The organism is Pedobacter sp., from assembly GCF_965249885.1.
Lineage (GTDB): Bacteria > Bacteroidota > Bacteroidia > Sphingobacteriales > Sphingobacteriaceae > Pedobacter.
This window is the reverse complement of sequence record NZ_OZ252254.1, coordinates 4,152,346-4,210,016: the sequence shown is the minus strand read 5'-3', so window position 1 is coordinate 4,210,016 and position 57,671 is coordinate 4,152,346. Positions and strand designations below refer to the sequence as shown.

General features: G+C 38.6%; 56 protein-coding genes and 1 other RNA gene (2 of these 57 only partly in view). 29 read left to right on the top strand and 28 right to left on the bottom strand.

Annotated features, from left to right (window positions below; all coding sequences use genetic code 11):
* The 3 genes in view from ACY2A0_RS17725 to ACY2A0_RS17715 are tightly spaced (at most 50 nt apart) and all read right to left on the bottom strand, a layout consistent with a single transcriptional unit that may run on beyond the window.
* A protein-coding gene (locus ACY2A0_RS17725; protein WP_461790712.1) for a PQQ-dependent sugar dehydrogenase crosses the window boundary here: on the bottom strand, nt 1–79 show its 5' end (the start). Its footprint begins 1,001 nt before the window's first position; the window shows 79 of its 1,080 coding nt (coding positions 1–79); the start codon lies at nt 77–79; its stop codon lies beyond the left edge, outside the window.
* 50 nt (nt 80–129) lie between these two features.
* The gene (locus tag ACY2A0_RS17720; RefSeq protein WP_461790711.1) at nt 130–2,502 is read right to left on the bottom strand and encodes an endonuclease MutS2; all 2,373 of its coding nucleotides are present in this window, start codon (nt 2,500–2,502) and stop codon (nt 130–132) included.
* Between the two features lies 1 nt (nt 2,503).
* Entirely contained in the window at nt 2,504–2,884 is a 381-nt protein-coding gene (locus ACY2A0_RS17715; protein ID WP_461790710.1) for a DUF4296 domain-containing protein, read from the bottom strand.
* A 75-nt stretch (nt 2,885–2,959) separates the two neighbouring features.
* Here ACY2A0_RS17715 and ACY2A0_RS17710 point away from each other — a divergent pair, with 75 nt between their 5' ends.
* From ACY2A0_RS17710 to ACY2A0_RS17645, 14 genes are all read left to right on the top strand, one after another.
* Nucleotides 2,960–3,655, top strand: a complete 696-nt coding sequence (locus tag ACY2A0_RS17710; RefSeq protein ID WP_461790709.1) for a YggS family pyridoxal phosphate-dependent enzyme — start codon at nt 2,960–2,962, stop codon at nt 3,653–3,655.
* Between the two features lie 21 nt (nt 3,656–3,676).
* A complete protein-coding gene (locus ACY2A0_RS17705; protein ID WP_461790708.1) occupies nt 3,677–4,144 on the top strand; it encodes a GNAT family N-acetyltransferase in 468 nt (155 codons plus the stop codon).
* Between the two features lie 10 nt (nt 4,145–4,154).
* Nucleotides 4,155–4,964 carry a DUF3298 and DUF4163 domain-containing protein gene (locus tag ACY2A0_RS17700; protein ID WP_461790707.1) on the top strand — a complete coding sequence of 270 codons (810 nt, stop codon included), beginning with the start codon at nt 4,155–4,157 and terminating at the stop codon, nt 4,962–4,964.
* The gene (locus ACY2A0_RS17695; RefSeq protein WP_461790706.1) at nt 4,965–6,230 is read left to right on the top strand and encodes an aspartate kinase; all 1,266 of its coding nucleotides are present in this window, start codon (nt 4,965–4,967) and stop codon (nt 6,228–6,230) included.
* Nucleotides 6,231–6,239: 9 nt separating this feature from the next.
* Nucleotides 6,240–7,418: a THUMP-like domain-containing protein gene (locus tag ACY2A0_RS17690; protein WP_461790705.1), complete on the top strand. Its 1,179-nt coding sequence runs from the start codon at nt 6,240–6,242 to the stop codon at nt 7,416–7,418.
* Between the two features lie 120 nt (nt 7,419–7,538).
* Entirely contained in the window at nt 7,539–9,989 is a 2,451-nt protein-coding gene (locus tag ACY2A0_RS17685) for a ligase-associated DNA damage response DEXH box helicase (RefSeq protein WP_461790704.1), read from the top strand.
* A gap of 51 nt (nt 9,990–10,040) precedes the next feature.
* Nucleotides 10,041–10,418 (top strand): hypothetical protein, encoded by a 378-nt coding sequence (locus ACY2A0_RS17680; protein WP_461790703.1) that lies wholly within the window; start codon nt 10,041–10,043, stop codon nt 10,416–10,418.
* 260 nt (nt 10,419–10,678) lie between these two features.
* Nucleotides 10,679–11,518, top strand: coding sequence for an MbnP family protein (locus ACY2A0_RS17675; RefSeq protein WP_461790702.1), 840 nt, complete (start codon nt 10,679–10,681; stop codon nt 11,516–11,518).
* Between the two features lie 2 nt (nt 11,519–11,520).
* Complete coding sequence (locus tag ACY2A0_RS17670) at nt 11,521–12,561, top strand: cytochrome-c peroxidase (RefSeq protein WP_461791722.1); 1,041 nt, start codon at nt 11,521–11,523, stop codon at nt 12,559–12,561.
* Complete coding sequence (locus tag ACY2A0_RS17665; protein ID WP_461790700.1) at nt 12,558–13,484, top strand: transporter; 927 nt, start codon at nt 12,558–12,560, stop codon at nt 13,482–13,484. Before ACY2A0_RS17670 ends, ACY2A0_RS17665 begins: the two co-directional genes overlap by 4 nt.
* Nucleotides 13,485–13,492: 8 nt before the next feature.
* A complete protein-coding gene (locus tag ACY2A0_RS17660) occupies nt 13,493–13,897 on the top strand; it encodes a hypothetical protein (RefSeq protein WP_461790699.1) in 405 nt (134 codons plus the stop codon).
* An 88-nt stretch (nt 13,898–13,985) separates the two neighbouring features.
* Nucleotides 13,986–14,252: a YHS domain-containing protein gene (locus tag ACY2A0_RS17655; protein WP_461790698.1), complete on the top strand. Its 267-nt coding sequence runs from the start codon at nt 13,986–13,988 to the stop codon at nt 14,250–14,252.
* Between the two features lie 21 nt (nt 14,253–14,273).
* On the top strand, nt 14,274–14,906 hold the full coding sequence (locus ACY2A0_RS17650) for an SCO family protein (RefSeq protein ID WP_461790697.1): 633 nt from the start codon (nt 14,274–14,276) through the stop codon (nt 14,904–14,906).
* 11 nt (nt 14,907–14,917) lie between these two features.
* A complete protein-coding gene (locus ACY2A0_RS17645; protein ID WP_461790696.1) occupies nt 14,918–15,340 on the top strand; it encodes a c-type cytochrome in 423 nt (140 codons plus the stop codon).
* Here the strand turns inward: ACY2A0_RS17645 and ACY2A0_RS17640 are convergent.
* Entirely contained in the window at nt 15,315–15,710 is a 396-nt protein-coding gene (locus ACY2A0_RS17640) for a DUF805 domain-containing protein (RefSeq protein ID WP_461790695.1), read from the bottom strand. The two genes, ACY2A0_RS17645 and ACY2A0_RS17640, sit on opposite strands and share 26 nt — an antisense overlap.
* A gap of 122 nt (nt 15,711–15,832) precedes the next feature.
* On the opposite strand from ACY2A0_RS17640, the gene rnpB reads away from it, so the two are divergent.
* The 3 genes from rnpB to ACY2A0_RS17625 all read left to right on the top strand — a co-directional run bounded on the left by rnpB (nt 15,833) and on the right by ACY2A0_RS17625 (nt 17,577).
* An RNA gene (gene rnpB / locus ACY2A0_RS17635) (RNase P RNA component class A) lies at nt 15,833–16,223 on the top strand.
* A gap of 128 nt (nt 16,224–16,351) precedes the next feature.
* Nucleotides 16,352–16,501 (top strand): hypothetical protein, encoded by a 150-nt coding sequence (locus ACY2A0_RS17630; RefSeq protein ID WP_461790694.1) that lies wholly within the window; start codon nt 16,352–16,354, stop codon nt 16,499–16,501.
* A 446-nt stretch (nt 16,502–16,947) separates the two neighbouring features.
* Nucleotides 16,948–17,577: a TetR/AcrR family transcriptional regulator gene (locus ACY2A0_RS17625; RefSeq protein ID WP_461790693.1), complete on the top strand. Its 630-nt coding sequence runs from the start codon at nt 16,948–16,950 to the stop codon at nt 17,575–17,577.
* A 44-nt stretch (nt 17,578–17,621) separates the two neighbouring features.
* On the opposite strand, the gene ACY2A0_RS17620 is transcribed toward ACY2A0_RS17625, so the two are convergent.
* The 3 genes from ACY2A0_RS17620 to ACY2A0_RS17610 all read right to left on the bottom strand — a co-directional run bounded on the left by ACY2A0_RS17620 (nt 17,622) and on the right by ACY2A0_RS17610 (nt 18,742).
* Nucleotides 17,622–17,933, bottom strand: a complete 312-nt coding sequence (locus tag ACY2A0_RS17620) for a hypothetical protein (RefSeq protein WP_461790692.1) — start codon at nt 17,931–17,933, stop codon at nt 17,622–17,624.
* Nucleotides 17,934–18,043: 110 nt separating this feature from the next.
* A complete protein-coding gene (locus tag ACY2A0_RS17615; RefSeq protein ID WP_113635034.1) occupies nt 18,044–18,223 on the bottom strand; it encodes a histone H1 in 180 nt (59 codons plus the stop codon).
* 123 nt (nt 18,224–18,346) lie between these two features.
* Nucleotides 18,347–18,742, bottom strand: coding sequence for a hypothetical protein (locus tag ACY2A0_RS17610; RefSeq protein ID WP_461790691.1), 396 nt, complete (start codon nt 18,740–18,742; stop codon nt 18,347–18,349).
* Nucleotides 18,743–18,806: 64 nt separating this feature from the next.
* On the opposite strand from ACY2A0_RS17610, the gene ACY2A0_RS17605 reads away from it, so the two are divergent.
* Entirely contained in the window at nt 18,807–19,640 is an 834-nt protein-coding gene (locus tag ACY2A0_RS17605; RefSeq protein ID WP_461790690.1) for an MBL fold metallo-hydrolase, read from the top strand.
* Here the strand turns inward: ACY2A0_RS17605 and ACY2A0_RS17600 are convergent.
* The 8 genes from ACY2A0_RS17600 to ACY2A0_RS17565 form a co-directional block, all read right to left on the bottom strand.
* A complete protein-coding gene (locus ACY2A0_RS17600) occupies nt 19,618–20,508 on the bottom strand; it encodes a S66 peptidase family protein (RefSeq protein WP_461791076.1) in 891 nt (296 codons plus the stop codon). The two genes, ACY2A0_RS17605 and ACY2A0_RS17600, sit on opposite strands and share 23 nt — an antisense overlap.
* A gap of 272 nt (nt 20,509–20,780) precedes the next feature.
* Nucleotides 20,781–21,341 (bottom strand): pyridoxamine 5'-phosphate oxidase family protein, encoded by a 561-nt coding sequence (locus tag ACY2A0_RS17595; RefSeq protein WP_461790689.1) that lies wholly within the window; start codon nt 21,339–21,341, stop codon nt 20,781–20,783.
* A 15-nt stretch (nt 21,342–21,356) separates the two neighbouring features.
* Complete coding sequence (locus tag ACY2A0_RS17590) at nt 21,357–21,797, bottom strand: hypothetical protein (protein WP_461790688.1); 441 nt, start codon at nt 21,795–21,797, stop codon at nt 21,357–21,359.
* A gap of 4 nt (nt 21,798–21,801) precedes the next feature.
* Nucleotides 21,802–22,167 (bottom strand): SpoIIAA family protein, encoded by a 366-nt coding sequence (locus tag ACY2A0_RS17585; RefSeq protein WP_461791721.1) that lies wholly within the window; start codon nt 22,165–22,167, stop codon nt 21,802–21,804.
* Nucleotides 22,168–22,449: 282 nt separating this feature from the next.
* A complete protein-coding gene (gene topB, locus ACY2A0_RS17580; RefSeq protein ID WP_461790686.1) occupies nt 22,450–24,297 on the bottom strand; it encodes a DNA topoisomerase III in 1,848 nt (615 codons plus the stop codon).
* 95 nt (nt 24,298–24,392) lie between these two features.
* Nucleotides 24,393–25,364, bottom strand: coding sequence for a transglutaminase family protein (locus ACY2A0_RS17575; protein WP_461790685.1), 972 nt, complete (start codon nt 25,362–25,364; stop codon nt 24,393–24,395).
* Between the two features lie 88 nt (nt 25,365–25,452).
* Entirely contained in the window at nt 25,453–26,382 is a 930-nt protein-coding gene (locus ACY2A0_RS17570) for an alpha-E domain-containing protein (RefSeq protein WP_461790684.1), read from the bottom strand.
* 49 nt (nt 26,383–26,431) lie between these two features.
* Entirely contained in the window at nt 26,432–27,877 is a 1,446-nt protein-coding gene (locus ACY2A0_RS17565; RefSeq protein ID WP_461790683.1) for a circularly permuted type 2 ATP-grasp protein, read from the bottom strand.
* A gap of 255 nt (nt 27,878–28,132) precedes the next feature.
* Here ACY2A0_RS17565 and ACY2A0_RS17560 point away from each other — a divergent pair, with 255 nt between their 5' ends.
* Entirely contained in the window at nt 28,133–29,152 is a 1,020-nt protein-coding gene (locus ACY2A0_RS17560) for a LacI family DNA-binding transcriptional regulator (protein WP_461790682.1), read from the top strand.
* 104 nt (nt 29,153–29,256) lie between these two features.
* On the top strand, nt 29,257–30,348 hold the full coding sequence (mnmA, locus tag ACY2A0_RS17555) for a tRNA 2-thiouridine(34) synthase MnmA (RefSeq protein WP_461790681.1): 1,092 nt from the start codon (nt 29,257–29,259) through the stop codon (nt 30,346–30,348).
* A gap of 479 nt (nt 30,349–30,827) precedes the next feature.
* On the opposite strand, the gene ACY2A0_RS17550 is transcribed toward mnmA, so the two are convergent.
* On the bottom strand, nt 30,828–32,348 hold the full coding sequence (locus ACY2A0_RS17550; RefSeq protein WP_461790680.1) for a PAS domain-containing sensor histidine kinase: 1,521 nt from the start codon (nt 32,346–32,348) through the stop codon (nt 30,828–30,830).
* Nucleotides 32,349–32,839: 491 nt separating this feature from the next.
* On the opposite strand from ACY2A0_RS17550, the gene xth reads away from it, so the two are divergent.
* The gene (gene xth, locus ACY2A0_RS17545) at nt 32,840–33,613 is read left to right on the top strand and encodes an exodeoxyribonuclease III (protein ID WP_461791075.1); all 774 of its coding nucleotides are present in this window, start codon (nt 32,840–32,842) and stop codon (nt 33,611–33,613) included.
* Between the two features lie 4 nt (nt 33,614–33,617).
* Nucleotides 33,618–34,079 carry an NUDIX hydrolase gene (locus tag ACY2A0_RS17540; protein WP_461790678.1) on the top strand — a complete coding sequence of 154 codons (462 nt, stop codon included), beginning with the start codon at nt 33,618–33,620 and terminating at the stop codon, nt 34,077–34,079.
* Here the strand turns inward: ACY2A0_RS17540 and ACY2A0_RS17535 are convergent.
* Together ACY2A0_RS17535 and ACY2A0_RS17530 are read right to left on the bottom strand one after the other, a co-directional pair.
* On the bottom strand, nt 34,076–34,879 hold the full coding sequence (locus ACY2A0_RS17535) for a carboxypeptidase-like regulatory domain-containing protein (RefSeq protein ID WP_461790677.1): 804 nt from the start codon (nt 34,877–34,879) through the stop codon (nt 34,076–34,078). The two genes, ACY2A0_RS17540 and ACY2A0_RS17535, sit on opposite strands and share 4 nt — an antisense overlap.
* A gap of 84 nt (nt 34,880–34,963) precedes the next feature.
* Nucleotides 34,964–35,605: a peptidoglycan recognition protein family protein gene (locus tag ACY2A0_RS17530; protein WP_461791720.1), complete on the bottom strand. Its 642-nt coding sequence runs from the start codon at nt 35,603–35,605 to the stop codon at nt 34,964–34,966.
* 194 nt (nt 35,606–35,799) lie between these two features.
* On the opposite strand from ACY2A0_RS17530, the gene ACY2A0_RS17525 reads away from it, so the two are divergent.
* Together ACY2A0_RS17525 and ACY2A0_RS17520 are read left to right on the top strand one after the other, a co-directional pair.
* Nucleotides 35,800–37,431, top strand: a complete 1,632-nt coding sequence (locus tag ACY2A0_RS17525) for an ABC-F family ATP-binding cassette domain-containing protein (RefSeq protein ID WP_461790675.1) — start codon at nt 35,800–35,802, stop codon at nt 37,429–37,431.
* Between the two features lie 172 nt (nt 37,432–37,603).
* The gene (locus ACY2A0_RS17520) at nt 37,604–38,404 is read left to right on the top strand and encodes a DUF3667 domain-containing protein (protein WP_461790674.1); all 801 of its coding nucleotides are present in this window, start codon (nt 37,604–37,606) and stop codon (nt 38,402–38,404) included.
* Between the two features lie 54 nt (nt 38,405–38,458).
* Here the strand turns inward: ACY2A0_RS17520 and ACY2A0_RS17515 are convergent, their stop codons facing one another.
* The 7 genes from ACY2A0_RS17515 to ACY2A0_RS17485 form a co-directional block, all read right to left on the bottom strand.
* Complete coding sequence (locus tag ACY2A0_RS17515) at nt 38,459–41,293, bottom strand: T9SS type A sorting domain-containing protein (protein WP_461790673.1); 2,835 nt, start codon at nt 41,291–41,293, stop codon at nt 38,459–38,461.
* Between the two features lie 24 nt (nt 41,294–41,317).
* Complete coding sequence (locus ACY2A0_RS17510) at nt 41,318–41,728, bottom strand: hypothetical protein (protein WP_461790672.1); 411 nt, start codon at nt 41,726–41,728, stop codon at nt 41,318–41,320.
* Nucleotides 41,729–41,833: 105 nt separating this feature from the next.
* Complete coding sequence (locus ACY2A0_RS17505; protein ID WP_461790671.1) at nt 41,834–42,481, bottom strand: response regulator transcription factor; 648 nt, start codon at nt 42,479–42,481, stop codon at nt 41,834–41,836.
* Nucleotides 42,481–44,694 carry a tetratricopeptide repeat-containing sensor histidine kinase gene (locus ACY2A0_RS17500; protein WP_461790670.1) on the bottom strand — a complete coding sequence of 738 codons (2,214 nt, stop codon included), beginning with the start codon at nt 44,692–44,694 and terminating at the stop codon, nt 42,481–42,483. Before ACY2A0_RS17500 ends, ACY2A0_RS17505 begins: the two co-directional genes overlap by 1 nt.
* Before the next feature lie 102 nt (nt 44,695–44,796).
* Nucleotides 44,797–46,182, bottom strand: a complete 1,386-nt coding sequence (locus ACY2A0_RS17495) for an exonuclease domain-containing protein (RefSeq protein WP_461790669.1) — start codon at nt 46,180–46,182, stop codon at nt 44,797–44,799.
* A 180-nt stretch (nt 46,183–46,362) separates the two neighbouring features.
* Nucleotides 46,363–47,130 carry a M90 family metallopeptidase gene (locus ACY2A0_RS17490; RefSeq protein ID WP_461790668.1) on the bottom strand — a complete coding sequence of 256 codons (768 nt, stop codon included), beginning with the start codon at nt 47,128–47,130 and terminating at the stop codon, nt 46,363–46,365.
* Nucleotides 47,131–47,476: 346 nt separating this feature from the next.
* On the bottom strand, nt 47,477–47,995 hold the full coding sequence (locus ACY2A0_RS17485) for a glutathione peroxidase (protein WP_461790667.1): 519 nt from the start codon (nt 47,993–47,995) through the stop codon (nt 47,477–47,479).
* A 183-nt stretch (nt 47,996–48,178) separates the two neighbouring features.
* Here ACY2A0_RS17485 and ACY2A0_RS17480 point away from each other — a divergent pair, with 183 nt between their 5' ends.
* From ACY2A0_RS17480 to ACY2A0_RS17465, 4 genes are all read left to right on the top strand, one after another.
* Nucleotides 48,179–48,799 carry a PAS domain-containing protein gene (locus ACY2A0_RS17480; protein WP_461790666.1) on the top strand — a complete coding sequence of 207 codons (621 nt, stop codon included), beginning with the start codon at nt 48,179–48,181 and terminating at the stop codon, nt 48,797–48,799.
* Nucleotides 48,800–48,829: 30 nt separating this feature from the next.
* A complete protein-coding gene (locus ACY2A0_RS17475) occupies nt 48,830–49,501 on the top strand; it encodes a hypothetical protein (protein WP_461790665.1) in 672 nt (223 codons plus the stop codon).
* Between the two features lie 294 nt (nt 49,502–49,795).
* A complete protein-coding gene (topA, locus tag ACY2A0_RS17470; protein ID WP_461791719.1) occupies nt 49,796–52,339 on the top strand; it encodes a type I DNA topoisomerase in 2,544 nt (847 codons plus the stop codon).
* A gap of 128 nt (nt 52,340–52,467) precedes the next feature.
* Nucleotides 52,468–52,872, top strand: a complete 405-nt coding sequence (locus ACY2A0_RS17465) for a hypothetical protein (RefSeq protein ID WP_461790663.1) — start codon at nt 52,468–52,470, stop codon at nt 52,870–52,872.
* A gap of 247 nt (nt 52,873–53,119) precedes the next feature.
* On the opposite strand, the gene ACY2A0_RS17460 is transcribed toward ACY2A0_RS17465, so the two are convergent.
* Together ACY2A0_RS17460 and ACY2A0_RS17455 are read right to left on the bottom strand one after the other, a co-directional pair.
* The gene (locus tag ACY2A0_RS17460) at nt 53,120–54,253 is read right to left on the bottom strand and encodes a redoxin domain-containing protein (RefSeq protein ID WP_461790662.1); all 1,134 of its coding nucleotides are present in this window, start codon (nt 54,251–54,253) and stop codon (nt 53,120–53,122) included.
* A 218-nt stretch (nt 54,254–54,471) separates the two neighbouring features.
* Nucleotides 54,472–55,515, bottom strand: a complete 1,044-nt coding sequence (locus ACY2A0_RS17455) for a type I restriction endonuclease (RefSeq protein ID WP_461790661.1) — start codon at nt 55,513–55,515, stop codon at nt 54,472–54,474.
* A gap of 307 nt (nt 55,516–55,822) precedes the next feature.
* Between ACY2A0_RS17455 and ACY2A0_RS17450 the strand changes: the two genes are divergently transcribed.
* Nucleotides 55,823–56,335 (top strand): SH3 domain-containing protein, encoded by a 513-nt coding sequence (locus ACY2A0_RS17450; protein WP_461790660.1) that lies wholly within the window; start codon nt 55,823–55,825, stop codon nt 56,333–56,335.
* A gap of 773 nt (nt 56,336–57,108) precedes the next feature.
* Here ACY2A0_RS17450 and ACY2A0_RS17445 read toward each other — a convergent pair.
* Nucleotides 57,109–57,671, bottom strand: the 3' portion of a protein-coding gene (locus ACY2A0_RS17445; RefSeq protein WP_461790659.1) for a hypothetical protein. 460 nt of this gene lie beyond the right edge of the window; the window shows 563 of its 1,023 coding nt (coding positions 461–1,023); its start codon lies beyond the right edge, outside the window; the stop codon is at nt 57,109–57,111.

The following is a 57,671-nucleotide window of genomic DNA, read 5'->3' as shown; positions in this document are numbered from 1 at the left end:
AATCTTCAACATCATTACGATCTTTTTTGCACGCCAAAGCTAAAATTAAAATAGCCGCAAAGAACACTACCTTTTTCATACCCAACATGTTTTGTTTTCTGATTAACAACTTTTGGGTAGCATTGGTTTTTATTTCATGTAAACGTAGGTAATTCCATCTCCTCCTCTATCCAAGTGCTCGTCTTCCATCCTATCTACCTGTTTGTACGATTTCAAGTGGTTTCTAATTAACTTACGCAAAATGCCATCGCCCTTACCATGTATAATTTTAATGGATGGAAAGCCCAACATGATCGCTTTATCGAAATAATTTTCTAGCTCTTGCAGTGCCACTTCACCTCTCATTCCACGTAAATCTAACTCGGCTCTAAAGCTGCTCACTGCATCATTTAAACTATTGGTATAAGAGCTACGCTGAACCAGTTTCTTCACTTGCTTGTTGCTGATTTTCTGCACACGGTTCATTTTAACTACCGATCGCAAATCACCAAAAGCAACAACCAAGTTCCCCTTGTTGATCTCCATCACCTGTCCAGTGCTTTCTGTTCCGTTTAGCTGTATCCAATCGCCAACTTCAATTGCCGTATTTTCGTAAACTACAACAGGTTTAGGTTCTTCTATTTTGACTTCATTTTTAGCTAAGCCCTTTTGTAAATTCTGTCTAATTTCCTTGGTAGCTTCCTTGTCAGCCTGTTTTTTCTTGATTTGTGCGATGGTATTTTCTACCAGCTTATTGGCATCTTTAATGATATTTTGTGCCTGTAACTTGGCGTCTTTAATTAAATTTCTCTTATTCTCTTCGAGATATAATTTCTGCTTTTCATTTTCTGCTAATAATTGATTTAGCCTATTTTGCTGATTGGCCAACTTCACTTTCGATTCGTGTACTTGGCGCTTTTCCTTTTCTAAATCTACCAGTAAACTATCAATGCTGTTTTGGTTAGTTCCGATTTTTTGCTTCGCTAATTCCAACACATCTTTCTGCAAACCAATATTTTGGGCAATTTCAAACGCATAGGAACTTCCAGGTTTACCAATATCGAGGATATACAACGGCTTCATTCTGCTGTTATCAAACAACATTGATGCATTTTCGAGTCCATCAGTATCGCCAGCAAACAATTTCAAATTACTGTAGTGCGTAGTAATCACACCTCTCACCTTTTTATTATTGAGCACCTCCAGCACCGCTTCGGCCATGGGACCGCCAAACTGAGGATCTGTCCCTGTCCCGAATTCATCGATTAATACCAATGTTTTTGCATTGGCATGAGCTACGAAATAGCGCATCTTATTTAAATGGGCACTGTAAGTACTTAAATCCGATTCAATGGATTGATCATCACCAATGTCAGCGAAAATTTGGTGAAAGATACCCATTTCACTGTGTTCATCCACTGGTACAAGCAGACCGGTTTGCAACATCATCTGTAGCAATCCAACAGTTTTCATACATACCGATTTTCCTCCAGCGTTTGGTCCAGAAACCAACACCACTCTGGTGCCTTCGTCGAGCTGGATATTAAGTGGCACTACTGTTTTTTGATCAGCGGCAAAGGACAACAATAGCAACGGATGTCGGGCATTGATCAGCTTAGTTTTGGCTTCTTTCAACAACACCGGCATTTGTGCACCGACTTGAATGGCGAATAAGGCCTTAGCTCTAACAAAATCCAGTTTAGTTAAAAAACCGTGGTACGATAACAAAATGGAGATATACGGACGAAGCTCATTGGTAGTGGCAATCAAAATCCTGATGATTTCCCGCCTTCGATCAAATTCTAAATCCCTTAACTTATTATTGAGCGTAAAAACTTCTTCTGGCTCCAAATAAACAGTTTGCCCGCTGGCAGATTCGTCGTGGATAAAGCCTTTAAGTTTGCGCTTGTTTTCGGCCAAAATAGGAATACACATCCTACCATCACGAACAGTTAAACTACCATCAGCAACCCAATTATTAGCTACCGCACTTTTATAAATGGCATCCATTTTACGGCGAACTTCTTGTTCACCTTTCGCTATTGAAGTAGTAATATCAAGTAATTCTTTAGAAGCATTAGGCTTAATTTTACCCTTGGCATCTAGCACATCTTCAATTTTTCTGAGGATGTTCCTTTCAATAGGCAAATGCTCAAAAAGTGCTTCTAAACTAGGATAAACTTCTTTTCTGTCATCAAAAAAACGGATAACCGCAAAAACGGTCTGTAAGGAAGTATATATTTTAAAAAGTTCATCTTCTATCAGATAACTTCCTTCAACTCTAATCTTATCAGCTAATATTTTAATATCAAAAAAAGCACTGATTTGTAGTGGCTCTTGGTTTTCTAAAATGCTTTTGAATTCCTTAGTTTGACGTAAAAACTTATCAATTTGATCGTGTTTGGACATGACCTGCATTTTATCAACCAGGTTTTGTCCCATGGTACTTAAACAATGCTGACGTACCAATTGCCTTACTTCATTAAAGCCTAGTCTCTCTTCGCAATTATCTGGATATAGCATATTAATTTTTCAACTCCTTCGCAACTTCTGGAGCGGTAGATTTAATTTGTTTATTTGCCTCAGCTTCTTTCTCTTTTCCCAACTTAGCACTAATATTACCATACATTTTCGTCAGGATGTCAGGTCTGTGATAATAATAATCCATGCTTTTAGCATGTAGTGCTGAGTCTACGCCATATTTTTTAAAAATACCTTTGTATAACGGCGATGCCACTTTTTTTGCACTATCTGGTGTTGGTATGTTAGACACGTATCCGTCAATCACATGAATGTCATGTAGTATATTTTCCATTTCGGCGGGCTGTATGATATCTTTTGGAATGCCAGGTTTGCAGGCAAAAATTGAGCAAACAACTAGCAACATCAATAAAAATCTCGTCATCTGTATATTAAAACTTCGGCTTTTATAGCCAAATTAAAAAAGGTTATCTAATTTTACCCACAAAAATAGCGATAAATGAGCATAGCCGATAACTTATTAAAATATAAAACAGAAATTGAAAGTGCTGGCGTAAAGTTGGTAGCTGTCTCTAAAAATCATCCAGTAGAAGCTGTAAAAGAAGCTTACGATGCTGGACAACGGGTTTTTGGAGAAAATTTGGTACAGGAAATGGTAGAAAAGCAGGGTCAATTGCCAGAGGATATTGAGTGGCACCTAATTGGTCATTTGCAAACTAACAAAGTAAAGTACATTGCGCCGTTTGTAAAACTCATCGAATCGGTTGATAGCCTGAAATTATTGAAGGAAATAGACAAGCATGCTGCAAAAAACAACCGTGTAATCGACTGCCTGTTACAAATTTACATTGCTGACGAAGAAAGTAAGTTTGGTTTAGGTTTCGATGAGGCTATTGAATTATTACGCTCAGAGGAGTTTGAAGCGTTGAAAAACGTCCGTATTGTGGGATTGATGGGGATTGCCACCAACACCGCAAGCGACGAACAGACCAGTGCAGAATTTAATGAGTTAAAAGTGCTTTTTGATGGCATAAAAACTAGCTTTTTCAGGAAAGATGATGCTTTCAAAGAAATTTCAATGGGAATGTCCTCTGATTACAAAATAGCAATTGATGAAGGAAGTACCATGGTGAGAATCGGAAGTAATATTTTTGGAAAGAGGGTTATTAAACATTGGAAAAACAACGAAAATTAAGCATCTCTAAAGATACCACTTATGAATATAGCTATTAGAACCGCCACTGCTGCTGATTGTCCACGTTTATTGGAACTGATTATGGAATTGGCCGTTTATGAAAAAGCGCCACAGGAAGTAACAGTAACTTTAGATGAATTTGTTGAAGCTGGCTTCGGCGATAATCCGGTATGGAAATCCTTTGTAGCACTTGATGGCCAAACTATTGTTGGTTTAGCATTGTTTTATGTAAGATACTCAACTTGGAAAGGTTGCCGTTTATACTTGGAAGACTTTTTGGTAACGGAAACTTACAGAGGTAAAGGAATTGGAAAGTTACTTTTCGACCGTGTAGTGAAGGAAGCAAAGGAAAAAAACTTTAATGGAATGAACTGGCAAGTGTTAGATTGGAACCAGCCCGCCATTAATTTTTACGACAAGTACGGCGCTAATTATGAAAGCGAATGGCTAAACGCATCCTTCACCAAAGAGCAATTAAGTAAACTTTAAAACTTAAGTGATGAAGAAAATAGTTCTCTCTTTGTTAGCAGCAAGCGTATTATTGGCCTGTACCAACAGCAATAACGATAAGAAAGTGGCGCATGTAATTACTGCTGAAAATGATACTTTAACCTACAGGTATGATTCGGTAAAAGTGCTAAGCAATAACTTGGTAAAGCCCGAACTTAATAGCTATGCTGATACTGCGAATGCGGTGGTAAAATATCCAATTTTCGACAATGACGAACTTAACAACTTTGTAAAACAACAAGTTTTCGATTTTTTTAAAGAAGAAGATCATCCCAATGCCTATGAGGATATTGCGAGTAGCTTCATCCGAAAATACAATCAATTTTATTTAGAAAACCCAGGCACTGCACAGTGGTGGTATTTGCTAATTGATGTGAAAGTAGCGAGGCAATTACATAACTACGTCGCTTTAAAATATATCAACGCTTCCTATGCGGGTGGCGCTCATGGCAGTACGTACATTACGTTCATCAATTTCAATCCAAAAAACTCCAGTCTAATTGCGCTTGACTCGTTAATTATGCCTGATAAAAAGTCGGCATTGCTTAAAGTTTCGGAAGAAATATTTAGGAAAGACGAAAACATCAGTGCCACTGAGCCTTTAAAGGATCGCTATTTTTTCACTGATGGAAAGTTCTCTTTACCAGCAGCTTTTTATGTAAGCAACAAAGGCTTAACTTTTCTTTACAATCAATACGAAATTAAACCATACGCAAGCGGTATCACCGAATTGACAATTCCGTTCGCTAAACTTACCGATATCGCTAAACCACAAACCATCTTAACACCTACACCATAAATGCAAGTTTATAAATTTGGTGGTGCATCCATCAAAAACACCGAAGGAATTAAAAACGTTACTCAAATTATTCAAGCTTACGGCACAAACAACCTGTTAGTTGTGGTATCCGCAATGGATAAAACTACTGATAGATTGCAGGAATTAGCCTTTGCCCATATCAACGGCGACGACAATAAGCATCAGTTGTTGGAGGATATCAAGACCTTTCATTTCGATATTATTTCGAAGCTATTTACAGATACGCAAAATCCTGTTTACAATGATGTGGCGAATACTTTTGTGGAGATAGAATGGCTATTGGAAGAAGAAGCGGAAGATAGTGCAGACTATCTGTATGATCAAATTGTATCGGTTGGAGAACTGGTATCATCGAAAATTATTGCCGCTTATTTGAACCAACAAGGCACATTTACCATTTGGCAAGATGCCCGTAATTATATTCAAACTGATAATAACTATCGTGAAGCCAACGTACAATGGGACAAAACCACTGCTACGATTCAGAAACAACTACCTAGTTATTTATCGCAAGGTGTGGTCATCACTCAAGGCTTTATTGGTGCTACAAGCGAAAACTTCACCAGCACCTTAGGTCGCGAAGGCTCAGATTATACTGCAGCAATTTTTAGCGCTGCATTGGACGTTGAAAAAATGACTATTTGGAAAGACGTGCCCGGTGTGTTGAATGCTGACCCGAAATGGTTTGATGAAACAGAAAAAATACCTCAACTCTCCTACCGCGATGCGATTGAGCTTACCTATTACGGAGCTACGGTAATTCATCCGAAAACGATAAAACCAATTCAAAATAAAGGTATTCCGCTATTCGTGAGATCTTTTATTCATCCTGAGGAAAAAGGAACTGAAGTAAGTACCGAGGCTACCACCATTCCTGTACCTTCGTTCATATTTAAAGTGAATCAAGTGTTGTTATCTATTTCTCCTAAAGATTTCTCGTTCATCATCGAGGAAAATTTAAGTGATATATTCGCCATTTTCCATCAAAACAAGGTGAAAGTTAACACCATGCTCAATTCGGCAATCAGTTTTTCGGTTAGCATTGATGATGACCAACAGAAAATCGATCGCTTAATCGCTGATTTGTCGGTTAACTTTAAGGTGAAATATAACAAGGACATGGAATTGGTGACTATCCGTTACTACAATCAGCAAACTATCGACAGGGTTACGCTAAACAAAAAAGTTTGGTTAGAGGTAAAAAGTAGGAATACTTGCCAAATGGTGATGAAAAATATTCAGTAGCATTACCTTATGAATACTAACCTTTTAGCGAAAGAAGTACAGCTTTACATCAACAGCAATATCAATGCTGATGTAAGTAAAATTGTATTAGGTAAATCTCCTTTTGCTAGTGTTAGTGCGGCTGAATTGGCCAATCAAATTGCTGCCAAAAAGAAAGCTGAAAAGAAATTGCCCACTTGGTTTAATCAAGAGAACATTATTTATCCAAGTATCCTATCTATTGAGCAAACCTCGTCCGAAGGTACTGCAGCTTACAAACAACAATTGATTAAAGGAAGCAGCGTGTTGGACATCACTGCGGGTTTTGGTGTAGATAGCTACTATTTTGCAAAGAAAGCGCAACAGGTTTTCAGCTGCGAAATTAACCCGCAACTTTCTGATATTACTGCCCATAATGCAGCAGTTTTGGGTTTAAACAATATCAATTGCTTTGCGGTAGACGGCCTAGCATTTCTTGAAAAATGCGCAGAAAAATTCGGCACCATTTATATCGACCCGGCCCGCAGAAGTAGCAGCGGAAAGGTTTTCAAACTTGCTGATTGCACACCAAACGTGGTGGAACATTTAGATTTGCTGTTGCAGAAAGCGGAAAGAGTAATCATCAAAACGTCACCTTTGTTGGATATTCATGCGGGGTTGAGTGAACTTCGGGAAGTTTCAGCATTACATATCTTGAGCGTTAAAAACGAGTGCAAGGAGCTGCTATGGATATTGGATGCGGGTTTTAAAGGTGAACCAAAAATCGTGTGCGCTACTTTAAATGCCGAAACCAAGCAAGTTGAGTTACCATTAAACGACATCGCGACACCAAACTATTTGCTCGAAAATGTGACTGAAGGTTTTTTATACGAAGCTGATGCGGCTTTAATGAAAAGTGGAGCTTTTAATGCTATCGCTAACCTTTACGACTTGCAGAAATTGGGTAACCAAAGTCATCTCTACTATAGCAAAACGAAGCAGACGGCTTTTGCTGGGCGAATTTTTGAAATCGTTACAGTTTTAAATCCCAATGAGTTAAAAAAAGCGAAACAATTAACTGGCAACGTGATCGTACGTAACTTCCCTGATAAAGCGGAAAACTTAGTCAAGAAATTCAAAATCAAACCTGACCAGCAAACTTTCTATCTTTTTACGCAGCTTGGCCAAGATTATATCGTTTTCAAAACCAATATTGTGCAGTATTATTAGTTAAGCTTTTCTAACTGAAATGTTGGGACTTCTTTAATTAAAATCACTTTTTTTAACACATAAATGATTTTCATTGGTTTCTATATCGCCTACAATTCTATAAATTGGCGTTAAAAAAACATGCAGAAAACTAAAGGCTATAAACAAGTTATTTCATGGCTAAAAGCAGATAACAGAAAGCCTTTTGATTTTCAGAAAGATACTTGGCAGTATTATTTGGATGGCTACAGCGGCTTAGTCAATGCTCCAACTGGATTTGGAAAAACATTTTCCGTTTTCTTAGCCGCGGTTATCGAAGGTTTAAATCAACCTAAACCCGTAAAAGGCTTACAACTTATTTGGATTACACCACTACGCTCCTTGGCAAAAGATATTGCAAGAGCGATGCGTGAAGTGCTGGAAGCGCTTGATTTAGATTGGCAAGTTGGCGTACGCAACGGTGATACCACACAAGCGGAAAAACTGCAGCAGAAGAAAACCATGCCGCAAATTCTGCTGATTACTCCGGAAAGTTTGCATTTACTCTTAGCTCAAAAAGGGAGCTCCAATTTATTTAAGGAGTTGAAATGCATTGTTGCCGATGAATGGCACGAGCTGCTTGGAAGTAAACGCGGTGTATTGGTAGAGTTGGCAGTGTCTCGAATTAAAGGTTTGCAAAAAGCTAATGGCAAGCAACTTTTAAGGGTTTGGGGCATTTCAGCAACCATCGGGAATATACAGGAAGCTTTGGATGTAATTGTTCCTGAAAAGGACGTTAAAAAAATCATCGTCAGGGCGCAATTGGAAAAGAAAATCGTAATCAAATCTATCCTGCCTGATAATATTGAAACCTTGCCTTGGGCTGGTCATTTAGGTTTAAAGTTGGCTCATAAGCTCATTCCAATTATAAACGAAAGCAAAACCACGCTTATCTTCATCAACACTCGTGGGCAATCTGAAATTTGGTATCAGCACCTGCTGGATGTAGAACCCGACCTGGCGGGGCGCATTGCAATTCACCACGGTTCCATTGATTTTGAATTACGTAATTGGATTGAAGAAAGCTTACACAGCGGACTACTCAAGGCAGTAATTGCAACCTCGTCATTGGATTTGGGGGTTGATTTTAAGCCAGTGGATACCGTTGTCCAAATAGGTTCCCCAAAAGGTGTCGCCCGCTTTTTACAACGTGCCGGCCGCTCGGGGCACTCTCCTTTCGAAACCTCCAAAATTTATTTTTTACCAACCCATGCGCTTGAATTGGTGGAAGCCGCTGCCATTAAGGAAGCAGCCAAAGAAAATAACATCGAAAGTAGGGAACCTTTTGTAATGGTTTTCGACACCTTAATTCAATACTTGGTAACCTTGGCCGTTGGCGATGGCTTTGACGACAAAGTAATTTACGAGGAAATTAAACAAACCAACGCCTTTAATGAGCTCTTACCAGAAGAATGGAACTGGGCCATGCAATTCATCACCTCTGGTGGAAACAGCCTTACTGCTTACAACGAATTTAAAAAAGTGGTAAAAGATGAAGATGGCTTGTGGAAGGTGAAAAGCAGGCAAATTGCCATGCGACACAGGCTACATATTGGCACCATTGTGAGCGATGCCATGCTTAAAGTGAAGTTTTTAAGTGGTGGATATATCGGAATGGTAGAAGAATACTTTGTCTCGAAACTTAAGCCGGGAGACAGTTTTGTGCTAGCTGGCCGAATTTTAGAATTTGTGCAAATCAAGGACATGACAGTAATTGTGCGGCGCAGCAAACAGAAAAAAGCAATGTCGCCAAGTTGGTTGGGTGGTCGGTTGCCACTTTCGTCAAATTTGGGTGCCGTACTTCGAAAAAAATACAACGAAGTACTGGATAAGCAACATCAGGATGAAGAATTGGATGTAGTTTATCCCCTATTTTTAACGCAGCAAGAACGTTCACATGTACCGCAAAGCGATGAGCTTTTAATCGAAATGATCCACAACAGAGAAGGATTTCACTTATTTGCTTATCCTTTTGAGGGTCGCCTTGTTCACGAAATTTTAGGTGCTTTGGTGGCTTATCGTTTAAGTAAATTAGTGCCTATCACATTTTCCATTGCCATGAACGATTATGGCTTTGAACTGCTGAGCGATACCGAAATACCAATGGATGATAGCATTGCGTACGAGGTTTTCTCTCCCAAAAATTTAGCGGAAGATATCACGTTGAGTATCAATTCTACCGAAATGGCTAGAAGAAAGTTCAGGGATATCGCTTGTATCTCGGGCTTGGTTTTTCAAGGTTATCCAGGGAAATATGTTGCCAATAAACACTTACAAAGTAGTGCTGGGCTATTTTTTAATGTATTTAATGATTTTGATAAACATAATTTGTTGTTGCGACAAGCTTACGAGGAAGTGTTCTATCAGCAGTTGGAAGAACCACGATTAGCAGCTGCTTTAAACCGCATTCAGCAAAGCAACATCATTATCACCTATCCTACTAGGTTCACTCCTTTATCGTTTCCAATTAAAGTAGATAGCTTACGTGCGAATATGAGTTCGGAAGAATTAGAGCAACGTATTGAACGTATGAAAAAAGAAGTTTTCAAGTAACTAAACAATTTTTCTTTTTGCAGCAACTACATTTTTACTACTTTTGCAACAATGTTACTATTAAGAAGGTTAATCGCAGTAGTTTTATTGTTCGGCGTATTGTCGAATAGCTTCAACTACTTGATTATCTCATCTTCTTACCACTTCAATAAATCTTATATCTCCACTGTTTTATGTTCTAATAAAGATAAACCTCAACTTCATTGTGAGGGTAAATGTTTTTTAGACATTAAATTGAAAGAGCTGGAACAAAAAAACAAACAGGAACAGGAGCATTCTAAACGTTTAATCGAAAGCGTGGCACCGCAATTGCAATCTTTGGTTTTTGCAAATTTTGAAGAAAATCTTCCTTCTTCAGTTCCTCATTACCTGCAAAAAAGTCCAATCGGCGCCGTTAACAATATCTTTCATCCTCCTAAAAGCTGCTAGTTACATTGGCTTAAAATTGTTGTGCTGTATTCTTATAGCTAACACTTTGGTCAGTTTTCATTCCAAAATTCAAGTAAAAATAAAAGGTTTAACAGGCTTAAACATTTTGCGTGCTATTGAATTTTGATTGAACTGTCAAGTCATTATTTATGAACTGATATCATAGCCAATCTCATCATCTTTTAGAATTCCGTATTATTTTATTTATCACTCAATCTGTTTTTCAGGCTGCCTGACGACAATTTTCTATTACACTTAATATGAACAAGATATTATTAAAAATCACCTTTTTAACGCTTTTTGCCTTAACTGCTTGTACCAAAAAAGACAATCTAACACCCGATTTTGACGAAACCAATTTAGCTCCCCTATCTGTGGAGTTCGACAATATTGTAGGTAGCAGAACATTGACATTCAACAATACTGCAGTGCCTTACACCAACGCTAAAGGCGAACCGTTTACCATCAGCATGGTTCAATATTTCATCAGTAATTTGGAGCTAACCACTACTGCAGGTCAAAAATTTGTGGTAAAACAAGACAGTTCTTACTTCCTGATTAAGGGCGCTGATAAAGCCACCCGATTTGCTAAAGTGAAAGTTCCAGAGGGCGATTATAGCAAATTGAGCTTTATTGTTGGAGTTGATAGCTTAAGAAGCACAATGCCTATCGACAAAAGAACTGGTGTTTTAGATCCTGCGGCAAGCGACCATAACGGTGGTGGCATGTACTGGGGCTGGAATTCGGGCTATATATTTTTTCGTCTAGAAGGAAATTCTAATGTAATTAGCGATGACCAGCTTGGCGATCCGACAGGTAAAAAACAATTTAAATATCACATTGGGTTTTTCGGCGGATACGATGTTAAAACGATCAACAACATTCGTAAAATTACTATTGATTTAACTAACGCTGGTATTGCAAGAGTTAGAAAAGATCGACAGAGCAACGTCCACCTTTTTGTAGATCTCATGAAAGTCTTCAATGGAAAAAGCGTGATCAGCATCCAACAAAATCCCAATATTATGTTTGGCGATTTCTCTACTAAAGTGGCAGATAACTTTATTGGACTTTTCACTCATGACCATACAGAAAATTAGTAATGAGGTATTTAAAGTATATTTTACTGCTTCTGGTTTTCTGCTATGCCTGCACCAAAAGTGACGACATACAGCGACAAACAGAAACGTTTTTGGGCTTTCAAACGCCCAAAAACTTTCCGGCTCCGGTTTATAATTTAGCCAATAATCCAATTACTAAGGAAGGCTTTGAATTAGGCCGGAAGTTATTTTACGATGTCAGATTATCGAGGAATAATACCATCAGTTGCGGCTCTTGTCATATTCAATCATCGGCATTTACACAGCATGGGCATGATGTTAGCCACGGCATAGAAGACCGTTTGGGTACACGTAACTCTCCTCCTATCATGAACTTGGCTTGGAGTAAGGCTTTCATGTGGGGAGGCGGCATATTCGATCTCGACCTTCAACCAATTAACCCAATTACCGCACACGAAGAAATGGACGAAAGTTTAGCAAACGTTTTAACTAAACTGCAGTCATCTTCAACTTACAAAAATCAGTTCAAAGCGGCTTTCGGAACTGATGAAATCAATACGGCAAGATTGATGAAAGCATTGTCACAGTTCATGCTCATGTGTATCAGCAGTAATTCGAAATATGATAAAGTGATGCGTAAGGAAGCTAATGCAAGTTTTACATCAACTGAATTAGCTGGTTACGAAATTTTTAAGGAAAAATGTGGCAGCTGTCATAAAGAACCGCTATTTACTGACGGTGAATTTAGAAACAACGGTTTGGCACCAAGCGCTATTGACGACAAAGGATTGTATGGAGCTACGCTAATTTCCTCGGATAAATACAAATTCAAAGTTCCATCGTTACGCAACCTGAAGTACACAGCACCTTTTATGCACGATGGTCGGTTTTTAACACTTGATGCAGTGTTCCAACACTACAATACTGAAGTTCAATCAACGGAAAACTTAGACCCACTGCTAAATAAAAACGGTATGAGGGGAATTAGCATTACCGCTGACGAAAAAAATAAACTAACTGCATTTTTAAACACATTGAATGATGAAGATTTCATAAACAATAAAACTTTAGCAGAGCAATGATGAAATGGAAAAAATTAATGGTAATGCTCGCTCTTTGCAGTCCGCTTACAGCAATTGCCTGTGATATTTGCGGCTGTGGCGTTGGAAGTTATTACATCGGCATCTTACCAGAGTACAACAAGCGTTTCATTGGTTTACGATATCAGCATAAAACGTTACAAACGCACTTAGGTCCGTACTCAAATGTAACTCCTTTAACCGCAGAAGAAACCTATCAAACTGCTGAGCTTTGGGGAGCTTGGAACTTTGGCAAAAAATTCAGGCTACTTGCATTTTTACCTTACAATTTCAACCAACGGATAGCCCAAACGGGCGATGGTGATAAAAGTGGTGTAGGTGACATTGCCGCTATGGGTTATTATAATGTTTTCACCAAAAGTACCACGCTAAAAAGTAAGTTGCTTGTGCATTCGCTATGGTTAGGCGCAGGAATAAAGTTGCCAACTGGTAAATATGAGCCCGGAGAACGACTTGCTATTCAAGAAAGTCCAAACAACTTCCAATTAGGCACGGCAAGTACTGATTTTACTTTTAACGCCGCTTACGACTTAAGGTTGAATGATTGGGGCATCAATGTAAACCTAAACTACAAAGTAAATACAGAGAACAAGTACCAATATCGATATGGTAATAAACTCACTACAAACGCTTTAATTTACCATAAATTTAGATTGTTCCACAAATTTACCATTGCGCCAAATGCGGGCATACTTTATGAAACTGCCACCAAAGATGTCGAAAATCAGAAGTACGAAGTAGCAGTTTCTGGCGGATATTCTACCTCGCTAGTTACAGGTGCAGAGTTCGCTTTCAGCAAATTTTCCTTCGGCGCAAACTATCAAAATGTGGTTTCACAAGAACTGGCAAACAACCGGGCCAAAGCTGGCAACAGGCTAATGTTGCACATCTCTGTTCCATTTTAAATTTTATAATGATGACTAAAATAAAAAATATCCTGATGGTTGGCGTAGCGCTAATTTTTGCCGCTTGCCAGCAACAAAATAATGAAGAGGCAATCAAAGAAACTATCGATCGTTTGCATAACGAAGCTATGGTGGTGAATGAAAAAGCCAACAAAACCAAGTTCAAGCTAGACAGTCTGCTAGAACAAAAACGCATGAAACAAGAAGCAGATACGCTAGAAATCAATAAAGCTATTGTTCAACTTAACTTGGCCGATGAAAAAATGATGGATTGGATGCACGATTTCCAACTTGATTTTAAAGGCAGCAAAGCCGAAGCTCTAAAGTACTTTAATGATCAGCTAGATAGCGTTAAGAAAGTACAAATACAATTAGAGGATGCTATTAAACAGGCTAAACCGTTTACTAAATAGCTGTTTATAGAGATTGCTTCGTTTAGTAGCGACGCAATCTCATTGTTTTCTAATATTTTTTGCTAACTACATAAACCCACTATAACACATGAAAACCACTTTAATAATCTGTATTTTTGCGTTAGGCTTTACTTCAATTTACAAGAGCAATGCAACAGAAATCAACCAGCAGTTGGTTTTAGCAGACAGTGTTAAAATTGACCCAGTTTGTAAAATGAAGGTGAAATCTCCAGCAAAGCATACCAGCACCTATCAAAAGACGGAATACTGGTTTTGTGCGAAAGGATGCCAGTTAAAATTTGAAAAAAATCCTAGTGCTTTTTCGACTAACAAAGAGTTGCAAAAGGAGAACTAAAAACATTAAAATAAACGGATAATGAAAAAATACTTATTGATACCTGTACTTGCAGCACTTCTTTTTTCTTGTACTCAAGATAAAAAACTTCCTATTTATGGCGATAAAGAAGCTAAAATCACGAAAGATGCTGATGGTAATGAAAAAATTGATACGGTTTACAAAACCATCCCAAATTTCAAGTTCTTAAATCAGGATAGTGTTTACATTAATCAGGATACGTTCAAGGATAAAATCTACGTTGCCGATTTCTTCTTTACTTCTTGCAGCACCATTTGCCCAATTATGCACCGTAATATGAAAACCATCTTCGATAAGTATAATGGCAATAAAGACGTCATGTTTTTATCTCACACGATAGATTTCAAATATGACAAGCCATCTGTATTGAAGAGATATGCGCAGAAATTAGGCGTTGATGTACCGCAATGGCAGTTTGTTTGGGGAGATAAAAAAGAGGTTTATGGTTTAGCGGAGAAAGATTATTTAGTTGCAGTACAAGAAGACAGTGCGGCTACAGATGGCTATGTACACCAAGGCTGGCTAGTTTTGATTGATAAACAAAAACGCATTAGAGGTGCTTATGACGGCACTAAACCCGAAGAAGTTGAAAAGCTTAAGGCTGATATGGATATCTTGTTGGCTGAAAAGTAGTTTGATATCTAATGAAAAAAATCATTGTTTATAGCCTGTTATTTTTGGCCATTGCAGCCATAGTTAACGCTTGCCAAAGCGCTGATGAAATTGAAATGGCAAAGTATTTATCTAACGGTAAAGATATTTACGAAGCTCGTTGCCAGAATTGCCACGGAAAAAATGGTGAAGGTTTGGGGGAATTAGCTCCCCCATTAACCGATACCGTATTTCTTAAATCAAATAAGCAACAATTAGCCTGTTATATTAAAAATGGCGCTAACCAACCTATGCTAATTAATGGCAAAACCTATCAGGAAAAAATGCCTGCGTTTAAGGATTTACACGACATAGATATTGCTCAGGTAATAGTTTACATTACAAATTCATTTGGTAATAAGCAAGGCATGTACAAATACGAAAAGGTAGCTATTGATTTGAAGAGTTGTCCATAGTTTCATTTTCGGCAAATACATCTTTTGCTTTGTTATATTGCGGTGCAAATGGATCAATAAACTCATCATTTCCCTGCCCTTTTGGGTTATCACCATACTCGTTGGGGCCATAATCACTATCTCCAAAAAGCATTACAAATCCATAAAATGGGATGAGCATCCACCAACCGGAGTTACCCCTATCATGACAACGTTTGATACCCGCAACAATCACTACGTAAACGGGCAAAAGGATTAATATGCCCGCCCATTCATTTCCATTTTCAGAAATAATGCTGATTACAAGTAAACATAAAAGGTAAGAGAGGTAGATTAATCCGAATTCGGTACGCCTAATGCGACCGTTAAAAGAGAGAATGTCTTTGAACATATACGTTTAAATTTAAATGGTTTAGTGATACAATGGTAGTGAAATTTTGGTGAATTTTAAGTTACAACTAACTAAATAATGCAGCGCTATACTTAATCAATAAAAAGCTTACCTTTGCCTCAAATGCAAACCGTTCTATCGCCGCAGCTTGAAGTTGAGGAGGAAAGTCCGGGCAACACAGAGCATCTCGCTTCCTAACGGGAAGGGGTTTGGGATTGAAAACCTGAATCACGGAAAGTGCCACAGAAAATATACCGTCCTGGTCTTGTATCGGGATAAGGGTGAAAACGTGAGGTAAGAGCTCACGAGCTTTGTTAGTGATAGCAAGGTTGGTAAACCCCGGGAGTTGAAAGACTAAATAGGCTAACGTTCCGATCTTATCGGGATAAAGGGCTGCTCGTCCGATGTTAGTGGGTAGGTCGTTAGAGATAAGCGGCAACGCTTATAGTAGATTAATGATAGAAGTTCCGATTCATCGGAATACAGAACCCGGCTTACAGGTTTGCATTTTTTATTTCCCCAAAGTATTTTATCGAATTTTAGCGTATTTAGCTGCTCAGTTTGAGTAGTTAATCGTTAAACTGATTATAACCTCTGTTGTTGTTAAAGTAAACATTTGTTTAAATTTTAAAATAGAAGTTATGAAAAAGTTAACAATTTTAATACTTGGATTAGGCTTGTTTTTAACCGCATGTGGTACAAGCAGAAATAGTGATTCTACAAACCCTGATTCTATGAGGGTAGATACCAATAGCACAGTTGCGGATACTACACGGATGGAAAAGCCTTAAAAATGGCTACGCCCCATAAGCTTAAAAATGGCATTTTTGAGGCGTAGCTTTTTTTTAAACATCAAACCTAATTAAAAATCAACTACATAAGCGTTCAAAACAAGCTAATTATTAAGCTTTATTCCAAACAACTTCTATATTTGCCAGCATCTTTTAATTTGCAAATCGCTTTATTGATACTTTGTAGATTTCAGTTTATAATGATTTTTTAGCGCTATGTGTTACCTATTAGATTGTTGGAGCTACAATTTTGGAATTTGCATTAAAAAAACCCAGCTTGATGGGCCGGGCTAATTAAGAGAGACATTATTTACTAGTATCTTTGATTAAATAACAGTCAGAAAAATAAACGACTACCCAAAATTGGATGGGAAAAAGTCACTATAGAGTGACAAATATATATTTTTTTAAGCAAAGCAACAATTTAGTTTGTCACTGCACTATTTATGAAAGAAAAAGGAAAAACCCCTCCACAGCGAAATAAAGAGGAGAGCAGAAAGAAATTTTTATGGGCTGTAGGGCAAATTATAACAACAAAAGGTTTTGCAGGATTAAAGCTAAATCACATTGCGGCTACTGCTCAATTAGATAAAAAATTGATTTACAGGTATTTCGGAGGCCTCAACCAATTACTAGATGAATATGTAAAACAGCAGGATTTTTGGAGCAACGTTAAGGCTAGTGAAGCGCCAGAATTAGAAGACGTAGGTGGTAAAAAATTTGTAACAAAAATGCTCACCGAACAATTCGACTATGTATTTCAAAACAAAGAATTTCAAAAGATATTGCTTTGGCGTCTTTCTGAAGAGCGCCCATCGTTACAAAAATTAGCCGAAGAACAAGAGAAAAACGGCGAACTCCTTTTTGAAAATCTCATTGCACCTCATTTTGGTGAACAAACCAGTTTGTATCGAGGCATATCCGCTATCATAGTGTCAGGATTATATTACCTGAACCTCTCTGCCGAAGTTAATGGAAGTATATTTTGCGGAATTGACCTTAAAACTGAGGCTGGAAGAATTCAAATTAAAAAAGCGATCACTTTTATATTAGATCAAACCTACAACCATCTATAACGTCTAGCAAAGCTCATTAAACTTCCCTAAAACATTGAGTTTGATTACTTAACCATACTGATAGACGAACCCAAGTGTTGCAGGTTTTCAATCAACGGTGGGGCCACTAATCCTTTTTCGTCACGCTCTTGCTGAAAAACTAAAAAAGAAGGAATATTTAAGACCTCGTTTTGGATCTGCTCATTTTCATACATCGATATATGCACAAAAGTTAATCCATCATCTTTAGCATATACGTGATATAAGAACTTACTGTTACGCAGCTCTTTAAAATCCGCTAAAAACGTGGCAATATTACGTTTGTTCTCTTCCAAAAATTCAGCGTTAATTTTGTAAGTAACCTGTACTGCTATCATCCTATGTTATTGTTTTTTCGAAAGTAATTATACAAACATTTTTTAAATTTTATCACATAAAAAAAGACCTTGCAGGTTGGCAAGGTCTTTTCAATTACTTTGAGCGGTGACTATTTTGCGCTATTTTTCTTTTCTGTAACTTCAGTACGGATTTCTTGAGCTAAACCTTTTAAATCTTGCATAGCTTTACGTACTCTAGTTCCTGCAGCTGAGTTACCTGCGTTATAAAATTTCTCAACATCTGCTTCGATAGCAGCTACTACTTCTTTAACTTTTGCAAATTTTTCCATTGTTATAATTTTAATTTATTGGTCAAATATATCACTTAAACCGAATAAACAAGTATTTCTTCAAATTTTTGATGCGTTTTTTTGCGCATATTTTTTAACAATTCACATTTTTTACAGCGCTAATTACTTGGTTACCGTTAGTTTACATATTGTATCAGCTAAAGCGGTTGCAGTAAACGGCAAATTCAGATGATAGTTAAGTAGTTGATTTTCTGATAAATGGATAATTTCCGCATTTACTTCAAAATTTATTTCTCCGGTAATAACATGTAAGCTTAGCAGCGAATGCTCTTCGTTGGTAATTGATTGAAAAAATTCATTTTTTTTCAGTGCAATTAACGTAATAGTCACCTTTTCTGACTTAAAAACGGTAATGGCATTCTTGCCATTTAGCTCATAGGCCTTCTCATTTTTAATTTCCTGCATGTATTTTGCCAAATCAACTGGTACAATCTCAGCATCCAAAAGTCTGGTACCAGCTGGACGTTGTGGAGTAGCTTGATTAAATTTCTCTTCCATAATCTAGTTTTTATAATGAAAACAGTTGTAAGCAAAACTAGTTTGCCACCAATGTTTAAAAGTTATGAAAAACAAACCAAACAAAATGCTCAAATTTGTAGCAATGTCTTTATATATCTCTTCGCTTAACACCGGCAGCAATGGCAATTGTTTTTATATCGGCAACGAAACCGACGCCATTCTTATTGATGCTGGACTAAGTTGCAAAGAAACAGAAACCAGATTGGCCCGTTTGGGATTAAATATCAAAAATGTACGTGCTATATTTATTAGCCATGAGCATAGCGACCATATTAAAGGCCTTCCCATTTTAGCAAAAAAGCATCAGTTACCAGTTTATATCACTGCAAAAACCCATATTAGCGGCAAAAAGCTATTACCTGATCATCTGATCAACTCATTCTGTGCTACGCAATCTATCTTTATTAATGGATTAGAAATTACTGCTTTTCCAAAGTTGCATGATGCGGCTGAGCCTCACAGCTTCACGATAGGCTACAACCAAGTTAAGGTTGGCGTATTTACAGATATAGGCGATCATTGCGAAAATTTGATTAATCATTTTAAGCAATGCCATGCGGCTTTTTTAGAAGCAAATTATGATGATGAAATGCTGAACAACGGCAACTATCCTTATTTTTTGAAAAGAAGAATTAGCGGCGGAAACGGGCATTTGTCAAACAAAAAGGCGCTTGACTTATTTATCAACCACCGTCCATCATTCATGAGCCACTTGTTTTTATCGCATTTGAGTAGAGAAAACAACTGCCCAAATTTGGTGCACAATTTATTTAGTGAAGTAGCTGATGGCGTTGAAATTGTAGTTGCTTCGCGTTTGCAAGAAACACCAGTTTACTACATACAAGAAAAGGTGCTTAAGCAAGCTCTTGCAGTTTAGTTCCATTTTCATCAACAATTAGCTGGTGCTTAACACCACATTTTAAAGCAAAATTTGCTCGTTGATGACCAACCGGGAAGTCAAAACATACCGGGAAATTGAACTCCCTCACCTTGTCTAATACAATTTGTTCCAGCGTTTGTCCAAAACCCTCACTATTATCTTCATCTTTTTTCACCCTAAACCCACCTACAATCAATCCTTTGAGCTTGTTCAGTTTTCCGCTCCTTTTTAAATTAAAAAACATGCGGTCGATACTGTAGAGATATTCGCCGACATCTTCGACAAAAAGAATTTTTCCATCAGTTTCAATTGCAGACGCTGTTCCTGATAGATTTTCAATGCATCGTAAATTGCCGCCTATTAATTCACCTTCGGCAGTGCCTAATCGATTATTTACTTGAAAAGGTGCTTCATATCGCATCAGCTCCTCTCCTTTCAACGCTTTTTCAATAGATTTGATGGTATCAATTTGTATTGGTTCGGCGGTATTCCAGTCAGAAGGAAAACTGTTGCACATTTTAGAGTGGATGGTAGCGAATTTATAATTGCTATTCAGGTGGCAATGCAAAATCGTGATATCACTAAAACCAATAATCCATTTTGGCGATATTTTGAATGTGCTAAAATCCAGCTGATCAATAATTCGAACAGCTCCGTAGCCTCCTCTGGCACACATAATAGCTTTGATGCTGGTGTCATTCAGCATTTGCTGCAAATCCTGTAACCGCTCTTGATCTGTTCCGCCGAAAGTAAAATCTCTTGCTCCAACGGTTTGACCTAAAACTACTTTGAAACCCCAGCTTTCCATTTGTTGCACTGCTGGTGCTATTTCCTCTTTCGTAATGTACCCCGCCGGACAGGTAATGCCAATGATATCACCCTGTTTTAAATAAGGAGGACGCCTGTGCTTTAAACCCTGATTGTTTGAAGTATTAGGTTTAGTTGCACCATTAAAAGCATACAAAAAAGAAGATGTAGGAACTAACGCAGATAGGCTGGCTAAAAATAGTTTACGGTTCATGTAGGCAATTTACTATTATATTATCGCCATTGACAAACAAATTTCGAATTAGCCTAAAAACAAAAAGAGCGAAAGCCTTCGGCTCCGCTCCTTTTGAAATATTTGGTGAATTTCCATTAAAAATCCAATTCGCCTTCCACTGAATCGTCCATCGTTTTGCCTGTAATGATAGAGGCTGCCATTTTAATAAATGCAACCGCTTCGCCATGTTTGGTATCCCAATAATATACATGAGTTGGCGATACTTTGATGACGCTAATTTTGTCGTCGTCTTTCCCATCTTGAAACCAAACTTTAAGTAAAGGGTTCCAAAGTTCTTCAATCTTTTTGCGATCCTCTAAAATTTCGCTGATTCCGTATACATTCAAAAACCCAGAATTTTTATGGTGCTGAAAGAATAAATGAGTGAACGGATCAGCCTCTATTTCTTGATTTTTAGCGCTTCCAACTTGACTCATAAACCATAAGTTTCCATCATCATCCACATCTAAAACCGACATTGGTCTTACGGATAAAGGCAAGCCAGTTTTGATGCTGGTACAAAAAAAGCAGTTTTCAGCTCCCTTTGCCAATTCCTTTAATTTCTCTACAGCTTCTTTTCCTTCGAGTGTTTTGATATGTTCAGAAGTATCTTGTGTATTGTTAGAGCTATCTCTACTTACTGTTGAATTTTCCATTGTTTTTATGTTTAATTAAGGTTTTAAAATTGATTTAAGCATAGCAGCGGTAACTAAAGCGCCGAATAAGTAGTATCCTACAGTAAGCGCCTTTGTGGTATTGGTGTGCGTAACTGGTGTATCATCAAGTCCTAATGATTCAGGCATTCTTAAGGCGCCTATCCCAGCACTTAGGCCCATTACAATTGCTCGCGGCCAAATGTACTTTCCTTTACCGCCAATAATGCTATAGTATGCTGTGTTAGCGATGATATCGGTTTCTAACGTAATTTTATAAAGGTCTTCCGGATTTTGAATTGGCCGACCAGCCATACTCAAGGTCTTATTAACGGCCTCGGCACCAAGCAAATTGATTTGAGGAGCATTCTTAACATTCTTTCTAACGATTTCGTGTATGGCATTGAGCGCTATAGCACCCACAAAGCCTGCGGTAGTATTTTTTATCCAACGTAGCATAATTCTATTTTTTTTGTAACCATAAAATTGCGTCATCTAACTGCGACAACTCAAACCCTTTAAACTCTCCCGGTGCGATGTAACTAAATGCGTCTGTAAATTTTTCTACTGCTTTTTCATCGGTAACTACAGCAGCTTTTTTCCATTTGGTAAAATGTTTCAAACCAGCAATCATGTCCTGAAACCAAGCACCAACAGTAAAATTCTCAACAGGAGTTTCTAAAACCAGTAAGTAATGAATCTCATCATATTTTTGCGTAAGCACTTCTAAACCTGGAAGTAATACGCTCTTTAAATCTTCGGCTGTAACTTGTCCGGTGGCTTTAACACCGAATACGTGTGGTGGAGTATCTCTGATAATGCTTAACATAATTTGACTATTTATTAAACTTAACAAGATATCATAAGGAAAGTTTTTCCAATTTGGAAGGGAATGTAGCCGGCTACTGACTGGAATCAGCCGTTTGAAAACCTAGATTTTTGAAGGCCAAGCACCTTTTATGGAACTTTTTTTTAATTTTTCTACAGAAAATACCACTGACACGTTGAGCTCTACAATTGTATAGGTATTGATTGCAAAGATGCTACAGGCTCTAGTTGACAGTTTACTGTTTTGTTTCAGATTTAAGTGACTTGTAAGCTAACAAAGTAGCTACGCTGTTTCTACGGCAGGACTCAGCTGGCTGGATATTGTTGCGCCTGCAGTAAGCAATTCTTGTGTAATGCTCTTGGTATAATCGATGATTTCCGATTTAAAGTCTTGCACCGAGGCACCTGACCGAATCTCTTCTAAACGTTTTTCCCACGAACCGGTAAGTTCCGCTTGGGCAATACGCTTATCTTTTACTACTTCGTAAACTGCCAAGCCTTTTGCGGTGGGAACTAAATTTCGTTTTTCTCGGATGATGTATTCACGGGTTAGCAAGGTTTCAATGATAGATGCTCTGGTAGCCGGAGTGCCTAAGCCACTATCTTTCATAGCATACCTCAATTCTTCATCTTCAATTTCTTTACCACATGTTTCTAAAGCTTTTAATAAGGACGCTTCATTGTACATTGCCTTTGGTTTGGTTTGCTTTTCAAGCAGCGCTTTATTGACAATTGGTAACGCCTCTCCTTTTTTTACTTTTGGTAGCGCTGGGTTATCCTCATCTTTCTTTTCGTCATCAACTTCGTTAAAAACAGAACGCCAGCCAGCGGAACGAATTACTGTACCATTGGCCACAAAAATAATCTCCGATTGGATGGTAATTTTAGTGACTTCCTTAACACATTCCTGATGAAAAGCTTCCAGCATACGGCCAGCCACCAGATCATAAATAGCTTGATGGTCTTTGCTTAAACCGCCCGGTTTGATACCAGTTACTAAAATAGCATGGTGATCAGTTACCTTTTTAGCGTTTACGCTTCTTTTATTTAATGTATTTTCTTGTAAAAAAGCCGCCTGTTTAGCAAACTGGGGATGATCATTCAGGCTAGCAATTAATCCTGGCACAGTCGCAAAAACATCATCGCCAATGTACCGGCTTCCAGTACGTGGATAAGTCACTAATTTACTTTCGTATAGGTTTTGCAGTAAGCTTAAAGTTTGATCAGCAGTAAAGCCATTGCGCTTGTTGGCTTCCTGTTGTAAACTGCTCAAATCGTGCAACAGCGGTGGCGGTTCCTTACGCGGTTTAGCTTCCACATCGGTAATATTTCCGCCGTTGGTAAATCCGGAGGCTACGTCCTCTACTTTGGCGAAAACAGCTTCTCCATCCTCTTTCAGATCGAAACTATCAACAGAAATTGCTTTAAAAAGCACGCCGTCTTTATCTAGCTGGATACCAATTTGGTAATATATTTTAGGTACGAAGTTTTTGATTTCCAGATATCTTGCACAAATCATAGCTAAAGTAGGTGTTTGCACCCTTCCTAATGATAAAACGCTTCTATTGCCTGCCGAAATGCTCAAAGCCTGCGTAGCATTCATTCCCACTAACCAATCTGATACGGAGCGACAATGCGCAGAACTAAATAAAGTATCGTAATCTGTACCCGGTTTCAAGTTTCGGAAACCATCTTTGATAGCTTCATCAGTTTGTGAGGAAATCCAAAGTCGTTTGAAAGGTTTTTTACACTTCAGATAAGAATAGATGTACCTAAAAATCAGTTCCCCTTCACGCCCAGCATCCGTTGCTACAATAATTTCAGTAGCTTGATCAAAAAGCATTTTAATGGTATCCAGTTGTTTTCTTACTCCCGGATCTTCCACTATCCCATCTTTTGTCTTTATTTTCCGGATAGATAGTTTGAATTTTTGCGGTAACATAGGCAAATGCTCTTTACGCCAACCGTAAAAACCATATTCCTGTGGCGGTGCTAACTGAAGCAAATGCCCGAAAGCCCAAGTGAACGAATAGCCTTTGCCTTCGATATAACCATCTTTACGGGTAGTTGCACCAAATACTTTGGCTAATTCTCTTCCTACTGATGGTTTTTCGGCAATTACGATCTTCATACTCACAAAATGGAGGCTAAATATCCGAAATTTATCAGAGTTTCAGCCTACCAGTTTTCCACAACCAGTAGATTCAATGAGCTTAAAAGGTTAAGTTACTGTTGCTGTTGTTGTTGCTGCATTTCAATAAATCGTTGGTACGAATTTACAATGGTTACAGGCTCTTCAACTTCTTTAACATACACGTTATCTACCGCTACGGCTTCCTCTTCCTGCTTTAATTTTTCGTTTGTAATAATTACGGCCACCGACAGAGAATGGGCCGAGGAACCTTTGTAAGTGCCTTTTACTGGTGTACAATCTTTAAAGTTACGCCCAAAAGCAATTTTGATGTGCCTGTCGCCAACCAAGCAGTTGTTCGTAGGATCAATTCCCATCCAGCCATAATCAGGAATGTAGGCTTCTACCCAGGCATGCGTAGCGCCGATACCACGTAATTCGTTACCTGCCGGACAAATATAACCACTTACATAACGAGATGGAATGTTATTCATTCTCAACATCTCAATTAACAAATGGGCAAAATCCTGACAAACTCCGGCCTTTAAAGACCATATTTGGTCGATGTCAGTTTCCACATCCGTTACACCTTTTTGATAAGTAAGAGTTTGGTAAACGTATGTAGATAATTGATTGACATACTGAAAAATAGTAAGTTCTTTATCAACTAATTGATCAGTTTCTCTTTTGATCTCTTTTAAAGAAGAAGCATAGCCCGCTTTTACAAAATCAAGAAATTCGATGTGCTGAGTTAACGAAGCTAGGTTCTCCCATTGGGCTTTTGCTGGCCAAAAATCGTTTGGTGGCGGAATATTCTTTGTAGCCACTTCAGCCTCCACCAAAATGGATAGCTCAGTATGCGGCTGTACGATGGTAAAAACGCCTACTTTATTGCCAAAATAATCGTAAAAACTATCGATAGAAGTTGATGGATGAATTGTAATTTGATGATTGATGATATCCTGAAATGCGGTACTTGTGGGGCTAAGTATGATTTGATTAGCGCTATCCGTAACTGCAGATGGATAAGTGTATTTGGTTAAATGTTTAACGTGATAAGTAGGCATTTTTTATGTGATAATAGGATGATTCGATGATGTGATAATTAGATAATTTGATGATGTGATAATTTGTATTGTCGAATGAACCAGTGAACTAGTGAACCAGTGAACCAAAATAATACTCATTGAAAACTTGAACCACTTGAAATAAATTACTTTCGATAGATTGTAAAAGTGCCAATTGAGCTTCGCAATTTGAACCGGGGCTATTATATTTCAAAATAGCAGCAGCTTTGCCTATAGAAAATTCCAGCTTATCATAACTTTCTTCCAAGCTTTCGGCTTTTAGCCGCTGTGCATATCGGTTAAGCTGCGAGATACTGTACGCAATAGAATGCGGAAAATGCATTTCATAAAGCACTTGTTTAAAGATGAGCGCTGGGTTAACGGTACCTGAATGCGATTTTAAATAGTATTCGTATCCGGATATGGAAACTAAAAAGTACCTCCAGCTCACAATATCCATACTGTCCTTAATTTCACCGTTGGTACGCACAATTTGCATGTTTAATGAACTGATGATTTGCAGCAAACGCTCAATGTATTTTCCTGTATTTAAGTAATTGAATCCCTCGCTCCTAAACATCGATATATCAACAATCCCATAATATAGCATACACTGTCTAATCAACTGATCCAACACACTCACCGGATCGCCTAAACTCAATTGGCGTTGTAGATTTTTATCTCTGATGAAATGATAGAAATCGTTCAAACACTGCCATAGTTCCTTGGTGATATGGTCTTGTGCGCTTCGGGCGTTTTCCCTTGCCCTAAGGATGTTGTTTACAACCGAGCTTTCGTTATCCTTATCAAACAAAATGAAATTGAGCACCTGATTAGCACTCATGCTTTTTTCAGCTGGCATACCTTGGTTGTAATACCTAAACACTTCATCCCATTTCACAAAAGGAACACCATCCTGCGATGCAATGTAATAGGTACGAAGAATGCGCAATTGCATGTTAGTTCGCTCAATGTACCTACTCATCCAAAATATATTTTCTGCTACTCTACTCAGCATTTTCTCTACTTTAAAAAAAGATTGTTGGTTCTACAATACTACAATTTCATTAATCTACTACCCAAGTATCTTTACTTCCACCACCTTGGGATGAGTTCACCACAATGGAACCTTCCTTCAAAGCAACTCTCGTTAAGCCTCCTGGAACAATCTCCACCCCATCAGGGCCGCTCAATGCAAAAGGCCTTAAGTCAACCCTCCTTGGCTGCAATTTACCATCAATGTAACAAGGTGCAGATGACAAGCTGATAATAGGTTGTGCAATAAACTGTCGCGGCGATTTCTGTATTTCCTCAGCGAACTCCTTCAATTCTTTCTCCGTCGCAGTATTTCCAATTAACATGCCGTAACCGCCGCTTTCATTGGTGCGCTTCACCACCATTTGATGAAGGTTTTCTAAGGCATGAGCCCTTTCATCTTCATTTTCCATGCGCAGGGTTGGCACATTTTTTAAAATCGGTTCTTCATTTAAGTAGTACTTAATCATTGCAGGCACGTAGGCATAAATTGCTTTATCATCCGCTACACCATTGCCCATAGCATTAATGATGGCTACATTTCCTTTTCTGTAAGCATGATAAATACCCGGAACACCAAGCATGCTGTCTGGCCTAAAGATCAACGGGTCTAAAAACTCATCATCAACCCTTCTGTAAATAACGTCCACACGCTTCAAGCCCTTTGTAGTTCGCATATAAACTTTGTGGTTGTCCACCACCAAATCCCTACCTTCTACCAACTCTATCCCCATTAACCTAGCTAAAGTGGTATGCTCAAAATAAGCAGAATTGTAGATGCCTGGCGTAAGCAAAACTACCGTAGGCCTACTAGTGTGTCGGTTCCCCAAGGCTAATAGATTCTTCATCAACAAATCTGGATAATCGCTCACAGGGCGTACTTTGTTTTCTGGAATTTGATTGGGAAATAAACGGTAACTGATACTTCTATTTTCCAACATATAACTCACCCCTGATGGCGTACGTAGATTATCCTCCAGTACATAGTACGACCCGTCATGATCTCTAATCAAATCAATCCCACTGATATGTGTATAAATGTTAAACGGCACTTCCACGTTCATCATTTCCCGTAAATAATTAGGACACGAATAAATTAATGAAGCTGGAATAATGCCATCTTTAATGATAAACTGGTGACTATAGACATCTTTCAGGAAAATATTAAGTGCTTTCAGTCGCTGTTTAATCCCTTTCTCTATAAATTCCCATTCTGCAGCCTGTATAATTCTGGGATAGATATCAAATGGAAATATCTTTTCTATGCCTTCGCCACTACTATATACTGTGAATGTAATACCTTGGGTTAAAAATAACTTTTTTGCCAACTCATCTTTGATTGACATTTCATCGGAATTGACGCTTTGAAAAGCCGCCATAAACATTTCATAATGTTTTCTGACACCATCTTCGCTTTTCATCTCATCAAAAACACCAGATATTAAATTATAATCATTAAAAAAGTTATAATTAAGCATAAAATAGAAGTATTTTAAATATTTTACTCTAAATATATCATTTTAATTATGGATATAACTTAAAAATCACATATAAAAAGCAAAATTTAAATAAAATTTATTTAAATCACATAAAAAATCAAGAAGAGAGAACTAAAACATTAATATCAACACCAAAAAAACCAATATAAACAAACTACATGTCAAATGAGGCTATCATTTCATTACTTCAACTATTAAGTTGATAAAGCGTATCTTTACATTGGAATTAGCAGCATGAGCAATATCACCCTACGCGACATATCGAAAGCATTAAATATCTCCGTTTCTACCGTTTCGAGGGCATTAACGGACAGTCACGAAATTGGAGAAGAAACCAAGAAATTGGTTTTGGCTTACGCTAAAGAACACAACTACGTACCTAACCGTATGGCGAGAAGCCTCAAAGTAGGCAAAACAAAATCGATTGGTGTGGTGATATGTGCCATCGATAATAGCTTTGTAGCTCAAATGTTAGATGGTATCGACCAAGCATGCAATGAGAATGGCTACCAGATTATCATCATGCAAAGCAAGGAATCCTATGAGCAGGAAAAAGCCTGTATCAACCTTTTATATGCCAGCGGCGTAGATGGCATTATGATTTCCCCATCCTATCAAACAACTGATTTTACCCATTTAAAAGAGTTGCAACAACAAGGCTTTCCGATAGTACTTTTTGACCGCATCACTAACGAAATAGATGCGCATAAAATTGCCGCTAATAATTTTAAAGGTGCTTACGAAGCAACGCAACACTTGATTAGCAGTGGCTGCAAAAAAATAGCACATTTAAATAGCAGATCTAATTTAGCCCTAACTATTGAGCGTTTTGAAGGCTACAAACAAGCTTTAATAGATGAACATCTGAATTATAAAGAAGAATTGGTAAAGTTTTGCGACACATCGGACGCCGAAAACATCGATGAAAATATTGCAAAGTCAATGGAACATTTGTTAAAACAACAGCCCGACGCCATTTTTACCACCACAGATTTGCTAAGCACTAAAGCACTAGCCTACCTCAATCAAAATGGCTACCGTGTGCCAAAGGACATCATGTTATTAGGTTTTAGCAACTCTGATCTAGCTCCGCTACTAAATCCATCACTAAGCACGGTACATCAGCCTTCGCGGGAAATCGGACACTTGGCCGCACAAACCTTAATTCAACTTGTTAAAGGGAAAGATTTAGGTCCCGCCGAAACCACTTTGTTGGACACCGCACTTCACGTCAGGAAATCCACTATTAGATAAACAACTTTGCTGCAGAGGTTAAAACCCACATTTGACATTAGCACGACCACCACAATGAAGCACTTTTAAAGTATTTATTTAATTTTGCAATCTGATTTACAATAATGAGCAAACACGGTAGAATTTTAGTAGCCATGAGTGGCGGGGTTGATAGTTCAGTAGCTTCGGTAATGCTGCATGAGCAAGGTTATGAGGTAATTGGCTTAACGATGAAGACTTGGGATTACGCCACATCGGGCAGTAATAGCAAAGAAACCGGCTGCTGCAGCTTAGACAGTATCAATGATGCACGTACTTTAGCAGTAAATTATGGCTTCCCTCATTATATCTTAGATATTCGAGACGAATTTGGAGATTTCGTAATCGACAACTTTGTAGATGAATACTTGGCCGGGCGTACACCTAACCCTTGTGTGCTGTGCAACACGCATATCAAATGGGAAGCGTTACTTAAACGTGCCAACAAATTGGATTGTGAGTTTATCGCTACTGGACATTATGCTAATATCCGTTTACAGGATAATGGTCGTTATGTCATTTCAAAAGGTAAAGACGAAAACAAAGACCAGTCTTACGTACTTTGGGGCGTTTCTCAGGAAAACTTAGCTCGTACTAAATTCCCGTTAGGCAGTTTTACCAAAGCTGAAATTAGGCAAATGGCCTTGGATATGGGACAGGAAGAGCTTGCTAAAAAAAGTGAAAGCTATGAAATTTGCTTTGTGCCAGATAATGACTACAGAGCATTTTTGAAACACAAAGTGGAAGACTTAGAAGATCGTGTTGCTGGGGGTAATTTTGTGAATACCCAAGGCATGGTAATTGGACAGCATAAAGGCTACCCATTTTATACTATCGGTCAGCGTAAAGGTCTTGGCGTAGCTTTTGGCGAACCTATGTTTGTAACGCAAATTTTGCCAGAAAGCAACACAGTTGTTTTAGGCAGAGCCGACGAGTTAGAACGTGGAGAAGCTACGGTGAGAAACGTCAACTTAATCAAGTATGCCAATGTAAACGAACCGATGGAGAACATCGTTACAAAAATACGTTATAAAGATGCTGGAACACTCAGCACTATTGTGCAGGAAGGCAATAACATGCGTGTAGTTTTCGACCACGCCGTTTCGGCAATAGCGCCAGGGCAATCGGCAGTGTTTTACGAAGGCAACGATTTATTGGGCGGAGGTTTTTTAGTTTAACTTAAGTTAGTGACTAGGGATTTAGGCAGTCAGCGTTAACAGGAAAGCGTAAGAAGTAGAAGTTAGAATTAAAGCTATCCTCAGCCAAGTGCTTTTCTCTCCACTTTGAGGAGAGATGCCGAAGGCAGAGAGGAGCTTATAACGTTGCAAAGTCTACAAAATATTAAGCCCAATTGGATAAACCTTAAGTTGGCCCCATGCCATCTCTAAATAGGATTGCTAAGCTCAACATATAGAGGATAAAAGACGTAATTATTGTCAAGGCGACAGCTAGCAATATGCGGTATATTATTTTCCCTTTAATTAAATGCCAAGCAAGAGGTATAGTCATTAAAGGGGTTAAAAAAATAGCAAACCATAAAACTTGACCTAGAAAATCCATCAAGCAAGTTAAGTTATAAATTTGATATTTAGGTTATAAAGCAAAACACCCCGATAAATGCCGGGGTGTTCTGCTTTTATACGGAATCTTCCCGATATCAGTCTTCGAGTTTTTTAATGCTAATTGGCAAAGTCACAACAAACGAAGTTCCGTTCGGTTCATTAGAACGAACATCAATGCTTCCCTTTAACTGATCAACAATTTCTTTGCACAGGTATAAGCCAATACCAAGTCCTTGAAACTTAGCATCCACATTTGAGCCACGGTAAAACTGCTGAAAAATCAAGGCTTTGTCTTCCGTTGAAACTCCTATCCCACTATCTATCACCTTAATCTCCACATTATCTGCTCGCTTGTTCACCTCAATAGCTACTTTATTGGCATCAGGCGAAAATTTCACGGCGTTATCAATGAGATTAAACATCAGTTGTTCCAAATGCTTTGGCGATATGTTAAGTTCAGTATTTGAATTTGCAGACAGCACCAACTGATGATTTTGATAGCTAGGCTGTAGTTTATCTATAATTTGCTTCACAAAGTTATCCACATTTAAAGACTGTAAGTTTTTGCTAACGCTTCCCGATTGAAACTTTGCGATTTCTAATAACGTACTCGTCGTTTGTTCCAGCCTGCCAGCAGATCGTAAGGCAGCTTCCAAAGATCCTTTCAATCCTTCGTCGCCCCTTTTTGCCACTTCTCTGCGCAACAACTGCAGATAACCCTTCATACTGGTTAGTGGTGTGTTAATCTCATGGCTTGCCAAACTAATAAAGTCCGCTTTTCGCTGTTGGTTAACACGAAGTAAAGTAACGTCTTCCATCGCTAATAAAATCCTGTCCTGACTGATGCCATGGTGGTGCACCTGTCTTGCATTTAACAGCAAAATTTTACGTCCTAAGTTTTTAAAATCGTGCTGCATTTCAAACCCTTCAAAAGGATTTTTAGTAGGTAACACATTCCTCAACAATTCCAACAAAGCTGGAATATCCCAAGCGCCGCCACTAATTTCAGTCAGCGGATGACCTGAAATTTCCTCATTACTCAATTCAAATGTTTTGCAAAATTGTGTATTTGCCGACACGATGCGGAGTTGACCGTCGAGTACCAGCAATGGCTCTCTAATGGTTTCAAAAATGCTATCTAGATAGAACTCGCTGGCTTGTAACTGTAAATTTCTGTGGGCAATATCCGCTTCCAGGGCTAGCCTTGCTGTAATTATCCCAGTTACATCTTCTTGTATTCCAATGAAATGGATAATATTGTCGTTTAAATCTCTTAGTGGGGCGATAATAAGATGATTCCAAAACATCTCTCCATTTTTTTTGAAATTCTTAATGTCAACGCTCACTTTTTCGCCTTTAACAATGGCTTCTCCAATTGCGGTACGAGCAGTGCTTTGAGTGACTTCCCCCTGTAAAAAACGACAATTTCTACCTATAATTTCTTGAAAACTATAGCCCGTAAGCTGTTCAAAAGCCTCATTACAATAAATAATCGGATTATCTGGCAAACGATTGTCGGTGATTACGATACCGTTACCCGAGCCCTCCATTGCCTGAAGGAAAATATCCGAATTGACTTCCAAAAGCCCCGCAATTATAGTTTCTCTGTTTTCCATGATAATTTTAATAACAACGTAAATGGGCTAAATGATTGCTTAATGATGTGAAATACATCAATTTTATTTTTTTTCAATGAACAAATGTTTAAATCACTGTCTATTTTCACAGTGCTTACGGAAGTTAATCAAAGCTGTAAGAAACGTCTAAAAAGTCCGTAGATTGATAGCTAGACCTATTTGAACAGTATTCTCCCAAACCATTACAATGGAAATATTTTACGTCGGAAAGCATGAAGCCACCCGATAACAGTTGATAAATGATATTCATTATTTTTGCTGATTCAGGTTGCAATGACATTGCTTAAAGACCGTCCGAACCAGTTTATGACGACACTTAAGGGTGTACGATTAGAATAGAACGCTAAAGTAGAAAAAGTTTCCGGATTAAGCGCATCTAAAAATTTAAAAACGCGGATTAACGATGATGAGGTAATCTTATTAACTCAATGGCAAACAATACTTATCTTTCACCTGTTCAAAACTTAGGTATGAAAATAGCAACTTACAATGTAAACGGAATAAATGGACGACTGCCGGTACTGTTACGCTGGCTCAATGAAACACAGCCAGATATCGTCTGTCTGCAAGAACTCAAAGCTCCGCAAGAGAAATTTCCCTTACAAGCCATTGAAAATGCAGGTTACCATGCTATTTGGTATGGGCAGAAAAGCTGGAATGGCGTAGCGATTTTGTCAAAAGATCCAACAATGAAAGAAATACAACGCGGACTTGTAGGTGATGATGAAGATCTACAAAGCAGGTATCTTGAAGTATTGGTTCACGACCTATTAATTTGCTGTTTGTATTTGCCTAATGGAAATCCCGCACCAGGTCCAAAATTCGATTATAAACTGAGGTGGTTTGAACGGCTACAGCAACACGCACAAATGCTCATCGACAAAAAAGTTCCAGCTTTATTAATAGGCGATTTTAATGTAATGCCTACGGAACTGGACGTTTACAAACCAGAACGCTGGGTTGATGATGCCTTATTTCGGCCAGAAACCAGAGCAGCTTTCCAACGACTGGTTTCACAAGGCTGGACAGATGCGATTAGAGCACTTTATCCTGAACAGAAAATTTATACTTTTTGGGACTACTTCAGAAATGCTTATGGCAGAGATGCAGGACTACGCATTGATCATTTTTTGCTCAGTCCGCCAGTAAAAGATAGGCTTAAAGCTGCTGCCGTAGACAAACATGTACGTGGTTGGGAGAAAACGAGTGATCATGCTCCCGTTTGGATTGAACTTAGCAAATGATTTGATGAAAACTAGTGCTGGAATTTTACTTTACCGAACTATTGAAACGCAATTACAGGTGTTTCTGGTACATCCTGGTGGCCCATTTTGGAAAAATAAAGATGAAGGTGCCTGGTCGATCCCTAAAGGGGAATTTGAAATGGGAGAAAATCCTTTAGATGCTGCCAAACGCGAATTCGAAGAAGAAACCGGACAAAAAGTCGATGGTTACTTCATCCCACTAGAGCCAGTCAAATTAAAATCAGGTAAGATAATTTATGCCTGGGCGGTGGAAGGTGAAGTTGATGCAGGCAACATCAATAGCAACTACATCGAAATCCCTTGGCCGCCCAAAAGCGGAAAGATGATGCAAGTACCAGAAGTGGATCGTGGCGAATGGTTTAATAAAGCGATGGCAATGACTAAAATTAATTCGGCTCAAGCTAATTTAGTGGAACAGCTGGCTAAAATGATTGAAAAAGCTTAGTTGAACCATTTACTAACTCTATTAATTATTCGTTTAAAGAAGGAAGGCTTTTCACAGGCTTTGATATCTGCACTAGATATTGTAGTGATACTACCCACCAAAACAGATGACTTTTTCGACTGATATCCGACAACTACAACCTCACCCATCAGCAAGTTATCTGGCAACAATTCCACAACTAACTCCTTATTATAGCCTAGCACAACCTCTACGTCTTGCGTTGCATAACCCAAATAGCTAATCTGCAACTTCAGTTTTTGGTTGAGCTCTCCTTTTATCATTAACTTAAACCTACCCAAGCTATCGGTAACCATACCTTGGTTTGTAGACACTACTTTAACACTTGCCTGCTGTATTGGCGATTGATCCTCTGCTGCCTTCACAATGCCTTTCACTTCATATACGCCCGGATACGTAAACTTCTTCTTTTCCAAGTTGCCGGGCTCTACCAAATGAGTTGGCGATTGTTCCTTCAACACAGGCTGCTGCGAATTCGCACTGCTATGTATAAAAAGTGTAAAAGCTGAAGCTAAAAGCCATTTATATTGGAACCTACTTTGGGAAGCAACATCAATAGTTGACAGCCGATTCAATTGCGTCATTTGACCCGCATCGATCCTACCACATACTTCTCCACGATTTTGAGCAAAATAGCGCTGCAATTCAATAGTAGTCATTTTGGTGAAGTCTATCACATCTTTATTGCATTGCTTGCAAAAACCGCCCATTGCAGTTGGCTTCATTTCATGCCATGCTTGGCTACATGGCTTCGGTATATCTAAAGTAATTTTGCTATTCATCAACTCATTTTACAAGGAGATGTAACAGCGCTACAATTTCCATAAAAAAAAATACGGGTAGCGAAATTAATATCAACTAGCGATTTACTTTTCCTTTACCAACTTGCTCACTTCCTTTACGATATAACCATTTTGAAAGTAAGCGTAAATATCGTCACCTGGACAAGTTGTCTGTGTGCTATGATCGCGATGTGTAGAGATTTCTTTAGGAGAGATATTGTATTTAATGCATTGATCGGCCAATAAACTCACCAATACTTTGAGCAAATTTTCATCTAATTTTTGTTGATTGTAATTTCCAAGAAAGCAAATCAATAAGTGTCCTGTCGGGTCATATTCCGTATTCGTTTCTCCCACTGTCAATGGATTTCTGCCTTGCAAGACAGTTCCATCCGGCGCAATGAGTAAGTGATAAGGTACATCAGCCCATTTTCGATCTGGTCCCATACCCCAAGTCTGAATATTTTTTAGTCGTTGTTTGGCATTATCGTTAACTGTCAACAATTTTCCTCCTTCATGGTGTACCGTAATTTGAACCGGAACATGCTGTTTATAAGGTCGTCCCTCCACGCCGTTCCATTCGCTTTTCGGAATAATCGCTACAGTATCTCTCTTTGAAACAGCAACAATCTTCTTAGTTTGAGCATTCGCCATCAATGAGCTTAGTAGCAATGCAATCGTAAAAATTCGGGCAAATGCGGGGGTTAATTTTTGTTGGAACAACATATAAAAGGTTTTTAAATATTTCAAATTTACATTTTTTAATTGGCTTTGAGGCTGACACGTTAATAGTTAAACGTTATGCGTTCTACTGTCTCTACATCTAAATTTATTATCAAGTTGGATGATCAGAGAGCGCTAAATCCTTCCATCTTCATCACAATTCTACTATCTTTGCGGCTCATTTTAAAAATCAGACATTGATCGACGTAAATAACATCTCCGTATCTTTTGGTGGCACAACGCTTTTCAGCGATGTATCTTTCTCTATTAACGAAAATGATAAAATTGCTTTGATGGGCAAAAATGGGGCTGGCAAATCCACACTGTTAAAAATTATAGCTGGTGTAGGCAAAGCCACTTCAGGCCATGTTTCTGGCCCTAAAGATGCCGTAATCGCTTATCTACCACAGCATTTGCTTACCGAAGATAAAGTAACGGTTTTTGAAGAAACTTCTAAAGCGTTTAACGAAGTATATCAAATGCGTGACGAATTAGAAAGTTTGAATGAGCAACTTAATGTTCGTACAGATTACGATTCGGACGACTACATGAAGTTGATTGAAAGGGTATCTGAACTGAGCGAAAAGTTTTACTCGATGGAAGAGGTGAACTATGATGCGGAAGTGGAAAAAGTACTGAAAGGTTTGGGATTTTTACGTTCTGATTTCACTCGTCAAACTTCAGAATTTTCAGGTGGATGGCGGATGCGCATTGAACTGGCAAAAATCCTATTGAAAAAGCCAGATTTGATTTTGCTAGATGAGCCTACCAATCACATGGATATTGAAAGTATCCAATGGCTGGAAGATTTTTTGATCAATTCTGCTAAGGCGGTAATTGTAATTTCCCACGATCGTGCTTTTGTAGACAACATTACTAACCGCACCATTGAGGTAACCATGGGCCGTATTTACGATTACAAAGCAAAATACACCCACTACCTGCAGTTACGTAAGGAACGCAGAGAACACCAATTGAAAGCTTACGAGGAGCAACAGCGTTTTATTGCTGATAATCAAGAATTTATCGACAGGTTTAAAGGCACCTATTCTAAAACCTTACAAGTGCAATCAAGGGTAAAAATGTTGGAAAAGCTGGAGGTGATACAAGTTGACGAAGTGGATACCTCTGCCCTACGCTTAAAGTTCCCGCCTTCGCCACGCAGCGGTAACTATCCGGTAATTGTTGAAGGATTGACGAAAGCTTACGGTGATCATTTGGTGTTCGAAAATGCCGCTATGGTGATTGAGCGTGGACAAAAAGTAGCTTTTGTAGGTAAAAACGGTGAGGGTAAATCAACCATGATCAAAGCGATTATGGGCGAGATTGAGTATCAAGGCGAGCTAAAAGTTGGCCACAATGTAAAAATAGGCTACTTTGCACAAAATCAAGCCGCTTTACTAGATGGTGAACTCACTGTTTTCGAAACTATCGATCAAATAGCCGTAGGCGATGTAAGAGTGAAAATCAAAGACTTGTTGGGTGCATTTATGTTCAGCGGTGATGACACCACCAAAAAAGTGAAAGTATTATCTGGCGGAGAAAAAACTCGTTTAGCGATGATCAAACTTTTGCTGGAACCAGTAAATGTTTTGATTCTGGATGAGCCAACCAACCACTTAGATATGAAAACGAAGGACATCATTAAAGATGCCTTACGTGATTTCGATGGAACGCTCATTTTGGTTTCTCACGATAGGGATTTCTTAGATGGTTTGGCAGAAAAAGTATTCGAATTTGGAAATAAGCGTGTGCGTGAACACTTCGAAGACATCAAAGGTTTCTTGGCCTACAAAAAAATGAACAGCTTAAAGGAAATTGAGAAATAACCGCTTTAAACTACAGTTATCATGTGGATAAAATTCATCTAACGAGATAAAATCCATCTAATTTCGGCATTTATATCACAACTATTTTGTTTAATTTTGAAAGGATTTGAGGTTGATTGACTTCAAATCCTTTTTAATTATTAATACACCAACAAACAAGCCTTAATAGTTTATGGAACAAACCTGTTTAAACTGCGACTATACTATTGATGAAAATTATTGCAGGCATTGCGGACAGAAGAGATTCAAAAGGATCGATAAAAAATACGTAACTGACGAGATTCAGTACTTACTGATTCATACGAACAAAGGTTTTCTCTACACTGTAAAAAAGCTAATCAAAAGCCCAGGAGGAACTGCTAGAGAATTTGTTGATGGCAACAGGGTTAATCACTACAAGCCGATGCTGTTAGCGTTCTTGCTGAGTGGTATCTCTGCTTTTATCTCTTTTAAAATCATCGGCTTTGCGAAAATCATGCGTGAGCTTTACGAGGGTCAGCACTTGAATTCGGCTTTTATGAATGATTATATGTCATTCGTCACTAGCTATAATTCATTCATTATGTTGGCCATGATTCCTGTTTTTGCTTTAAGCACTTGGATTGCTTTTCATAACTGGAAACATAATTATTACGAGCACATTGTAATGAACGCTTATATCCTGGCGGCTTACAACATCATGACTATCGTAATTGTTTATCCGATACTATTTGCCGTTAGGCACAATACAAATTTAGTAAGTTCCATAAGCACGCTTTCATTTATACTTACACCTTTCTTGCTAACTTGGTTTTTTAAAGGATTTTATCGTGATAAGCCTTTAAAGCAAATTATTTGGAAAGTATTAGCAAGTTTAGGACTAGTTTCAGTAGCTTTTTTTATTTTGATGGTAGTAGTTGCTATTGGCGCATTTATTTACGGGATTACACAAGGTCCGGAGGCAATAAAATACCTCCAACCTGCTGGAAAATAAAAGAAGTGAAGAAATAGCTTAATACTACTTCTTCACTTCAACAGCTTTACTAAATTACCTTTTAATGATCAATTTATGCTGACTTACTCGTTGATCTTGGTAGATGATTTTAACTAAGTAAAGTCCATTATTCAAGTTACTTGGAATAGAAAATTGATTAGCAATTGGAACAATATCTACTAACTTTTTACCAGAGAAATCAAATAACTGCGCAAGTTTCGAAGGCCCACCAGAATAGCTGACGTTAAAGAAATCACTAACAGGATTGGGGAAAATTGAAATTTCGGTACTGACGTTTAAATCAAATTTTATCATTTTCACTTCGCTGATCTCGATATCTCCATTTAAGTCTATCTGTTTTAAACGATAATAATTATATCCCGCTAATGGCTTTAGATCTGCATAGCTGTAATTGGATAGCTGATTAGTAGTGCCATTTCCTTTGAGTGTTGCAATTTGCTCGAAATCAATGCCGTTATCACTCCTTTCAACCAGAAACTTTTCATTATTCAATTCCGTTGCGGTTTTCCAAGTAAGGATAACTGATGACAGCGATGCTTTCAACTGAAAATCAATCAGTTTAACTGGCAAAGTTGATGGCACTGCACCGTTAGCTATACCAATAGCAAAATCAGAGAAGCCGTTAATTTTTCCAGCTTGAGCAGTTACCTGTCCATTTGACTCTGTCGAAGTTCCATTCTCCCCAAAAAATCCCCAAGCCGACGAAGAATTGTTTCTTTTCAGCACCACATAATTGCGTACATCCGCTGCTCCGTTGGTGTAGCCCTTCCCTGTTAACGAGATGGTATAACTACCTGCTGTTAAAGCAACGTCTGGCGTAACTGTCCAAATTCCCGTATTCAGCAAACTGCTCACCTGTTTACCGCCAACCGCTACGTTGGGTGCACTGCCATTAATTGTTTTAGTAAAACTTGCGGCAATTGTGGTTGGCCCCGTAACGTTGTTAAGCTGTAAGGATACTGGCGCATACCTATCACTAGTGCCTATGGGGAAGTTATAATTGCCGTTGGCCGCTACTTTAGAAGCTACCTTTCCGATGATATAACTCGTTTCCGAACCACCAACGATATTATTTACAACCAGCGGATATAACTCGAAACTAAGGTTGAGCGAACCATTGGTTAATATCAAATCGCCGTTGATAGTACCACCATAGGTAGTAGCAGTACCGCTAAAGTTTAACTCTAGCGTTTGGTTAAATGCCGATGTAAAATAGAATGTGACGCCCGCATTTTTAATAGTCACCTTACCAGTGCCACTGGGTACAACATTGTTAAATGCACCCGTAAATGTTCCAGCAGTGTTAATTTCGATAGTTCCATTATTTACGATACCGAATGGCGCAGAAAAGTTGAGCGGAAGCTGCACCTTTGCGCCTGACGCCACTTCAAGTTTAGCCGGAGCAGCATTTGCAGGGATGGTAGTAGGATAACTCGTCAGACCACTCGGTAAAACAGTCTTCTTCGTGCCATTAGGTATGCCGTTGCTCCAGTTCGCGGCGTTGTCCCAGTTACCGTCGTTAGCCTGACCAGTCCAATTCGTTACCTCTGGTGCCGGTACAAGTGACAAATCACATTGTGCTAAAAAGAAATCGGATGGCGTACTCCCAGAACTGGCGCTCACCGCATAGGTACTATTGTTAAGCTTCAACGAGCTGCCATACCAACCGCCAATCATCATTTTGGAGTTTTGCGCATATTGAGCCACCAAAACTTGCCCCGGATTATAGGAACCACCTTTCATTTCAAGCGTCGCTATTTTATCCACGGCATCTGTAGCCTTATTATATTTTATCGCTATGCCGATGGCCACTGTAGGATCAGTTGGCATATTGATAAAATAATCGCCATAAGCAATTGCTCTTGCAGTGGGGTTACCTACTTCTAGAGAATAGCCGTATATACCATCATCTCTAACTTTGAAAGCCCCTTTGTATGGTGTATTTTTCAAATACCTTGCTACTGAACCAGTGTTATCCAATTCAAAATAAGAAAAGCCAGATATGTTGTTAGTTGAGATACCCTGAAACACATCACCAAAACCGCCTACCAGCCAAATGTAGCTTCTTCCGTTTTTATCAACGGTATAATAGCTCGCACTTCTTCCTTTGATTTCCTGTATCCATTGCACCGCTCCATTACTGTTGATTTTTCCAATATAGGTAGTGGCTAAACCTATTGCAGTAAAATTTTGTCCCAAAAAAGTTCCAGATGAGGATCCTAAGGCATAAGTTGTGAGATAAGCGTTGCCATCGGTATCTACGAAGTTATCAGCAGCTCCAGCGCCCGCATTGGCTACTGTCCACTGTTCGTTACCATCTAAATCGAACTTTTTAATTTGATTATTGCCGGTTACCCAAACTGCATTTCCACGCACTGTTATTCCGGAAATTGAATAATCGCAGGCGCTCCACAACTGATTGCCGTTGGTATCAAACTTGGTTAAAAAATTTAAACCGCCTATGGAAACGCCACCGTTGGTGATACCTACATAAGCGTTTCCGTTAGCATCAACTGCAATTACTGAAGCCCATTCATTATTGGCAGTTCCAACCTTCCCAAGTCGCTTAAGCCATTGCGCTACGCCTGCCGAGTTGTACTTCACTACAAAGGCATCCTCATCATAGTTAGCATTCGATGTACCATCGCCAGATGTACTTACGCTGAGTCCACCAATGGTTAACGTTCCCATAAAACGACCAATAGCATACACATTTCCATTAGCATCGGTGGTCATGTCTGCCAGCTGTCTACCTGGAGCATTGCTGGCCACTCCGGAGGTAGAAAACCAGCTCCAAGCAGTATTGGTTTGAGCAAACGCAGCATTTAATAATGCGACCAATACAAAAGTTAGTAATAGTTTTTTCATGTAATGAGAATTTAGATGATGGAATTATTTCGTCATTTCTAATACTAAGCCGTACTGGCTGGTCATTTTTAAACTACTGCTGTTGACAACATTGATGGTCCAAGTACCTCCGCCGCTAAGCACGGTGTAATTTCCATCCGTTTTGGTAAACGTAACTTTAGTATTGTTGTCGGAAACCACGAAAGAAGCAGTTTCTTTACTGGTAGTTGTGCCATTGAAAGAAAGCACTAGATTTGAATTCCCCTGCGTACTTGAAGTTGATGTCGCTATAAAGGTACCGTAAGCTGGCGATTGGAGGGTTTGCCCATCGTACTTACTGATTTTCCAACTGCCTTCTAAGGCAACTGTTGCATTTTCGTCTTCATCTTTTTTACAAGCGCTGAAGCATAATACTAATACTAATCCGATAAAGAGTTTTGATAATAGCTGTTTCATTTCTTAAGATGGCCTTGTTTAAATGACCATTACAAAGTTGAAAATCAGCCAGTAGGCAATCAATAGATACAAAAACTCATTTTAATAGGTATAAATACCCATAGGTTATTCTAAACCATTGGCTAGCGCATATTTAACTAGGCCAACCGTACTTTTACAATTGCACCTAATGAACAAGTTTTGCCGGTGATTGTCTACGGTCTTTTTACTAATGAACAGCTTTTCTGCAATTTCTTCGCTCGTAAATTCTTTTACAATTAAGGATAATATTTCCCGCTCACGGGGCGAAAGCACGTTAAGTTTTTCATCTTTAACTTTTTGCTTTTGGTACTGGCCATAAATTATGGGTACGATGTCCTGCGAAAAATAAGTTCCACCATTAGTGATTCTGTGCAAAGCTTGAAGGAGCTCAGTACGTCCCGAATTTTTCAAGATATAGCCATCAGCTTCAGCTAGCACCGCCTCCTTAACAGCTTGCGGGTTGTTATACATCGATAAAACTAACACCTGTATATGAGGAAATTGAGATTTGATCATTCGGCAAAGTTCAGTACCCGATAACAATGGCATGCTAATATCAGTAAGCAACAAATGATACTGTTGTGGCTGCATTTGGATTAAATCCATTGCTTCCTGTCCGTTATTAGCTTCAGAAATTACTTGGTAAACATCGCCATCTAACATCATTTTTAGTCCATCAATCACCATTTGATGATCATCTGCAATCAAAATATTTATTTTTTCCTTTTCCATTAAGCGGGAATACTAATTTCAATTTGAGTACCTAATAATCTTTCGGATTTAATGTTCATATCCCCATCCAATAGGTGAACCCGGGCAGAGATGTTTTTCCAGCCTATACCTTTGGAATCATCTATTTTCGCGGTATCGAATCCCACCCCGTTATCTCTAATGGCTATTAGCATATGAGCTTCTCCCTTAGTGATATCCACATCAATTTGTGAAGCGTTAGCGTGTTTAACCATATTGTTAAGCACCTCTTGCACAATACGATAAACGGAAAGTTTATTCTGCTGTGCTAAGTTAATGTGTTGCACATTCTCTGCGATATGAATATTTACTTGAGTTTTGCCAGTATCATTAATTTTTTGGCAGATATCTTCCAACGCCGCATACAGTCCGAAATTTAAGGCTTCTGGAATTAAATTATGGGAAATCGACCGCAACTCATCAATGGTTTTATCTACTAAATTCAAGGTATTGTCAACCGTTTTATCCGCTGGATTTAAGGTGGAAACATTCATCTTTACCACAGAGAGCATTTGCCCTATTCCGTCATGCAAATCTCTAGCGATACGAATTCGTTCGTTTTGTTCCCCCTCAAATACTGCCCGCGTTGCAATTTCCTGCTGCTTGTAAATTTCCGCTTGTAGCAAATTTTGTTGTTTTAACTTGTTGCGTTTATAGTAAGAAAATGAAATCGCACCTATGGCTAAAAATGCCATCAACAACGAACCGATAGCTAAGTTCCGTTGCTTAACTTCTAAGTTTTTATTCTGAAGCTCAAGCTTTTGTATCCTACTTTGTTTCTCAAGAGATTTGATATTTTGTGTTTTCTTTTCTGCATCTAGTTGTTGATTGGCAAGCAACTGATTTTTGTTGGTGAGCTCGAGTTGGTTAATTGTAAGCTGTTGATCCTGTTGTTGGATGAATGCATTGCTTTTGTCTAACTGCAACTGTCTGTTTAGCAAGTCCAAACTTTTAATGCGATTATCTTTATTTAGCAGGTCAATCTGCTTCTCTTTCTTGTCAGTCTCATAGGCAGTTCTTAACTGATTTACTATAGTTAAATTTTCTTCGTTTAGTACTTTTTCCTTCGCCAAATCATATTCTGCTAGTTCCAAGGTGGCTTTTCGGGCTTGTCCACTTTGCTGGTATAGGACTATCCTATCTCTACGCACATTTAAAAGCTCTAAAAACTGATTTGCTTTAATAGCCATTTCTAAGGCTTTATCCAGCTTTTTTTCGGCGTCAGCAAATTTCTCTTCCGAGATATCCAACCTAGACTGATTACGTAACACAGTGATATCGTTAATTACATTTCCGTTCAGCGCCGAATATTGTAGCGCAAGCTTTGAATATTTTTCAGCTTGTTTTTCATCAAGAGTTCTTTCGGCGATGACCAACAGTTGTCCGTAAGTTTTCATCAACCTCTCTTTGCTGCCTATTTTTTCAAAATAAGGGATGTTGGCTGTTAGATTTTCCTCCGCCTGCGTAAATTGTCCTTTTTTAATTTGGATAGTAGCAATGTTAAATCTTAATGCTGCAACAGTGCGCTCATCTTTTAACTTTTTAAAATTATCAAGAGCCTTAAAGTTCAGCTCCAAGGCCTTATCAAAGTTCTTCATTCGATTATACAATGCTGCTAAAACATATTGAACATAAGCTGTTTCAGACAAGTTTTTAGTTTTTTCAATGATATCTAGCGCCGAGATTAATGTGTGCATGGAAGTATTATAATTCCCTAGTGTCATATAAACCATACCCATATTTACTAGATTAGCACTTTGCTCATTTGGATCATTACTATTTTTAGCAATTTGATAAGCTAGTTGATATCTTTCGATCGCTTTTTTATTATCACCCATATCTGAAATAATATTGGCGGTATTTCGCAACGCCGTGGCAACTAGCTTTTGATTTCCGCTACGTTTAGCAGCCGATAGTTGTTTTTCGAAATATGCCAACGAATTTTTGGCGGCTCCCAACTTAGCATACATAACGCCATAATTATTATAAATACGGCATAAGCTCGTATCACTCTTAATAGCTATCGCTAATTTTTCCGCTTCATTAAGATATAACTTAGCATTCGTGGTGTCCCCGGGAAGGAAAGAGGAAGCTTTAGTTAATAATGACTTGATTTTATCTAATTGATGTTCATTAGTTTGTGCAACAACAATTAAATTACAAATTAGTGCAAAGCACAGTATATATCTTTTCATTAATAGAACTTCAATGCCCTAATATAGAAAAGATTACACAAAATTATATTCTTTAAAAGAATAATAGGGATAATTACCTAGTACGTGAAAATAACGGATAAGCTACCCCAACCATTTTATTCTAGATGGAAAACGCTGCGCATAACTCATCACCAATTGCAACATGTAATGATTGCCTTTGTATGCCGTGATATGTTCCCTAACTTCCTGATAGTTGGAAAAGGATACATCATTGGTTAAATACCCCATTCCGCAAAAACTGCCTTTTTCTACATACACACAACCTAACTCATCAGCATTCCTGCCATTTTCGATGATGACAAAACTTGGCTGACCAGCAACCATATCTTCCAACAAAGCATTAACTGCAGCGTTATGACTATCCACGCTTGGAAGTTGCTCATCACTGCGCAGTACCGAAGCTTTGCCATACCTACAAAAACGCTGATCAATTTGGAACTTGTTGGTCATTTCAGCTAGGAAATTCAGTCCATCTATCTCCCTGTCAAAAGTTTTAATATGCGGCTGTTGCTTGGTTAATCGACCTACGGCTAAGTAACTATATCCACTCACACCAATATAATGATACAAAGCAAATTTAGCTTCAAAACGTTTTAAGGCGCTGTTATGCGCTGGCCACAAACGCTGAATTTCTGTACATTCCAACAACAAAGCCATTAGCTCCGAACCACATTTTTCATAAGAAATATGATAAATATCTTTCAAGAAATGTTGTCGCCTAGCACCTAAATCATTGCCTGTAAAGTGAGAAGCCACTCTCTTTTTTATATTAACGGCTTTTCCCACATAAATCACTTTCCCTATGTTATTGTGAAAGTAGTATACACCGGGACTTTGTGGAAGTGCTTTAAAGTCAGCCAATGGTACATTCGGAGGCAAACGTTGCTCCGGCGAAGCTTTAAGCACCATTTCTCTTATGATTTGTTGCTCATCTTTCTCCAATAACATGGTAAACAAATGAGCGGTTGCTTCGGCATCTCCTAAAGCACGGTGCCTATCTTTTAAAGCAATTCCAACGGAGCTACAAAGCTTACCTAAACTGTAAGAAGGTAGTCCAGGCAATAACTTTCTCGAAAGCCTAACGGTACATAGTTTAGTAGCATTCCATTGGATACCGCAAGCCGCTAATTGACCCCGCAAAAACGAATAGTCGAAATTTACATTATGCGCTACAAAAACTTTATCTGTCAATAGTTCAATCAGTTCTTCTGCAATTTCGGCGAAGCTAGGTGCAGCAGCTACCATCTCCTCGTCGATACCCGTTAACGCCGTAATGTGTAACGGGATAGGCATTTCAGGATTCACCAAGCTGCTCCAACGCTTGGTAACACGCTGCCCGTCGTGTAAAATGACTGCTACTTCTGTAATGCGACTGTTCGACACACTCCCTCCAGTGGTTTCAATATCCACCACGGCATACTGCGTTGCTACGGATTTTAGAGTTTTAGTTTTAACGGGCGTATCCATAAGGCAATATTACTAAATTAATTAGTAACAACAAAACAACAATGAACTAATAATCAGTTAAACAATAACCAATGCACTAATGAACCGATGATCTAGTGAGCTAATGACCAATGAACCAATAATCAGTTAAACAATAACCAATGAACCAATGATCTAGTGAACTAATGACCAATAAACCAACTAAAGCTTTTGCCCAAATAATAAACTTAAATTTTGATATAATTCTGGGTGCCTATCTTTCATCCGTTCCGGATTCTCAAAGAAATATTCGGATACTACAGCAAGAAACTCTGCTTCATTGGTGGTCGCATAAGGATCAATGTCCGATTTGTTATCTTCTATTCGCTTTATTTCCTGATGCATCATCTTCACCCAAGGCATCACATACTCATGTTTTAGCAAATGTTGAGGCACCCCGTCCGTTGCCCCGTCAGATTTATCAATGAGATGTACAAACTCATGAATACCCGTGTTCGAATTTCCTGCACTCTTCGAAAAGCCATGCCTTAAAGCAGACTGCGATAGGATCATTTGCCCGTTCATGTAGCCATCCCCTACCATTCCCAAAATATTACGCTCACCGTCTGCAAACTGAAAATCCTTATTAAAAGTATCTGGATAAAGCACTACCGTGCCCAAATTCTGGTATTCCCAATCCTTAAATCCGAAAATGGGTATAACAGCACTAGCGCCCACTAAAATCCTATCCAAGGCAGTCACTTCAGTTCCCACCCCTTCAATGGATACTCCCGCTAAAAAGTTAGCAAGCTTTGTTTCAAAAAGCTGCTTTTGCTCAGCACTCAATTCGGCATAAAAAGTAACATTTGCCGCCAATAATTTCTTCTCTTCGGCAGATAAAGTACGCAGTTTAAGTTGCTTTTTTCTGAGGATAAAATACAAAGCAACAATCAAGAAGACTAAAAGAATGAGGTATGGTGTGTAGTTCATCACTAAAAATAAAAAAAGCTGCCTCAAAAGCCCTTTTCTTGGTCCTTCGAGACAGCTTTGACGTTTAAAAAACTAAAATTACGTGATTTAGGGACAAGAAAATTATGCTGTTTTGCTAGCGATAGCGCTTCAAATCTTCGTTCGGCTAATTTTCGGTCTCTTATTTTTCGGGCTGCACCAACAAGCCAAAGCACTTTCTTTAAAAGAAAAATAAGCAACCGAGAGTTTTTGTTACTTTTTGCGGTCAAAAAGTAAGAGCCCAGCGGCGGCGAGCTAAAAGAAACAGCTTTAAAGCAAGTTTTTCAAGAATTGCAGAAATACTTAACCCTAACTCACGTTAATACTACTATAAATTCTTTACAATCTGTTGGTCTAACGGTGTTACCGCCGAACGATAACGGTGTACCAACTGACCTTTTTCATTAATTAAAAACTTCTCGAAGTTCCATTTAATGTCGCCAGTAAAATCTGGATTTGGCGCAGAAGTTAAAAATTGGAAAAGTGGCGTAATGTCAGCACCTTTCACATCACTTTTCTCAGCAATTAAGAAAGTAGTAGCGAATTTGCTAGAGCAAAACTCTTTAATTTCTGCATTGGTTCCCAATTCCTGTCCGCCAAAATTAGCCGAAGGAAAGCCAATTAACACTACATCCTTGCCATACTGTTTGTGCAGTTTCTCTAAATCTTCATATTGTTTGGTATAACCACATTTAGATGCGGTGTTCACAATCAATATTTTTTTCCCTTTAAATTTAGACAACTTTACTTCTTTGCCATCTAAAGTTTTAAATGAAAAACCGTAAACATCTTTAGGTGGATTGCTATTCAAAAACAGCCCCACAAATAAAAGCAGTACATTAATCATAATTCTTGTTTTTTTTCTACGAATATAGAGAATAGCAAGCGTCAAATTTACTATCTCTTTCCACAAAATATTACGATTTGACATTTATATTAAATTTCGTAGTTGTTGCAAGCAAATCATTTTTCATAGCTTCGCATTAAAACTTATGCGTTTAGGTAAGTTGATAACCAAATCTGTAAGAAATTGAAATTACTGCTCCAAAACATTGAACGGCAGCAAGATGGCAATGTTATCTGCTCCGTTACTGATAAAAAAGGCATCATCTTGTACGCCAACGAAAAATTCTGTCAAGTTTCTGGCTACTCTGCAGATGAGTTGGTAGGCGCTAACCATAATATCATTAACTCTGGTTTGCATCCACGTAGTTTTTTTAAAGAAATGTGGAAGACCATTGCTAGTGGAAACATTTGGCAAGGCGAAATCAGAAATAAAACCAAAGACAACAGATATTATTGGGTAGACACCATTATTTTTCCGATTCATGCTACAGATGCAGAAGAAAGTTACTTTTCAGTAAGAACGATAATTGACGACAAAAAAAATGCAGAATTCAGGAAAGAACAACGCATTAACGAGTTGGAGAATTTGCTTTTTACCATCAGCCATGAAATGCGACAGCCGATTAGTCAGATTTTAGGTTTAATGCACTTGCTCAACCAAGAAAGCCAATTACCTGAAGAATTAAAACAAATGATCAATTTCCTAAACAATAGTGCATCACAACTAGATAGTCATACTCGTAAAATTCTCAAACAAGTGGAACATATCGCTAGTCAGGATAAAATAACCGAAGCATTAAGGTAAAATACTGATGCTTTTTCTATCTTTGGTATAATGAAATTCAAGCAGTTGATATATTTAATGTTAGGCGGTGCAATCGCAATTTGCTCCTGCAACAAGTCGGAAAACTCTCCTGCACCAGATATGAATTTCGCTTATTTTCCGTTGAAACTACAGTCTGTAATCGTATATGATGTAGACTCTACTGTTTACAGCGATTTCAATAATTCGGTTACAACTTTTAGTTTTCATTTAAAGGACACCGTTACAAATACTTTTACTGATGCACAAGGTGATAAAGTTTATCGTATTGAACGGCTGAAGAAAACAGCGGTTAGAGATTGGTTTTTTTTAAAAGTGATTACCAGAAAAACAGTTAATAACAGAGCTGAAGAGTTTATTGATAATAAAAGGTATGTTCGATTGGTATTTCCAGCCACAGAGCAATCCACTTGGAATGGAAATATTTATAATGATTTAGGCGAATGGCGCTATGAAATTAAAAATTTAAATCAACCATTAACCATTGGAACCAATAAGCTCGACTCCACTTTAACTACTAAATACGAAGAAATAAATGCTTTAACGGAGGAAATTAACATTGAAACCTACGCTAAAAACATTGGATTGGTAAAAAAAGAAGTTAAATCTGTTGTTAAAAATATCAGTAGCGGACAAATTAGGCGTGGCTATGCCTACACTATGCGAGTGTCCAGTTGGAAATAGGCATTAGGAGTTAGGGATTAGTTCCTAAGGGTCAGGTATCAGGGATTAGTTGCTAGTGAATCACAAACGATTAACCAGTTAACCAACTAACCAAATCCCCAATTAACCAACTAAACGATTAACCTGACACCTGACCACTGATACCTTACCACTGACACCCGACCAATCACTAACTCCTAACCCCTATTCCCTAATTCCTAATCCCACACATTTTAACCTTTCTAACAAAAAAAAGCGACATCAATTTTGATATTAGGGGATATTATAGTTTTATTTGCACAAAATCCCTAGTTAATGGCAAAAAATTTATTGATAGTTGAGTCTCCCGCAAAAGCGAAAACCATAGAAGGATATCTTGGAAAAGATTTTTTAGTAAAATCCAGCTATGGACACATTCGTGATTTGGTAAAGGGCGACATGGGAATAGATGTGGACAATGATTTTTCGCAGACTTATGAAGTACCAGCTGATAAAAAACAGGTAGTATCAGAGTTAAAAAAACTAGCAAAAGGTGCAGAAACGGTATGGTTAGCATCCGATGAGGACCGCGAGGGAGAAGCCATTTCTTGGCACTTGTTTGAAACTTTGGGTTTAAAACACGAGAATACCAAACGTATCGTATTTCACGAAATCACTAAACCTGCCATTCTAAAAGCGATAGAAACTCCTAGAACCATTGATTATAACTTGGTGCATGCCCAACAGGCTCGCAGGGTGTTGGATCGTTTGGTGGGCTTTGAGCTATCTCCAGTATTGTGGAAAAAAGTAAAACCTTCACTTTCTGCAGGCCGTGTACAATCAGTAGCGGTACGTTTAATTGTAGATAGAGAAAGAGAAGTAAATAAATTTGAAGCTACAGCCGCATTTAAAATTACCGCACAGTTCACTACCGGCAATGGCCGTGAAACGGTAAAAGCGGAATTGCCACAACGCTTCGAAAAAGCAGAGGAAGCAGAAAAATTCCTACAGGATTGTATTGGTGCCAACTTCAAGGTCAACAACTTAGAGGTGAAGCCAGCCAAAAGAAATCCGGCAGCTCCTTTCACCACCTCTACCCTACAGCAGGAAGCTTCCAGAAAGTTAGGCTATTCGGTAGCAAGGACCATGCAAATTGCACAGCGACTTTACGAAAACGGTAAAATCACTTATATGCGTACCGATTCAGTGAATTTGTCTGAAACTGCCATTGCCGCTGCTGCTGCAGAAATTAAATCCGCTTACGGCGAAAAATATCATCACCAAAGAATATACAAAACAAAATCTGCGGGTGCACAGGAAGCTCACGAAGCAATCCGCCCTACTTATTTTGAACAACATACTATTAAAGGCGATGCTTCAGAAACACGTTTATACGAACTGATCTGGAAACGTGCCATCGCATCGCAAATGAGCGAAGCTGTTTTTGAAAAAACTACCGTAGATATTGGCATCAGTACTAGAAAAGAAACCTTAGGTGCCGAAGGTGAAGTGTTGAAGTTTGACGGTTTCTTAAAGGTATACTTGGAATCAACCGATGATGAGGAGGATGAAAACGAAAGCAATTTATTACCTCCATTAACTGTGGGTCAAGCATTGCAACTGAAAGAAATGTTAGCTACCGAACGTTTTTCTCGTCCACCAGCACGCTATACCGAGGCTAGCTTGGTGAAAAAACTGGAAGAACTAGGCATCGGCCGTCCTTCTACTTATGCCCCTACCATCTCTACCATTCAAAACAGAGGTTATGTAGTGAAAGAAGATAGAGACGGCAAGAAAAGAGATTTCACGGCATTTACATTAGCTGATGGAAAAATCAGCAGACAGAAAAAATCGGAAATCACAGGAGCTGAAAAAGGAAAGTTATTCCCAACTGATATAGGCGAAGTAGTGAACGATTTCTTGGTGGAACACTTCAAAGGTATCGTAGATTTTAACTTTACCGCCAAAGTAGAAAAGCAGTTTGATGAAATTGCACAAGGCCTACAGGAATGGACTAACATGCTTCACTCCTTCTACAAACCTTTCCATAACGAAGTAGAAAACACCATTGAAACGGCTGATAGAGCTACTGGTGAGCGCTTATTAGGTGTTGACCCAGCAAGTGGAAAAAATGTATACACTAAAATTGGTCGTTTCGGACCATTGGTGCAAATTGGCGAAGTGAGCGATAATGAAGACGAAAAACCTCGTTACGCCAGCTTAACCAAAACGCAATCGGTAGGTACCATCACTTTGGAAGAAGCCTTAGACTTATTTAAACTCCCGTTTCAACTGGAAGATTACCAAGGCAAAGAAGTTTCGGTTGGTTTAGGTCGTTTCGGACCTTACGTGAAATGGGGCGATGCTTACATTTCTATTCCTAAAAACGTAGATCCTTTAACCATAGATAACGACAGCGCAATCGCCATCATCAGCGAAAAAGTGGATGCTGATGCACCTGTGGCACATTACCAAAATATGCCGGTTACGAAAGGCAAAGGCCGTTTCGGTCCTTTCATTAAGTGGAACGATTTGTTCATCAATGTGCCTAAAGCTTACAACTTCGATAACCTTTCCCAAAAAGATATCGATGAGTTGATCAGCAAAAAGATAGAAAAGGAAAACAACCGTTTCATCCAGCAGTGGGAAGCAGAAAAAATCGCTATTGAAAATGGCAGATGGGGACCTTTCATCCGCTTTGGCAAAGACATGCTGAAATTGGGCAACAACCCTTCTACCAAACAAAAATACACCGCCGAAGAATTGGCAAGTGTTTCTTTGGATGAGGTGAAAGCTTTAATTGTAGCGCAAAAACCGGATGCTTTTGAAGCCAAGAAAAAAGCCCCTGCAAAAACGAAAGCCGTAGCGAAGAAAAAGTAAACAGTGGTCAGTTAGCAGTAGTCAGTTATCAGTTTTAATCAGCTAACCGACTAAACAAATTAACAATTAACCAGCTAACGGATAAACAGTTCACCAATTCAACAATTAACCAGTTAACCAACTCTACTTTGAAAGCAGATTTACCAGAAAACATAGTTGAAGATGTAGCCATTGCAGTGGTTTTAATGAGTGAAACGCCAGAAGTGAAAAACTGGACGGTTTATTTAGTGAACCTCAAAAACGTACCCATCACCAACGTACTCATTACCTCTAAAGGCTACGGCGAAAAAGATGGCAAGCAGGTAAAAACATCCTTGCTCAGACATTTCATTGGCGATGTGCCTGCCCAAGGTTCCGCCGGCGTAGAAGCTATTGATCCCGCGGTATTCGGACTAACGAACGAGTACTGGTTAAGCTATTACATTGATGGTACCATTTACGACAAGAAATTCATATTCCTTCCCGAAAGCATCGTAGATAGCAATTTGATCAGAATTCCGGTACTGAACAAACCCGGGGTGATGATTAGGTAAGTTGGTTGTTTGGTTGGTTCGTTGTTTAGTAAAATAGTTCATTAGCTCATTAGTCGTTGTTAATTGTTTGGTTCATTGCTAACCGCCAAAAACATTGATTATTGTGATTTGATTATTGGTCATTGGTTATTTCTTAAACCGTCATGTTGAACCTCTCGAAACACTCTTGCCAACTAACCCCTGTCACCTTTCACCTAATCCCTGATACCTGATACCTGATTACTGTTAACTGTTAATTGCTTTCAAATTACTTGCCAGCTTCAAACAGTGCAGTCAATTTACTTTTCAAGATTTCACCTTTTAGGTCTTTTGCAATCACAATTCCATCTGGGTCAATTAAAAAGTTAGCGGGAATAGAAGTTATACCGTATTTTAAATACACTTCACCTTTATTTCCCTTCAAATCAGCAACCTGTACCCAAGTAAGCTTATCTTTTACAATAGCTTCAAGCCACTTACTTTTTTCTGTGTCTATAGAAACGCTTAAAATAGTGAAGCCTTTAGCTCGGTATTTTTCATAAGCCGCAATCAGATTGGGGTGTTCTTCTCGACAAGGACCACACCATGAGGCCCAAAAATCTAGGAGCACATATTTACCGCTAAGTGAGGCTAGGTCAATCGCTTTACCATTACTGTCTTTCATGGTAAAATCTATTGCTTTTGATCCAGCCATTACTTGCCTTTTCTTGTTAATTCTGTCGCTAATTGTAAGACCTTTTGCTGAGCGTTTAAAATGTTCCGGAAGCATGGCATATACTTTCTCCACTTTAAAAATATGGCTATTAATCCTCGAAAGGTTTTCTAACAAATCTAAACTAACTTGAGAATTAGCATAATCCGCAGCAAAAGCCAATTTAATTTCCGTGCCTTCATAGAAGTTTTGCTCAATTACTCTTTTACTATGATTTAGTAGTGCGGTATCTTTTCTTTCCTCATCAGTAAAAAGGTCTGGATCTTTTATTTTCCTCATTTTTTCCTTCAAACTGCTTAGCCTATTTTGCAATAGCTGTAAGGTTGTATTCAATGGTGTTCCACTTACAATTGCATTTGACAAGGTATCGGAGCTATTTACTTTAATTATACCAGGTTCAATGTACACTTCAACCCAATCATTAATAAAATCGGCGTATTTTGGGTTTTGGTTTCGATAGAGATTAGCTTTCACGGGAGTTCTTATAAGGCCTGTGAACGTAAATTTTCCGTTCGAAGCTGTCACCGTCTGGAAAACGTTTCTGCCTTCTTCTTTGTAGGAGAGAAATAAGCTATCGCCATCTTTCATCTTCTGACCATGGCCTAGGATATTAAAATTTGTTTGCCCATAAGCCATCGACGAGCTCAGAAAAAGTAAAAAAATCAATAATCTACGTTGCCATTGTTCCATATATCTTGGAGTTTGGATGCCTGTTTGCGTAAATATATTAAGTTTCGCCGACTTGATGGGATTTCTGTTGAAAATGGCGACCTTTTTAACTTCAAAGCGGTCACCCTGGCCGAACGTCTGTGCCTCGGAAAATAGGTATTATCTATAGAAGCTATGCCGTCTTTACCACTCACCACACTTTTAAATGATCGAAACATCAGTCCCACTTTATTAAAAACCTAATAGAATTTTATGGTTGCTTCCAGCTTCTCTGCAAAAGTATAGATATCGTTCAAGTCACTGATTTCTATTTTCTCGAATGACTTGTCTGCCAGCGCAACTGAGACAGAAAGTTGCTTCGTATTAAAATTCAACCTGCAAATTGGCCTTCTGTTATTGTCATCCAGTAAAATTGCACAATACGACTGGCTATCTCGCATGGTTACTCTCCTTGGATCAACTACCTTTCTAAGAATAGCCTTGATAATCATAAAAGCTTCTATTTCCTCTTCGGTAGTTACAATTTTATCTTCCTTCGGCAAATCCTCGGTAAGAGCAGGCTCATTTTTTTCTTCCGCCAGCAATGCCGTTTTTAGCGTTCCGCTGATACTTTCATTGATAATTAAAGAGAACGCCTTTTTAGTGATGGAGGTAAACTGTTCCAATACCTTGGGCGTAACAATGGAATGGTATACCTGCTTAGCAAAGTACCTAACGAAATCCTCACTAGGTAAATTGATTTCCTTTTGGATCAGCCCTCTCAAATCATTTAGATATTTTAGCTCGTTTGCAGTGCTGGTTACATTTTCTATATCAAAATATGAGCGATGGAATTTCTTAAGCTCATGGATTTCATTGTCTTTGATTTTAGTGATATCAAACTCAAAGAATGGCTTTTCATCCATCTTGTTAGGCGCATTAAGATCTGTGTAGAACCTGAAATGTATGCCATTTGTGAGTAAGCCAAATTTAGCCTCTGTAGTATGGAAATATCTAAACAACTGAGAATTGTGAGGATCAAGCTTTTCAGTATAGTGCTTACACTCAATTAGGATAATAGGTTTGTCCTGTTTCATAATTGCATAGTCTACCTTCTCTCCTTTCTTAATTCCAATATCTGCAACAAACTCAGGATTGACTTCAAAGGGATCAAAAACATCGTAACCCATCAATTGGATAAACGGCATAATCAGCGCATTTTTAGTAGCCTCCTCGGTTTTAATTTGCGGACATAGTTTTTCTACTCGAGTTGAAAATTGATAAACAAGATCTTTAAAATCCATGATATAGTGTTGGTTGAATGAGATGATTTTTTTTGATTCTCGATTTGCTAGTACATAGCGTACAAAAACCAATTACCTCAAAGATGTGGTTAAGGCATTATATTTTTTTACGGTTTTCCGTAGCCAACGCTTCCATATTTTCATTTTTACTTCACCAAATGAACGGGTGAGTTTCACTTATGCCACAGGCAATATCATGAGAATAAAATACTAAGGATAAGACCGCTAATTTTCACAACTTTACGGAATAACGTAATCCTTCAAATTAACCTTAAACTAATTTCGCTGCTCACCAATTCAAATAAAAATGAAGCAACTTTTATTCTTTATCGGCATTTGCCTAATGCCATTTTTAAGCAACGCTCAAAGTGTCGCTGGCACTAAACTCAAGGAGGAAGCACTTGGACGATGCACCGGATCTGCCTATTGTTCCGCCTGTCGTAATTGTTCTCGCTGTGCACATTGCGGTAGCGGCGGTACCTGCGGCGTATGCGCACCATCCGTATCTTCGTCTGCCGACTATTATCCTAGCAGAAGTACTTCAGCTAGAAAAAAATCAAAATCTAATAGTCATAGCAGTAAACAGAGCACAAGCGCATCAAGAAGAACAACAACCTCCAAGAATGTCGAATTAGAGTACTTGGAAGTAAATGTAGATGTATTGAGCTTACGCAAAGGACCAGGCAACACTTACGCGGTGGTTGAAAAACTGAAATTTAAACAGCGTTTGCAGGTAATCAGCAAGCACGGCCAGTGGACAAAAGTTAAGGTACTAAGCTCCGGCAATATCGGTTACTGCAATAACGATTATATTCGTTAGGATAATTCTTGACCACAATTTGAAGAAGAAAGCATCAAAATATCAATTACACAATCCTCTCCCTAACCCTTCCGAACAGTCGGGACAAGTACTCCTTTAAAGAGAGAGGGAATGAGTTAGTGCTAAGCTATTCCCAAGTACAATTCTCTGCCTTTCAGGGGGGAGATGCCGAAGGCAGAGGGGGTTTAGTGGCATAGCAGGTTTTCGATGGAGAAAGCACCAAAATATCAATTTACAAAAATTGAACTTGCAGCCATGGTTTCGCTGAAGCTCAGGTTGCACCTACATCATCAAGGATAAAGAAGATGCCCTGCGGCATAACGAAAACTAGATCTCTCGAAAAGCTCGAGATGACAAAATAGCGACGATACTACATGAAGACACTGGCACAAACCATTCCTAAGCACGAACACGGCCTAGCAGGTTTTCGAAGGAGAAAGCACCGAAATAGCCCTTGCACAAACTCCTAACCGTTCACTACCAAGCAAGAAAGCAGCGTGAGCGGAAGGCAACGGAATGGAAAACGCCTTTTTCTTGCGCCATCAGGATATTTGGTCGCTTAATCCAAGAAAAGGTGCAAGCCTTGATTGTTTGCTTCTTTATCATCAAGGATAAAGAAGATGCCACGCGGCATAGAGCTTATATAGGCAAGCATGCTTTCGCTGAGCTTAGGTTGCTCTTATATCATCAAGCATAAAGACGATGCCCAGTGGCATAACTTGTGCCAATTCATCGGTAAAGCTACAAATTGACAGCACGCTCGTAGTTCCGTATTATTGACCAGCACTTTGCAATCTTTCCGAAGCAATTTCATTCTTATAAATCCGGTCGCTCAAACGACTTAACCTACGTCCATGCACAGGATGAACACCTTTTACCGTAAAATAATCAAATTTCTTATCGTGCTTCAAATACCATATTTTACCAATAGAGCGCTCTGTAATCGTATCAGGCTTGGTAATCTTTCTAAAATTAGCCACTAAAAAAGTATCAAGTGCTATCTTTTCTGTTTCTTCTGACAATTTAGCATCGCAGGCAATCGCAACATAGTGGTCATCCTTCCAGTACATACATTGCTTTTCTTCTGGATCAGCTATTGCATCTTTTATTACAAATCCGATAGATATCGCAATCAACATTAAAAAAAGTAATAAAGCTCGCTTTTTAAGTTTATCACTTGGTGTTTTTATTCCTCCTGGCGTTTCGGCACTCCTATTTACTTTATTTACCCCATCAGTTATTCCCTCACCATTTAGCGAATTTTCTTCACCGCTTGGCAACATTACATCACCCTTTTTGATATCCTTTTCTCCCTCAACTGTAGTTGTAGTCTCAG

Excerpts from the sequence above, each read along its gene's own strand:
- ACY2A0_RS17625 (WP_461790693.1), top strand. The coding sequence starts at position 16,948 with ATGAAAGAAAAAGGAAAAACCCCTCCACAGCGAAATAAAGAGGAGAGC.
- ACY2A0_RS17495 (WP_461790669.1), bottom strand. The coding sequence starts at position 46,182 with ATGGATACGCCCGTTAAAACTAAAACTCTAAAATCCGTAGCAACGCAG.
- ACY2A0_RS17500 (WP_461790670.1), bottom strand. The coding sequence starts at position 44,694 with ATGAAAAGATATATACTGTGCTTTGCACTAATTTGTAATTTAATTGTT.
- ACY2A0_RS17695 (WP_461790706.1), top strand. The coding sequence starts at position 4,965 with ATGCAAGTTTATAAATTTGGTGGTGCATCCATCAAAAACACCGAAGGA.
- ACY2A0_RS17455 (WP_461790661.1), bottom strand. The coding sequence starts at position 55,515 with ATGGATTTTAAAGATCTTGTTTATCAATTTTCAACTCGAGTAGAAAAA.
- ACY2A0_RS17710 (WP_461790709.1), top strand. The coding sequence starts at position 2,960 with ATGAGCATAGCCGATAACTTATTAAAATATAAAACAGAAATTGAAAGT.
- topA (WP_461791719.1), top strand. The coding sequence starts at position 49,796 with ATGGCAAAAAATTTATTGATAGTTGAGTCTCCCGCAAAAGCGAAAACC.
- ACY2A0_RS17655 (WP_461790698.1), top strand. The coding sequence starts at position 13,986 with ATGAAAACCACTTTAATAATCTGTATTTTTGCGTTAGGCTTTACTTCA.
- ACY2A0_RS17700 (WP_461790707.1), top strand. The coding sequence starts at position 4,155 with ATGAAGAAAATAGTTCTCTCTTTGTTAGCAGCAAGCGTATTATTGGCC.
- ACY2A0_RS17560 (WP_461790682.1), top strand. The coding sequence starts at position 28,133 with ATGAGCAATATCACCCTACGCGACATATCGAAAGCATTAAATATCTCC.
- ACY2A0_RS17575 (WP_461790685.1), bottom strand. The coding sequence starts at position 25,364 with ATGCCTACTTATCACGTTAAACATTTAACCAAATACACTTATCCATCT.
- ACY2A0_RS17520 (WP_461790674.1), top strand. The coding sequence starts at position 37,604 with ATGGAACAAACCTGTTTAAACTGCGACTATACTATTGATGAAAATTAT.
- ACY2A0_RS17605 (WP_461790690.1), top strand. The coding sequence starts at position 18,807 with ATGAAAAACAAACCAAACAAAATGCTCAAATTTGTAGCAATGTCTTTA.
- topB (WP_461790686.1), bottom strand. The coding sequence starts at position 24,297 with ATGAAGATCGTAATTGCCGAAAAACCATCAGTAGGAAGAGAATTAGCC.
- ACY2A0_RS17530 (WP_461791720.1), bottom strand. The coding sequence starts at position 35,605 with ATGTTGTTCCAACAAAAATTAACCCCCGCATTTGCCCGAATTTTTACG.
- ACY2A0_RS17595 (WP_461790689.1), bottom strand. The coding sequence starts at position 21,341 with ATGGAAAATTCAACAGTAAGTAGAGATAGCTCTAACAATACACAAGAT.
- ACY2A0_RS17630 (WP_461790694.1), top strand. The coding sequence starts at position 16,352 with ATGAAAAAGTTAACAATTTTAATACTTGGATTAGGCTTGTTTTTAACC.
- ACY2A0_RS17550 (WP_461790680.1), bottom strand. The coding sequence starts at position 32,348 with ATGGAAAACAGAGAAACTATAATTGCGGGGCTTTTGGAAGTCAATTCG.
- ACY2A0_RS17590 (WP_461790688.1), bottom strand. The coding sequence starts at position 21,797 with ATGCTACGTTGGATAAAAAATACTACCGCAGGCTTTGTGGGTGCTATA.
- ACY2A0_RS17475 (WP_461790665.1), top strand. The coding sequence starts at position 48,830 with ATGAAATTCAAGCAGTTGATATATTTAATGTTAGGCGGTGCAATCGCA.
- ACY2A0_RS17565 (WP_461790683.1), bottom strand. The coding sequence starts at position 27,877 with ATGCTTAATTATAACTTTTTTAATGATTATAATTTAATATCTGGTGTT.
- ACY2A0_RS17450 (WP_461790660.1), top strand. The coding sequence starts at position 55,823 with ATGAAGCAACTTTTATTCTTTATCGGCATTTGCCTAATGCCATTTTTA.
- ACY2A0_RS17670 (WP_461791722.1), top strand. The coding sequence starts at position 11,521 with ATGAGGTATTTAAAGTATATTTTACTGCTTCTGGTTTTCTGCTATGCC.
- ACY2A0_RS17505 (WP_461790671.1), bottom strand. The coding sequence starts at position 42,481 with ATGGAAAAGGAAAAAATAAATATTTTGATTGCAGATGATCATCAAATG.
- ACY2A0_RS17540 (WP_461790678.1), top strand. The coding sequence starts at position 33,618 with ATGAAAACTAGTGCTGGAATTTTACTTTACCGAACTATTGAAACGCAA.
- ACY2A0_RS17640 (WP_461790695.1), bottom strand. The coding sequence starts at position 15,710 with ATGTTCAAAGACATTCTCTCTTTTAACGGTCGCATTAGGCGTACCGAA.
- ACY2A0_RS17680 (WP_461790703.1), top strand. The coding sequence starts at position 10,041 with ATGTTACTATTAAGAAGGTTAATCGCAGTAGTTTTATTGTTCGGCGTA.
- ACY2A0_RS17690 (WP_461790705.1), top strand. The coding sequence starts at position 6,240 with ATGAATACTAACCTTTTAGCGAAAGAAGTACAGCTTTACATCAACAGC.
- ACY2A0_RS17660 (WP_461790699.1), top strand. The coding sequence starts at position 13,493 with ATGATGACTAAAATAAAAAATATCCTGATGGTTGGCGTAGCGCTAATT.
- xth (WP_461791075.1), top strand. The coding sequence starts at position 32,840 with ATGAAAATAGCAACTTACAATGTAAACGGAATAAATGGACGACTGCCG.
- ACY2A0_RS17490 (WP_461790668.1), bottom strand. The coding sequence starts at position 47,130 with ATGAACTACACACCATACCTCATTCTTTTAGTCTTCTTGATTGTTGCT.
- ACY2A0_RS17685 (WP_461790704.1), top strand. The coding sequence starts at position 7,539 with ATGCAGAAAACTAAAGGCTATAAACAAGTTATTTCATGGCTAAAAGCA.
- ACY2A0_RS17620 (WP_461790692.1), bottom strand. The coding sequence starts at position 17,933 with ATGATAGCAGTACAGGTTACTTACAAAATTAACGCTGAATTTTTGGAA.
- ACY2A0_RS17535 (WP_461790677.1), bottom strand. The coding sequence starts at position 34,879 with ATGAATAGCAAAATTACTTTAGATATACCGAAGCCATGTAGCCAAGCA.
- ACY2A0_RS17515 (WP_461790673.1), bottom strand. The coding sequence starts at position 41,293 with ATGAAAAAACTATTACTAACTTTTGTATTGGTCGCATTATTAAATGCT.
- ACY2A0_RS17645 (WP_461790696.1), top strand. The coding sequence starts at position 14,918 with ATGAAAAAAATCATTGTTTATAGCCTGTTATTTTTGGCCATTGCAGCC.
- ACY2A0_RS17705 (WP_461790708.1), top strand. The coding sequence starts at position 3,677 with ATGAATATAGCTATTAGAACCGCCACTGCTGCTGATTGTCCACGTTTA.
- ACY2A0_RS17715 (WP_461790710.1), bottom strand. The coding sequence starts at position 2,884 with ATGACGAGATTTTTATTGATGTTGCTAGTTGTTTGCTCAATTTTTGCC.
- ACY2A0_RS17665 (WP_461790700.1), top strand. The coding sequence starts at position 12,558 with ATGATGAAATGGAAAAAATTAATGGTAATGCTCGCTCTTTGCAGTCCG.
- ACY2A0_RS17615 (WP_113635034.1), bottom strand. The coding sequence starts at position 18,223 with ATGGAAAAATTTGCAAAAGTTAAAGAAGTAGTAGCTGCTATCGAAGCA.
- ACY2A0_RS17585 (WP_461791721.1), bottom strand. The coding sequence starts at position 22,167 with ATGTTAAGCATTATCAGAGATACTCCACCACACGTATTCGGTGTTAAA.
- ACY2A0_RS17675 (WP_461790702.1), top strand. The coding sequence starts at position 10,679 with ATGAACAAGATATTATTAAAAATCACCTTTTTAACGCTTTTTGCCTTA.
- mnmA (WP_461790681.1), top strand. The coding sequence starts at position 29,257 with ATGAGCAAACACGGTAGAATTTTAGTAGCCATGAGTGGCGGGGTTGAT.
- ACY2A0_RS17510 (WP_461790672.1), bottom strand. The coding sequence starts at position 41,728 with ATGAAACAGCTATTATCAAAACTCTTTATCGGATTAGTATTAGTATTA.
- ACY2A0_RS17720 (WP_461790711.1), bottom strand. The coding sequence starts at position 2,502 with ATGCTATATCCAGATAATTGCGAAGAGAGACTAGGCTTTAATGAAGTA.
- ACY2A0_RS17650 (WP_461790697.1), top strand. The coding sequence starts at position 14,274 with ATGAAAAAATACTTATTGATACCTGTACTTGCAGCACTTCTTTTTTCT.
- ACY2A0_RS17610 (WP_461790691.1), bottom strand. The coding sequence starts at position 18,742 with ATGGAAGAGAAATTTAATCAAGCTACTCCACAACGTCCAGCTGGTACC.
- ACY2A0_RS17460 (WP_461790662.1), bottom strand. The coding sequence starts at position 54,253 with ATGGAACAATGGCAACGTAGATTATTGATTTTTTTACTTTTTCTGAGC.
- ACY2A0_RS17570 (WP_461790684.1), bottom strand. The coding sequence starts at position 26,382 with ATGCTGAGTAGAGTAGCAGAAAATATATTTTGGATGAGTAGGTACATT.
- ACY2A0_RS17485 (WP_461790667.1), bottom strand. The coding sequence starts at position 47,995 with ATGATTAATGTACTGCTTTTATTTGTGGGGCTGTTTTTGAATAGCAAT.